Below are 56271 nucleotides of genomic sequence, written 5' to 3'. Positions count from 1 at the left end.
GCCGGCACCACGCGCCTCGAAGAGACCCCGCAGCAGTTCGAAGACCTGGCCGGGCCGGATGAGGATCGTGGGGTGGCGCGTGTGGCAGTGGAGACGCGGATTGCGTCGATAAGCGATGCCCCCGCAGATGCGTACGACGCGTACCTGCGCCTCCACCTGCTGTCCCACCGCCTAGTCAAGCCGCACGAGGCGAACCTCGACGGGCTGTTTGGTCTGCTGGCCAACGTCGTGTGGACCAACTACGGTCCTTGCGAGGTGTCTGACTTCCAGGTCGTACGCGGTCGCCTGGCAGCCAGGGGCCCGGTCGTTGTCTACTCGGTAGACAAGTTCCCCCGCATGGTCGATTACGTTGTGCCGTCCGGCGTGCGCATCGGCGACGCCGACCGCATCCGCCTCGGTGCCCACCTGGCCGAAGGCACGACCGTCATGCACGAAGGCTTCGTGAACTTCAACGCCGGCACCCTCGGCGCCTCCATGGTCGAGGGCCGCATTTCCGCTGGCGTGGTCGTCGGCGACGGCACCGACATCGGCGGCGGCGCCTCCATCATGGGCACCCTGTCCGGCGGCGGCAAGGAAACCATCAAGATCGGCGAAGGCTGCCTGCTCGGCGCCAACGCCGGCATCGGCATCTCGCTCGGCGACAACTGCACCGTTGAGGCCGGCCTGTACGTCACCGCCGGCACCAAGGTCGTCATCACCGATAACATCGCCGCCGACCTGGGCCGCTCCGCCGGCGACGAAGTCAAGGCCGTCGAGCTGTCCGGCCACAACAACATCCTGTTCCGCCGCAACTCCCTGACCGGCGCCGTCGAGGCTTCCCGCGCACACGCCGTCGAGCTCAACGAAGAGCTGCACAAGAACTAACCCCTGTTGCACACTGCAGTGTGCACGCTCTTGCCCCGCCTTGTGCGGGGCTTTTAGCGTGTGAGGCATGGAAACTTTCGATGACCTTGTCAGCGCGTTCAGCGCCCCAAGGTTGGGGGCGTTGAAAGATTTCAACAAACAGCAAGCACTCAGCGCCGGCGTGGAGCCGTCGGTGGTGAACAACTGGAAACTTGTCCATGATGCCTACTTCGGCGATGGCTTATCTGCAGCCAAGCGCGAGAAAGCCTCGAAGAAAGCGATGCGCTTGGGCCTCTCCGTGGGCATGCTCGCAAAAATCGAGCGCTCCATCGCGCACATCAAGCATGCGACACGCCGCCACACCATGCGCCTGAAGCTTCTCGACGCCGCCAGCCGCACCACCCGCACCTTCAAAGCCTTGGGAGCACTGATCAAGAAGATCGTCCCGCCGAAAAACCCACCCGCGCGCCAGGAGCGCGCCACCATCAGTGAAGGCGACGACGACATGGCCACCCTGACCCTGACGACCGGTAAACGCTTCCTCGCCGACCTCAAGCACGTTCTTACGGCCGGCATGGGTGCCGACGTTTCTCCAGGGGCGCACATGGCGCGCAAGCTCATTGCCTTATTGCGTGGCGACGGCAGCGTCCCCGAAGCCTCACCCCGCCCCATGCTCCTTGTTCCCCTGCCGGAATGGACGCGTATTGTCCGCGGCGACGGCGACGATGTGATCCTTGGCTTGACCGACGGCACCACCATGACCGGCAAGGAATTCATAGACCGGTTCATCGCCACCGGCGACAACGAGCTGGAAGCCGCAGTGTTCCACCCCACCGAAGGCGCCGTGAATCTGTACCGCACTGAGCGTCTGGCCAACGCCGAGCAACGCGACCTGGCCAAGACAGTCCAGCCGATGTGCGCTCACCCGGACTGCCACCATGCTGCCGACTTCTGCCAAGTCCATCACGCGGAAGCATGGGCGCGCGGCGGGGAGACTAGCATCGCCAACCTGGTTCCGCTGTGCCGCTACCACAACCGTATTAACCACGACACCCCGGACGTGCGCCGCTCCCGAGGCCACATTGCAATCCGCGCCGGCCGGCCAGTATGGGTCTCCCCGTACGGCACCGTGCGCACCAACCAGCGGCATAGGTTCGGCGCCATGGACGCTCTTTTCGGTCCTGCAGTTGCCGCCGCTTAGACTGCGGGAACTCGAAGGGCGGCGAGCTCGAGGGGCGGCGAAGCCGGTCTAGACGACAGCGAGGGGGCTTTTCGGTTTCCCGAACGTCCAGAGCTTGTTGATGACGAAGTTGACCGGCATCGCCACCAGGGTCGAAATCGCGGCGGACCAGTAGAATTTGGTGCGGAAGCCGGTGGAGTTGTCGAAGATGTCGTCGGAAAGCGCGATGGGCGATGTCGGATTCATCAGCAACGTCGCCACGGTCTGACTTACGAGGAATGCGACAATGCCCGTGGTCATGAACGGGAAATAGCCGCGCAACCACGACTTCTTCGGCACATTGCGGAACGTCCACGACCGGTTGAGCTGGTAGTTCCACGTGTTTGCCACCACAAACGCAATGGTCATGATGACGTGGTACCAGCGGACGTTCCACCGCGTGCCGAACAAGTTCATGAAGACTTCGTTCTCGTGGATATCCCACCCGAGCTCGAGCGCCTTCTTGACTACATAAACCACCGCAAGGTTGACGAAGACCCCTGACCCGCCGACAATCCCGAATTTGATGAATTCTCGTGCGCCGTTAGCGAAGCGGACAGCGGTACTCCCGCCGCCCTCAGCTGGCCGTGGTTCGGCCGGTGTCACAGTGTCCGTCAATGAGCGTCCTTAGTCCTCAGTGGCGCCCGAATCGACGCGCAACTTCCCGGCAACATTACTCTGGTAACGCGCGAACTCTGGGATTGTCGTGGCGTTATCTTGCTCACGAACCGGTCGAACCGCCCGTGGACGCGGCTGCGACGAACCAGAAGCGCTACTGCGCTAGGCGGGCGACTGCGGCATCGATGCGCTCGTCCGTCGCGGTCAGCGCAATGCGGACGTGCTGAGCGCCGGCAGGGCCGTAGAAATCGCCCGGTGCGGCGAGGATGCCGCGCTCGGCGAGCCAGTCGAGCGCCTCGCGGGAGTTCATGCCTTCGCGGCGCACCCAGAGGTAGAGGCCAGCGTCGGATGCATCGACCGTGAACCCAGCGCCGGGCAAAGCCTTCAGCAACTCGACGCGGCGGGTGGCGTACACCGACCGTTGCAGCTCCTCATGGAGGTCGCTACTCAGTGCTGCGGTCATTGCGTGCTGGATCGGGCCAGGCACGATCAGGCCGGCGTGTTTGCGCACCTCCAGCAGTTCTTGGACCAGGTTCTCGTCGCCGGAGATCATGCCGGTGCGGTAGGAGGCGAGGTTCGAGGTCTTCGACAGCGAGTGCAGCGCGAGCAGCCCGGTGTTGTCCCCGTCAGTCACGGACGGGTGCAGGATGGACACTGGGTCGGTGGTCCAGCCGAGGTAGAGGTAGCACTCGTCGGAGGCCACGATCGCGCCGGTGTCGCGGGCAAACTCAACCCACGCTCGCAGCTGCTCCACCGATGCCAGGGCGCCGGTCGGGTTCGAGGGCGAGTTGATGAACACCAGGGCGGCGTCGCGGGGGGCGTCGGCGGGATCGTCGCAACGCACGATGTTGCACCCTGCGATGAGTGCCCCGACTTCGTAGGTGGGGTACGCCACTTCTGGGATGACCACGGTCTCGCCGCGCAGCCCGAGCAGCGTCGGCAGCCACGCGACGGCCTCTTTCAGGCCGATCGTCGGCAGAACCGATTTCTCGTTCAGCCCCGCGATGCCGAAGCGGCGCTCCAGAGCCGACACGATCGCCTCGCGCAGCTCCGGGGTGCCCATGGTCTGCGGGTATCCGGGCGCGGCAGCATTCTCTGCGAGGGCGAGCTGGATCGTCGGGGGCACCGGATCCACGGGCCCGCCCACGGACAGGTCAATCAAACCGTCCGGGTGGGAGGCCGCCTTCTTCTTGACGTCGAGGATCGTGTCCCACGGGAAGTCAGGCAGGGTCGAGGAGAGCGGGCTGCGCGGCATTTAGGACTCCCGCATCGGCGGCAGCGCGGCCACGAATGGGTGGTCGAAGTCGTACTTGCCGGCGGCAGCCGCTCCGCCCGGGGAGCCGAGCTCGTCGAAAAATGCGACGTTGACGTCGTAGTAGTGGTTCCACTCCTCGGGCAGGTCGTCTTCGTAGAAGATGGCTTCGACCGGGCAGGCGGGCTCGCAGGCGCCGCAGTCCACACACTCGTCGGGGTGGATGTAGAGCATGCGTTTGCCCTCGTAGATGCAGTCGACGGGGCATTCTTCGACGCATGAGCGGTCGAGCAGATCAACGCACGGTTCGGCGATGATGTAGGTCATTGTTGCTCCTCTGGGTTTTCCTGTTGCCCGTCAAGTATGTCACTTGCGCCGTAGGAGGGGCCAAACCCCTCCGAGGCAACCGGCGATTAACAGCGCGAGTGCGCGAATGGAATTGTTGTTCAGGATATCGCTGGTGACGTCGACGCCGAAATAGAGCATTGCAAAGCAGGCGGCCCACACGAGGGTCGGCACGAGCACGCGCACGCTTTTCGACGTCCACAACCGCCCCGTCCGCGTGACCACCCCCTGAAAGAGGAACGCGGTAGCGATAGAAGGGATCCCCCACGCGGCGTTGATGGAGGTGACTTGCAGCAGCACGGCGAACATCGCGCCGATGCTGAGCCACGCGATGGCCCAGCGCGCTTCGGAGGGGCTGAAGTCAGTGCGGACCTGCGGCTCCCGGCGCATGGGTGGCTCGGGCGTCACGGCGCGATGCCACTGAGCAGGTCAGCGCCGTGGTCCAGCGGCTGCCCGGCCCCGAGCTGGTAGTGCTCGCGGCGAATGACGGGCTGAGCAATGAGATTGGACAGCGCGTAGGTGGTCACGTCGGCGGAGGGGGCGCGGCCGAAGGCGGCGTGGGGGTTGGTGGTGGAGGTGGAGCCGTCGGCAATCCAGATCTGGGTGGCGTGGGCGCGCATGGCGTCGATCTTGGCGGCGTAGACGGTGTCGTTCATCTCTACCCAGGTGTCGCTGGTGTCGACGGCATCGAGCTCGCCCGGCGCAGGACGGGTCCAGCCTGCGGGGACAACCTCGGCGGTTTCAGCTTCAAGCTCGCTGCGCAGGCGCGTGGCCCAGAGAATGCGCGGCACTCCCCCGATCTGGTCGGCGGCGGCGTGCGTGATCTCGTGGGCGCGGATGTGGTCGGGGTGGCCGTAACCGCCGTTGGGGTCGTATGTGAGCACGAGGTGGGGCCGTTCCCGTTCGAAGATGGCGGCAAGGTCGTCAACCGCGCGCTGCCCCGAGTTCACGAACGCCCTTGCGTTGCGTGACGCGGGCGCCCCCGCCATCCCCGAATCCCTGTACTGCCCCGCCCCACCGAGGAACTCGCTGCGCACGCCGAGGATGTCCAACGCGCGGGCCAGCTCGTGGATGCGGAAGCCGCCCAACTGGTTGGCGCCCCGGCCCTGGTCGTCGACGAGGCCCTGGTAGGTCTCGCCGATGACTTCGCCTTCCTCGCCGAGCGTGCAGGTCACAACGAGGACGTCGGCCCCGCGGCGAGACAGGTCAGCGAGGGCGCCGCCGGTGGAGATGGATTCATCGTCCGGGTGGGCGTGGACGGCGACGACGCGGTACCCAGTGAGGTCTCTACGATCAGCGTGCGCGTTGGGGCGGGGGTTACTCGGGTTCTGTGGTGCGTTGCTCATTGGCAGTTGTGTCCTCTTTCCATGTGTCGGCCCCGGCAAGGCCACGGTCCCATTCTTCCAAGTTCGGCGACGGGCCAATGATGCCTTGCCCCAGGACGATGATCCGGCGCTCGCGCAGTACCGGCACCCACACGGCTTCGATTGCGGTAGCGGCGGTGACCTGTTCGCGGGCTTGTTGGCTGGAGATGTCGCCGGCGAGAATTGCCTCGGCTAGTCGGTCCGTGTCCGGGGTGCATAATCCGCTCAGGTTGCCGGAGGCGTAGCGGTCAGCGCCCGCACCGCCTGCGTCGTTGCCGTTGGCCCCATCGCCGCCACTGTCCTGGGCGCCGCTGTCCCCGGCTTCCGTTGCGGCGGTGTAGGGGCATTGGACCTTGCTGGCCCACGCAGTCGAGCTGTTGGTGAACGACCAGCTCATCACCGCATCGATCTCACCGGCAGGCAGTCGCTCCGCAATATCGGTCATGTCGGCGGCGACGGTCTCCGCGGAGATCCCTTCGCCGTTGAGGATGTCCACGAGCGCTCTGGTGGCCGGCATCGACTCGTCATCGCGCGGGTCGGCGGCGATGCGCAACGGCCTGTGCTTATCGACGGCCGCGCGCAACTCTCCCGCTTCTCGACCCAACGCCGGAGTCGCTTCGGCGGCATCGACGTCGCGGGAGCGGGAGGAGGCGATGCGGGCGATGAGGGGGACGTCGATAAGCGAGCGCAGCTCCTCGCGTGCCGCAAGGTCATTGAGAATGGGCGAATCGACGCTCATGACCAGGCCTAATTCTCGTGGTCCGCGCTCCGTGCGGACTTGGGTTCCGGGGATGAGGGAGTACGCGTCGGCCGATGTCTCCCCCGGCACGTGATCGACGAAGGCGAGCTGGCCGGCGCGCAAACGGTCGGCGACCTGCTCGGTGGAGCGCACCGAATTCAGCGTCAGAATGTCAATGCTCGCCGGGCTTTGCCCCCAGAACCTGTCATTGCGGTTCAGCGTGATGATGCCGCTGCCGCGGTCGACTTGGTCGACCATGTAGCGGCCGGCCGAAGCTGGGATCGAGTCTGCGAGCGCCGCTGCGAAATCGGCTGCGGTCGAATCGAGCAGGTGTGACGGCAGCAGGTTGCGGAACATTCCCTGCCAATCGCCGACCGGCTCGTCAAAAACGACGTCGACGATCTTGCCGCCTCCGCCCGAGACCCGCACGTCGCTCACGGCACGGTACGGGGCCGGGTCGACCGTGCCCGGCGTGGAGGTCATGCCACGCCACAGGTAGGCGAAGTCGGCGCCGGTGATGGGACTGCCGTCGGACCATTGGGCGGCCGGGCTGATTTCGTAGCGCACGGTCATTGCCGCGTCCTCGTCACCCTCGCCGGCGGGCAGCTCGCTGGTGCTGACGAGCAGATCAGTGTTCATCTTCCCGTCCACGAACGCGCTGGGCAGGGTGAGCTCGGCAATATCCTGCACCGTCGAATTCTCATCGGCGATGAGGTGCGGGTTGAGACCGTTGCGCAGCGGCTGCACCCCGACCTGGACTTGCGACCGCGTCGGGCCGGGCTGGACGGTCGTCGTCGCTGTCTCCGTGGTCACCGTCTCTTCGACGATCGGGGGCGGGCCCGGGTTGGCTGCGCACGAGGAGAGCAGGCTTATCGACGCGAGCGTGACCGTCGTCAAGCGAACTGCTTTCATGCGCGCTAATGCTACTTGTTCATCTGCTTCGCACGAGAACGTGCACGGCCGCGCTCGGTGGAGTTGAGGATCACCTTGCGCACGCGCATGACCTCGGGCGTGACCTCGACGCACTCGTCGTCGTCGCAGAACTCGATGGCCTCATCCAGAGAGAGGGTCCTGGCCTTGGCCAGCGTGACCGTTGCGTCTGCGGTGGCAGAACGCATGTTGGTCAGTTTCTTCTCCTTGGTGATGTTGATGTCCATGTCCTCGTCTCGGCTGTTCGCGCCGACGACCATGCCCTCGTAGGTTTCCGCGCCGGGCTCGACGAAGAAGTCGCCGCGGTCTGCCAGCTGCGTCAGCGCGTAGGCAGTGACCTGGCCGGAACGGTCGGCAACGAGCGAGCCAGTCGGGCGGCCCTTGATCTCCCCTGCCCACGGGCGGTGCTCGATGGAGTAGCTGTTGGCAATGCCAGCGCCGCGGGTCTCGGTGAGGAACGTCGTGCGGAAGCCAATCAGGCCGCGGGACGGGACGTCGAACTCCATGCGGACCCAGTCACCGGCGCCAGAGTTGCCCATGGCGGTCATCTGGCCCTTGCGGTTGGCCATGAGCTGGGTGACAGCACCCTGGTGCTCGGACGGAGTGTCAATGACCATGTGGTCGTAGGGCTCGTAGGTCTTGCCGTCGATCTCCTTGGTGACCACCTGCGGCTTGCCCACGGTCAGCTCGAAGCCTTCGCGGCGCATCGTCTCGATCAGAACGGTCAGGGCCATTTCGCCGCGGCCCTGGACCTCCCACGCGTCGGGGCGGTCGGTCGGCAGCACCTTGATGGAGACGTTACCAATCAGCTCCTGGTCCAGGCGCGCCTTGACCATGCGGGCGGTGAGCTTGTCGCCACCGCCGCGGCCGGCCATTGGGGAGGTGTTCACGCCGATGGTCATGGAGATTGCGGGGTCGTCGATCTTGATGCGCTCGCGGGCCTCCACATGCTCCGGGTCGCACAGGGTGTCGCCGATCATGATCTCGTCGATGCCGGACACCGCGGCGATGTCGCCGGCGACGACCTCGCCCTGGGCCGGAACACGCTCAAGCCCTTCCGTGACCAGCAGCTCGGCGATCTTGACGTTCTTGACGTGCTCGTTGCCGTCAGAGTCGTAGTGGACCCAGGCGACGTTGTCGCCCTTCTTCACGCTGCCGCGGTACACGCGGATCAGCGCGATACGGCCCAGGAAGGACGAGGAGTCTAGGTTGGTCACCTGCGCCTGGAACGGGGCATCGATGTCGGCGGAAGGTTCGGGGAGGACGTCGTAGATGACGTCGAAAAGCGGCTGCAGGTCGTCGTTGTCCGGCAGGCCGCCGTTACCCGGGTTGTTGAAGGAGGCACGGCCAGCGCGACCGGAGGCGTAGAGCACCGGCAGCTCGAGCAGGTTCTCTGCGGCTTCAGCCGCATCCGGATCCTCCAATGACGCGCCGAGCTCGAGGAGCAGGTCCTGGGCCTCTTCGACGACTTCGTCGATACGCGCGTCGGGGCGGTCGGTCTTGTTCACACAGATGATCACGGGCTTTTTCGCCTCGAGCGCTTTGCCCAGGACGAAGCGGGTTTGCGGCAGCGGGCCTTCGGAGGCATCGATAAGCAGAACAACACCGTCGACCATGGACAGGCCGCGCTCCACCTCGCCGCCGAAGTCCGCGTGGCCCGGCGTGTCAATGACGTTGATGACTAGATCGCGGCCATCCTTGCCCGCGCCTTTGCGGCGGATGGAGGTGTTCTTCGCCAGAATAGTGATGCCGCGCTCGGACTCGAGATCGCCGGAGTCCATGACGCGGTCCGCGACCTCGCCGTGGTCACCGAACACGCCGGACTGCTCCAGCATGCCGTTGACGAGGGTGGTCTTGCCGTGGTCAACGTGCGCGACGATAGCGACGTTGCGGAATTCGGGGTGCGACACTGCGGGTCTGCTCCTTCTTGCTTTTGCGTGACGACGCCACCGTCACGGCAGCCCCGCTTGAACGGTTAAACCCTACCCGCATACGGTGGGTAACGCGATGTTGGGGCGCAGCCGAACTGAAGACAGAACCCAACAGAGAATTCAACACAACGCGGAGCAGGACACAGGAAACAACACGCAACGCCCGCCCCAATCCCGACATTGGGACGTAAGAAAACTATGGTGTTTATGTTGCAATTGTTTTCAAAGTAACTAAAGTGCCCTGTGATAATGCGTTACTTTCCCGACGCGAAGGACCCAACTCCCATGCAGCTGAAGAAGCTCCCCACCCTGCCGGCCCTGCCAGTTCTGTCGCGCCCTGTCAAGGGTGCGGTTGCGGCCACCGTGCTTGCCGCCGGGCTCGTGGCCGGTGCGGCCGTCCCCGCCTCCGCGCAGAGCGCTGCCCCGGGCCTGCCGGGGCTATCGAACCTCACGTCGTCGCAGATTATCGACGATCTCGGCCGCCCCACCCCGCAGGTCCAGCGCGCCGTGACCGATTTTGCTAACCAGCCGTGGGTGCCGCCGCAGGTGCGCGATGCGCTTCTGGCAGCGGTCGGGTTCACCGCCGGGAAGGGAGAATCCGGTGGACCGGCCCTGCCGACGAACGGCCCAGCGTTCCGCCAGGGCTACTGGCCAACGGTGTCGCTGAACTGCATGGGCCCGGGCCTGCACTCCACAGGGTCCGTTATCGCGGTGCCGGGGCCGGCGGACTCTCCGCAGCCGGCACCGAAGGCCGGGGAGAGCACGTTCGTCTTCACCGCCCTGGGCACGGGAGCTGCGGAGAAGCAGCAGGGCCAGATGAATGTGTACTGGGTGAATGTTGGCTCGCTGCGCAGCGGTGTAACGCCGTTGGCCAATAACGGGATTAATCCCACAGGACCGGCAACCTTGTCCGGGGTGGCCTCCACGGGCCCCGGACCCGTTCTGGCAGTGGTCGACGGTGCGGTGAAGACAGGCGGGAAGTCCTGCCGCTTCGCACCGGTGGCCCTGACGGCGACGGTGAAGTAGGACGCTGGATGTAGGAAAGGCAATCGAGATGACTGGCACAGGCCCCCAGGTAGCCCCGGGCGCGGCAGATTCTGCCGTGGATCTCCACCCCGTCAAGCAGGAGACCTTCGACACGATGTCGAAGACGAACACGGACCCGAAGGGGTACCTGCGCGACGTGGACACCTTCACGGTGACGGATTTCGGCCTGTACATGGCCCGTGGGGCCAACCACCCGAAGTTCGGTTACCTGGAGAGCTGGTTGCTGCCGGAGCTCAACTTGCGCGCCAACATCTTCCACTTCCGCGAGGGCGTGGATGTGGAGCAGGACTTCTACTTCGACATCGCCGCCATTGATCACGAGGGCGAAGTGTGGCGCACACGCGACTTGTACGTCGACCTCGTGGCCATCCAGGGCGAGGCGATCGACGTGCTCGACATCGACGAGCTTGCCGCGGCCACCTCAGCAGGCCTGATCAGCGCCTCGGAAGCGGAGAAGGCGATCGATGCCACGCTCAACGCTGTCGAGGGCATCACCCGCCACGACGACGACGCGATGGAATGGCTGCGCGCCCAGGGCATCGAACTGACATGGGCTGAGGAAGTGGAGTTGACGCCGGTGGGTTAGGCGCTGTCGCGCGAGAAACGTGCGACGGTCTCTCCCCCGCGTAGCCACTCGACGACGACATCGTCTTCGTTCGCGATGTGGATCAAGCGTGTGGCTACCTGACGTTCGGCCTCCTCAACGCCGTCACGGGGACCCTCGACGCTGAACATGAGCACGCCGTCGGTGCCGATGACATCGCACGTGGCGTCCGGGAATTTGAACAAGCCTTTGGAACCGTCGCTATCCCACGTCGCGTCAATGGTTTGAGCGAAGTGGGCGGCCAGCCGCTTGCCGCACCGCCCTGGGCTGGACAAACGCACCCGGGCTGTCGATGTGACCGTTTCAGACATGCTCACACCATACATAACGGGGTAGGCTCTGCTCGTTCCCTACAGAAAGGCTCAAACAATGGCCGGTGGTTTGCTCGCACTGCTTGACGACGTCGCCCTGATCGCCCGCACCGCCGCATCCAGCATGGATGACGTGGCTGCCATGACGGCGAAAACGTCCGCTAAAGCTGCAGGCGTTGTAATCGACGATGCTGCAGTGACGCCGCAATATGTCACGGGGGTGACGCCGGCGCGCGAGTTGCCGATGATTTGGCGGATCACAAAGGGTTCGCTGCGCAACAAGCTGCTCATCATTCTGCCGATCGCGCTACTGCTCAACGCCGTCGCTCCGTGGGCGCTGGTGCCCATCCTCATGATTGGTGGTTCCTATCTGTGCTTTGAGGGTGCGGAGAAGATCGTCGATAAGCTTCTGCACGACGAGGATGAAGCCGCAGAGCGCGCCGTCAACCGCGATGCTGAAAGCGAAGACTCGCTGGTCCAGCGCGCTGTGACGACAGACCTAATTCTGTCTGCGGAGATCATGATCATCGCGCTCGACGAAGTCGCTGACCAGCCGCTGTGGATGGAATTCCTCGTGCTGGTGGCCGTGGCCATCTTCATCACCATCGCGGTCTACGGTGCGGTGGCGCTGCTGGTGAAGGTCGACGACATCGGTCTGGGCATGGTTGAGCGCGGCAATACGCCAAAGCTGGGCACCGCGCTGGTCAAGGGCATGCCGTACGTGCTCAAGGCGATCGGCGTGGTGGGCACTGTGGCCATGCTGTGGGTCGGCGGACACCTGATCATTCGTGGTTTCGACGAAGTCTTTGGCTGGCACTGGCCGCACGACATTCTCGCCCGCGGAGTGGAAGCAGTCGGCGGCGGTTTCGTCGGCTGGCTTGTGGATACTGCCGGGGCGCTGGTGATGGGTCTCATCGTCGGCTTCGCCGTCCTCGCTGTCGTGGAGCTGGTCCGGAAGGTGCTGGGCAAGTTCCACTAAGCTGGGTGATCCCTGCCAATCGAACCCAGCCATTCGTTCAGCCCTTGCATAACGCGTAAAGTTTCGAGTCATGGAACCGACCCCGCGCTACCCCCTTGCGCCGACCGCCTTAGGCGACGGCATGCGCGTGCGCGTGGGCAACGTCATGCACGCCACGGTGCATGAGAGTCTCGGCACGGCGGGCGGTGCTGGACAGGCAGGCCTCACAACGGTTGAACTGGAACCGCACCCGATCTCCGGCGGGTGGCGCGTGCGCTGGCCGCAGGCGCATGGCAGCGTCATCGGCGAGATCGCCGCTGCAGACCGCGACACACTGTTTCCCATCGACATCGTGCACGACGCGGGCATGATCCCGACCGCGACCGCCACGCTAGACGTCGCGCCAGGCACCGGCGTCTGCGACGTCACGGTCAACCTCGCACCGGCCGAATTTGTCATTCCGGGCAACAACCCGCTCCCCGGTTCGGTGATGCTGCCCGGCAGCTACGACGAAACCGTTATCGTCGACATCTCCACGGGCGAGTTCAGCGCTTCCGACATCGCGGACATGTCCCCCGGCCAGTGGCTCGTGGGGCTGCTGGTGCGCGGGCAAGACATTGTGGTCACATGCGACGGCCGCGTACTCGGCACATTGCCCCACCCCGAGGCCGACCTGTTGCGCTCGCTTATCGACGCCTCCCCCGCCCCCGTCATAGCTCGCGCCTTCGCCAACAACGGACGCATTGGTGTCGATGTCTCCCCTGCTTCTGGGGCGGGCGCAATCCAGCAACTTCCCGAGCTGCCTCTCGAGCCGGAAACCTCCGACGACCCCTGGCAGGTCTACGAATACGCCGACGGCACCCTAGCCATCACCGTCGAGCTCGATGCCGCCATCGACCCGGAGGACCAAGTCATCCCGTTCCCGGGTGCGCGGGAGATCTTCCTGGATTGGGAACCGAAATACCAGCCGCCAGCGCAGGACGAGACCCCGGAAGCAGCCCCGCGGGTGCGGGTGGAGCCAGTCTTCGAGCCGGTACCAGCGCCCGAGCCGGAACCAGAGCCTTTGCTGCCCCCAGAACCGGAGCAGGAGCCGTTGCTGCCACCGGAGCCGGAGCCGTTGCTGCCGCCGGAGCCGGAGCAGGAGCCGTTGCTGCCACCGGAGCCGGAGCCCGTGTTCGAGCCGGAGCCGGAACCAGAGCCGGAGCCCGCGCCGAGGCCAAAGCCCATGCCGGAGCCGGTGTTCGAGCCGGTGTTCAAGACGAAGCCCGAGCCGAAGCCCGAGCCGGAGCCGGTGCTCCCGCCAGAGCCGAAGCCTGCGCCCGAGCCGGAGCCGGTGCTCCCGCCAGAGCCGAAGCCTGCGCCCGAGCCGGAGCCGGTGCTCCCGCCAGAGCAGCCGTCCCCCGCGGAGCCACCAGCGCCGGAACCGCTGTTCCCGGCCGAACCGGCCGAGCGCCCCAAGCCGGAGCCGCTGTTCCCGGCCGAACCGGCGGAGCGTCCGAAGCCGGAGCCACTGTTCCCGCCCGAGCCGGCTGCGAAACTGGAGCCGTTGTCCACCGCAGAGCCGAAGGCTCAGCCGGAGCCGCTGTTCCCGGCCGAACCGGAGGCTCGGCCAGCGTCCCGCGCGGGGCGAAAACCACTGTTCCCTGCAGAGCCTTCGTCGGAGCTGCACCGCCGAGCGCAGGCTCATGTGCCTACGCAGTCCTTCCCGGCTCCTATATCGTTCAACCCCGGCCGCAGCAGTACCTCGGCCGATCTCGCCGGCGAGAACACGTATTTGTCTGAGGTGGAAAAAGTGCGGTTGCGGCGTGCTACGCGTTCTCGGCGCGCGGCACAGGGCACGGGCCGGCACCGGCGCCCCGACGATACGTCCAGTGTCGGGCGCCACAGGAAGCCGGAATAAAGCACTCGCCCTTTGCTAGAGTCCAATCCGGTTGCATCACCGCCCCCGGATTTCAAAGCGAGCTAGCCCCATGCATACCCCGCGTTTCCTTCGTCCCGGTCGTTCCCGTCGTTCCCCGCGTCCCCTGCGTTCAACGTCTTCCGCCGTCCTTGCCGGACTTGCCGCTGTATCCCTGATCAGCCCTGCGGTGGCGGACGCACAGAGCTCGTCTTCTTCCTCGAGCTCGTCGAGTTCGTCGAGCGACTTCAGCTCCGGGCTCTTCGGCACGCCGTCGGAGAAGCCGGTGGCAAAGCCCGGAAACAACCCCTGGAGCCGGGTCAGCGAAGGCCTCGATGTCACGATGGTCGGTGACCTGCTGGGCACTCACCAAAACGACATTGGTGCCGGTGCGTTGGATCTGGGAATCATGGCGCCGCTGGGTATCGGGAAGGAATTCGCCATCGTCTTCGGCGACTCGTTCACCGGCCGCGGTTTTGGCCAGGGCGAGTGGCTCAGCCCCATCGGTGCAGTCGCCGAGATGGACGGGAACGGCCAGATCACCTTGAAACGCCCGCTGAACAGTGGTGATTCTGTAAGACAGCTCATTGACTACCGTCACGACAACAACTTGACGTTGATTCCGTCTGATGTGATCAACATCAACGGGGTCTTGTACATGCAGGGCATGTGGAACGCGGGCCTGGGCAACATCGTGGAGACCCAGATCTGGAAGTCCACTGACAACGGCCGCACGTGGACGTCGGTGGGCACGACAAGCCCGCGCTATATGAGGGGCCTGGGCAACATGATCAGTTGGGAGATGGGGCCGGATGGTTTCATCTACGTGGTGTCGTCCGATTTTCGTCGCCAAGACTCGGTGTATTTGTCCCGGTTCCGCGAACAGGACATTGCCAACCGCGAAAGCTGGGAGATTTTCGATCCCGCCACCGGCACGTGGGGTTCGAAGATGGGCAAACCGATGCTCTCCAAGAACATGAAGGCCGGCGAGATGTCGTTGCGCTACATCGACGGCCACTGGGTCCTGGCGATGTTCAACGCTCAGACTCGCTCCATCGAGGTGCGCGTATCCGAGACCATCGCGCGCAATTGGGACGAGATTACGCCGGCGCGCCCCGTCGTCGCTGGCGACGGCAATTGGCGCCACCACCAGGACGAGAACAACTTCACCCAGCTCTACGGCGGCTATATTGTCCCGGGTTCGACTCTGGACAATATGGACTTGGTTGTCTCGCAGTGGAACACGTCCAACAATTCCCGCTACATGTCCACCCAGTTCAACGTGAAGGGCCTGGACAAGTTCTTCGGCGTTACCCCGTCGGATGCCCCGGCCCAGGTCGACCGCGGTGCGGTGGGCGACCAGACCGTCCTCGACGTCAACGAGTCGGACATCACGCAGGACGCATTGGACCGCCTGGACAAGGAGCAGGCGATGGAGGAAGCTACCGACGTCACACTCGTGCCGCTGGACTAGCTCGCCCCGCCGCCAGACTCGCCGCCGTTTTCGTACTCGCGCACAATGCGCGCGGTGACCGCGGCGATCTCTTTCACTACCTGGTAGAAACGCCCCATCTCGTTCCACACGCCGTCTTCGGACAGGACGCCGAACTGCGCGTCGGGGTAGTTCTGCATGTCGCCGCTCCAGCCGGTTTCGTAGTACTCGATCAACGGCGCCAGCTCGCTCCAGGCCTCCTCAAGCTGCTGGGGCAGGTTCTCGAGGGTGGCGTTGGTGCGGGTGATGCGGGCCAGTCGAGCGTCGTTAAGCGGGATGCGTTCGGGCAGATCCATGCCCTCTGATTCTAGGTAGAATGGAAGTGCCTGATGTTCGCAACACAAAGGAGGAACAATGGCTGATCAAGGACCCAACCCGTACGTCGTTGACATTGAGAAGGCGACGGTGGATAACGAGGCTTTCCGTGACACCCTGTGGACCGGCAAGAACCTCCAGCTGACCGTGATGACTATTCCGCCGGGCGGCGAGATCGGCGCCGAGATCCACGACGACCACGACCAGTTCCTGCGACTAGAGGCCGGCGAGCTGCGCGCGATGATCGGCGCGTCCGAGACCGACCTCGAAGTCGACCAGGTTGTCGGTGCTGACTGGGCTGCGTTCGTCCCCGCTGGCAAGTGGCACAACTTCACCAACGAGGGCGCTGAGCCCGCGAAGCTTTACTCCATCTACGCGCCGCCGGAGCACAACCACGGCACGCGCCACGAGACGAAGGCTGACGCGGACAACGACCCGCAGGAGACCGACGGCGTCTAAGCCCTCGCTCGACAGCCCCGAACGTACTGGAGGTGCGTTGCGGGGCTGTTTGCTTGTCGACGCCCCCTACACCAACGGCCACGGGAACTGGTACTGGTGGCGCGGAGCAGGGAACATGGGAAGCCCCGCAAGACGCAGCGCGCGTTCCTGCAGTGCCTCGACCTCTGCGGGCTCGAGCAGCTCGGCGATGTCGGCCGGAACGTCATAAATGAGCGGCGAGACCGCTTCGATGAGCGCCGAGTCGATGAACTCGCCCGCGAAGTCCCAGATCACGGTGCGCAATTTGGGATCTTGGTGAAAGCACAGGCCTTGATCGATACCCCACACGTGTTCGGGCCCGGACGGGCCCGCACCGAGCAGCACATGGCCGGACTTCCGGTCGGTGTTATTGGTCAGCACGTCGAAGACGGCCATGCGGCGAAACTGGTCGTGCAGGTCCTCGCGCGTTTCGTAGAGTGGGAAGTAGTGGGAGCCGTCATTGTCGATGTACAGCTGCAGCGAACCGGCCCCTAGCCCCTCGATGTCGCGCACGACAGTCGGCGGGACGAGGTGCCATCCAAGGTGTTCGCTGAGCAGGAACGCCGCGCGCTCCCTCCGCCATAAAGCGGGCGAGAAGTCGTGCAGGTACTGCTCCCCTGCTTCTGGCTTGAATACAGCCCATGCGTACTCACTGTCATCCTGGTCGCCGCCAGCGGTGATGTCGAAGACGAAGGTCATGTTCGACGACCCAGCCACCTGCCCCACGAAACCTAGTTCACCGTGGGTAAGCAGCTCGAGCTCCCGCGTGAACGGCGGCTGAAGCGTGTGGTCAGACAACGCGGCCCACTCCTTCGGCGAACTCAATGACGGTCACGGACGCCGGATCTGCTTTCGCTTTCTGGAATTCGTCCAGGTTCACACCGCGGTAGTGGGTAATGGCCGCCTTGATGGGATCTGCATGGCTGAAGCACGCGACAACGCCGCCCGGGAATTGAGCAGCTGCGCGCTCGATTCCGGCGACGACTCGGTCCTGCATCTCCACAAAGCTTTCCCCGCCGGGGAACCGGAACTGGCTAGGAGTCTTCTGCACGGTTTGCCACTCTGGCAACTTGCTCAAGTCGGTCAACTTCTGTCCCGTCCAGTCGCCGAAATCGCATTCAATGAATGCGTCGTCAACGACCGGCTCCAGCCCGAGAACACGGGCGGTCGGCTCCGCGGTTTCGCGGGTGCGTTCTAAGGGGGAGGTGAAGATGGCGTCGATAAGCGAAAAGCGTTCCTTGAGCTGCACAGCGACACGTTCCGCTTGCTGGCGGCCCGTCTCCGAAAGGTGCAAGCCCGCCGCCCGACCAGGCAGAACGACACCGGTGGTAGGGGTTTGACCGTGGCGGATGAGGAGAACGCGCGTAGTTGTCATCCCGGCCAGTGTATGGCGAGCCGGAGTAGTCTGGGGCGCATGACTTCAGCTCCGAATATCTCGACCCTCGGTGAACTGCGCGAAAGCGGGAATTACCCGTACCGGACAATCCGTAAAGAGCTGCGAGACAATCTCCTCGCGGCGCTGGCGGCAGGCGACAACCCGTGGGAGGGGCTGCACGGCCTGGAGAATACGGTCATTCCGCAAGTCGAACGCGCGATCATTGCCGGCCACGACATCGTGCTGCTCGGCGAGCGCGGCCAGGGCAAGACACGTCTGCTGCGCACGTTGCCGTCGCTTCTCGACGAATGGACCCCTGTCCTCACCGACTCCGAACTGCGCGAACACCCGCTGCACCCGATCACCGACGCTTCCCGGGCGCTGGTGTCTGAGAACGGCGACGCGACCCCGATTTCATGGCTGCACCGCGACGAACGCTACTCCGAAAAGCTCGCCACCCCGGACACATCCGTGGCGGATCTGATCGGCGATGTGGACCCGATGCGTGTGGCCGAAGGCCGCAGACTCGGTGACCCGGAGACCATCCACTACGGGCTCATCCCCCGCTCCAACCGTGGCATTGTGGCCATCAACGAGCTTCCTGACCTGGCTGAACGCATTCAGGTAGCCATGCTCAACGTCATGGAGGAAGCAGATATTCAAATCCGCGGGTACATGCTGCGCCTGCCCCTCGATGTGCTGGTCGTGGCGAGCGCCAACCCGGAGGATTACACGAACCGCGGACGCATCATCACCCCGCTCAAGGACCGCTTCGGCGCGGAGATCCGCACCCACTACCCGCTCGAGCTGGCCGCAGAAATGGCAGTCATCGAGCAGGAAGCGGATCTCACAGCCGAGATCCCGCCTGTGCTGCTCGAGGTCCTCGCACGGTTTACCCGCGCGCTGCGCGAATCCCCCGCCGTGAACCAGCGTGCAGGTGTTTCCGCACGCTTTGCCATTGCTGGCGCGGAAACGGTCGCCGCATCAGCTCGCCACCGCGCCGCTGTGTCAGGCGAGGACCCCGTTGCCCGCCTGGTGGACCTTGAAGCCGCCGTCGACGTGATGGGCGGCAAGGTCGAGTTCGAACCCGGCGAGGAAGGACGCGAATGGGAGTTGCTGGAGTACATCCTGCGCACCGCCATCGCCGGGGCCGTGCGTCGGTCGGTGCGCGAAATCGACTTCGCTCCGCTCATTGCCGCGCTGGACGGCACCCGGACAATCTCCACGGGTGAGCACGTCACTGCTGCTCAGTTCCTCGCCGGCCTGCCGGACCTTGACGGCGCAACGCTGTACGACGATTTGACCGCCGCCTTCGCACCCGAGAACGGCGCTGGTTCGGACGGCCACCGTGCCGCAGCCATTGAGCTCGGCATCGAATCCCTCTACTTGTCCCGGAAGATCTCGAAAGACTCTGGAGAAGGCGAAACAATCTATGGCTAGATCCCGCTACACCCGCTATACCGGCGGACGGGACCCCCTGGCTCCCCCGGCGGACCTGACGAAGGCACTGCGAGAAATTGGCAATGAGGTCATGGCCGGCTACTCCCCGGAACGCGCGCTGCGCGAATACCTCCGCCGCGGTGCTGACGGTTTCGAAGGCTACGACGATCTGGTCGCGCGCATTTCCGAGCGCCGCCGCAACCTGCTGCAGCGCCACAACTTGGGCAAGACGCTGCAGGACGTGAAGAAGCTTCTCGACGACGCTGTGCTCGCCGAACGCGGCCAACTCGCCCGCGACGTGCACATGGACGACATGGACCGGCAACTGCGGGAAATGCAGCTGGATAACCTACCCGGTTCCCCTGCCGGCGCAGTGAGCGAACTGGGCACATACGAGTGGGCATCCTCGGAGGCGCGCGAAAAGTTCGAGCAGATCAAGGACTTGCTCGGCCGGGAGATGCTCGACCAGCGATTCTCCGGAATGAAGGATGCACTTGAGAACGCGACGGACGAAGACCGCGCCGCAATTGCAGAAATGCTGCGGGACCTCAATATTTTGTTGGGCAAGCACCGCCTCGGCGAAGATACCGAGGAGGACTTCCGCGCCTTCATGGACAAGCACGGCGCGCAGTTCCCGGAGAACCCCAGCACGATCGACGAGCTCGTGGAGCTGCTAGCCAAGCGCTCTGCGGCCGCCCAGCGCATGCTCAACTCGATGACGGACGAGCAGCGCCGCGAACTCATGGAGCTGTCCGCGCAGGCTTTCGGCTCGCCGGAATTGATGAACCTGATGGGCGAGTTGGACGCGAACCTGCGCGGCATCCGGCCAGACCTCGACTGGCACGGCGGCGATCAGTTCGAGGGAGACGAGGGGCTGGGGCTGGGCGACGCAGCCCGCGCAATGGAGGACCTCGGTCGTCTCGACCAACTGGCCGATGATCTCTCCGGGCTGAAACCCTCGGATGCCGATCTCGAAGACATCGAAGATCTGCTCGGCCAAGACGCGGCCGTGTCCGCGCGCACACTCTCAGACTTGGAGAAGGCGCTGCGCGATGGCGGGCTTCTTCAAAAGGGTGACGACGGCAGCCTCAAACTCTCCCCGCAAGCCATGCGCCGACTCGGCCAGTCACTGCTGCAGGACGCCGCGCAGCACCTCTCCCCGCGGGAGGGGTCCCGGGATTCGTCGTCCGCCGGCCAGACCGGTGAACCGACCGGCTCGAGCCGCGCCTGGGAATTTGGCGACACCCAGCCGTGGGATACGACCCGCACGATCACCAATGCGATTCAACGTCAAGCTGCAGAAGAATCCCTGAGTGCGGGCCCAGTGAACATCACGATCGGCGACGTAGAAGTCCAGGAAACGGAGGCCCGCACCCGTAATGCGGTGGCCCTGCTCGTGGACACGTCCTTCTCCATGGCGATGGAAGGGCGCTGGCTGCCGATGAAGCAGACCGCATTGGCCCTGCACCACCTCATCTCCACGCAGTTCCGCGGCGATGAGCTCGCACTGATCGGTTTCGGCCTTTACGCGCAGACGATGGACATCTCCGAGCTGACCGGCTTGCCGCCGTTGCAGGAAAAGGGCACGAACTTGCACCATGCGCTGCTGCTCGCGGACCAGTTCTTCTCCCGCCACCCGAACATGAACCGCACGCTGCTCATCGTCACCGACGGGGAGCCGACCTCCCACCTCACCCCGGACGGAGAGCCTGTCTTTTACTGGCCCACCACGCGCGAAACCCTCGCGCTGACAGTCACGCAGCTCGACACTGTCACCCGTCGGGGCGCGAATACCACGTTCTTCCGCCTTGGAGATGACCCGAACCTCGTCGCGCTTCTCGACGCACTAGCCTCCCGCGCCGGCGGCCGCGTCGTCGCCCCCGACCTCGATGAGCTCGGATCCGCCGTCGTCGGCGAGTTCCTCGGCGGCTTGTGGTGACACAGTGGACCTGAGTGGCTATTCGGGCATTCCTTAACGTTTCGGACATTCCAGCTTCACGTCGCCGCCACCTCGCTCACCTATTTTCGATTGCGGTTCTCTGTCTCGGCATGTGCCAGTAGCTGAGTACGGACCGACATTTTCCCCCACCGCTTTCGAACCGAAAGGTGCCCACGCATGCGTAAGAACTTGCGCGCCACCATCGCCGCCGCGACGGTCAGCGCCCTGTCCGCATCCGCCCTGACCGTGCCGGTCGCATCCGCCGACGAACAGACCGCCAAGATCTCCATCTCGAATATCACCGACTTCCACGGCCGTTTCGAGCACGACGAGAAGAACTCCATTCCCGGCGCCGAGCGCCTGAAGTGCGCCATCGACCAGGAGGCCGAACCGTTCGGCGACGCGCACATTTTCACCTCCTCCGGTGACAACATTGGCGCCTCTCCGTTCTCGGCCATGCTGCTTGACGACGCTCCCACCATCGAGGTCCTCAACCAGATGGGCCTGAAAGTCTCCGCTGTGGGCAACCACGAATTCGACAAGGGCGCGGCAGACTTGTCCGAGCGTGTCATCCCGGACGCTGCCTTCCCTTATCTTGCAGCGAACGCTGATTCCGTGAACGGCACGGAGCCGTACCACGTCGAGGAAGTCGACGGCGTGAAGGTCGCTTTCATCGGTACCGTCACCGCCGACATGCCGAACCTGGTCAGCCCGGACGGCATCGCGGGCATCACGTGGAACGACCCAGTTGCCACCACCAACACTCTGGCGGAGGATCTCAAAGACAAGGGCGAAGCCGACGTTGTGGTCGCCCTCGTCCACGCCGGCGGCATCGCCCCGGACAAGTTCGAGGCTGTCGACGTCGCATTCCTCGGCCACACCCACGTGGTTGTTAACCCAGATGCCTCCACCACCCCGGTTGTGGCGCAGGCTGGCCAGTACTCCCAGGGCTTCGCTAACGTTGACTTGAGCATCGACCGTGCAACCAAGCAGGTCACCGTCGATGAGGCGAAGGTCGTCGACAATGCCACCGTCCTCGCATGTGACAAGGCCTACCCGGAGATTGCCACGACCGTCTCGACAGCCGCAGCGGAAGCCGAAGAGCAGGGCAAGCAGGTCGTGGCCAACACTCCGGTCGCGTTCACTCGCGGCAGGAACGAGGGCGCAGAATCCGGCACGAACCGCGGTGTCGAATCCTCACTGAGCAACCTGCTCGCGGAGGCCGCTAAGTGGAGCGTCGCGGCGAACTCGAACGTCACGCCGGACATCGGCATCATGAACGCGGGCGGTGTCCGCGACGATCTCCCTGCAGGTGACGTGACCTACAAGCAGGCGTTTTCCGTTCAGCCGTTCGGCAACGAGAACTCCTACAAGTCCATCAAGGGCAAGGACTTCAAGGACGTCCTCGAGCAGCAGTGGAAGCCCGGTCAGGACCGCCCGCGTCTTGCGCTCGGCCTGTCCAACAACGTGTCCTACACCTACAACCCGGACGCGGAGCAGGGTCAGCGCATCACCTCCATCACCATTGACGGCAAGCCGATGGACATGGAGAAGGACTACGTCATCGCCGGTTCCACCTTCCTGCTCGGCGGTGGCGACAGCTTCGAGGCCCTGACCCGGGGGTCCGAGATGTCTAACATTGGCCTGCTCGATGTCGACGCATTCATTCAGTACCTCAAGAGCGACGAGGAACTCGCTCCGCGCGGCCAGTCCGCCGTGGGCGTGAAGCTGGACCAGCCGCTCAAGCCTGGAACGGACGCCACTATTGATCTGTCTTCCCTGATCTACACCATCGACGACCCGGCCAAGAAAGTCACTGTCTCACTTGAGAACGCTGGAGGCGACAAGCTCGCCGAGGCATCTACCGACATCGATCCGAACCTCGGCGAGCAGGGCTACGGCGAGGCCGGCAAGGCCAGCGTCAAACTGGCCATCCCAGCTGACGCTCAGGGTGATCTGGTCCTGCGCATCACCACTGACGCGAAGACTGACGTCACCATGCCGGTCAAGGTGGAGGGCAACAACGGCGACAGCGCCACCGACGACAACAATAGCTCCACCGCATCCTCTGCCGCCAAGGGCGTGCTGCGCTTCTTCCGTGCGCTGGCTGCAATCGCCGCGCTGATCGGCGCACTCAATTTCTTCAACCCGAAGCTTTTCGAGGACATTCGGAAGCCTTTCTCGGGAATGATGTCGTAACCGGGAGCTAACACGACCACTGAATAGGCGCCGCTGGGGTTTCCCGGCGGCGCCTGAGCGTTTCTAGATTCTCAGTATCGCCTTTTACAGCGGAGCGAAAGCGTTTCTGCAGGTCAGATTTCGGACATGAACCTGAAAGGCGATACTGAAAATGTAACTCCCGCCCGACCAACCCCGGAAGAGCCCGCCAGGAGTAGATTCGCCCAGGTGAGTACGTACGCCCAAGATCAGCGCTCGCCATGGCCGGCTTTGTGGTCGATGATGCTCGGATTCTTCATGATCCTCGTGGATTCCACCATCGTCGCCGTGGCCATCCCGGCGATTGCTGGGAGTTTGGACGCCTCGTACAACGAGGTCATCTGGGTCAACAGTGCATACCTGCTGGCCTACGCTGTCCCGCTGCTGATCACAGGACGGTTGGGCGACCGCTTCGGTCCGCGCAGGCTGTACCTAACAGGGCTCGCCCTGTTCACTGTGTCCTCGTTGGTCTGCGGGATGGCGGGCGCGGTGGGATCGGTCGGGGTGCTCATCGCCGCCCGCGCGTTCCAGGGTCTGGGCGGGGCGATGTTGTCCCCGCAGACGATGTCGGTGATGATCCGCACGTTTGCGCCGAACGAACGCGGCACCGCGATGGGCCTGTGGGGCGGCACGGCGGGTGTCGCCACAGTCGCAGGTCCGCTGCTGGGTGGCTTCCTCGTGGACCTCGGCGGCTGGGAGTGGATCTTCTACGTCAATGTGCCGGTGGGCATCATCGGCCTCATTCTCGCGTGGAAGCACGTCCCCCGACTGGAACTCACCGCGCGCAGTTTCGATTGGCTCGGTGTCGCGCTCAGTGCTGCGGGCATGTTCTGCTTGATCTTCGGGATTCAGGAAGGTGCGAACTTCAACTGGGACATTCGCGTGGTGGGCCTCATCGCAACAGGCGCAGTGCTGCTCGTGGCGTTTGTGTGGTGGCAGACGCGCACGTCGCGCGATGCGCTGGTTCCGCTTTCGCTTTTCGACGACAGGAATTTCGCTCTCGCCTCCCTCACCATCGCCACCGTTGGTTTCGCAGTATCGACCTTCACTATCCCGTGGATGATTTACGTCCAGAGCGTGAAGGTTCTCACGCCCACGCAGGCAGCCTTGCTGATTCTGCCCTCGGGTGTGGTGTCGGGGGCGTTGTCGGGGTTCATCGGCAAGCTGACCAATACGCGCGATCCGAAACCGATCGTGATCACCGGTTTGAGTGTCACTGCGTTGAGTATGGTGGCGGCGGCGGGGATCACGCAGCCGTCGATAAGCAGTGCGTGGATGCTGCTCATCTCCGTCTTTTATGGTTTGGGGAACTCGATGATGTGGGGGCCGCTGTCGATGATTGCCACGCGCAATCTCGATCCGCGGCTGGCGGGGGCTGGGTCGAGTGTGTACAACACGGTGCGGCAGGTCGGTGCGGTCATCGGGTCGGCGAGCGTGGCCGCGATGATGTCGGCGCAGCTGGCCGCGCGTGTTGGTGACGGCGACTCGACGTTCGCTGGGCCACTCCCGGAGCCGCTGCACGAACCATTCGCCACAGCGATGGCCGCCACAATCCTGCTACCTGCCGGAGTCCTCGCTGCGGGCGCCGCACTGGCGCTGTTCTTCAATAAGACTCGGACGTGGAACGACAACTAGCGGATGTGTGCGCCGGGTCACAAATTTCTAGCCATTTCGCCCCCACGAACAGTTTTGCAGTTCTAAGGTGTATCTCATGTGGAACCCTTTAGCTAAGCCATTTCGCCATGACGAGAACGAAACCCCCTACGCGAAGCCGGAGGATTTTGTCGCCGATGCTTCGAGGCGTCCTGCGGCCTTCATTTCCGGTGGTGCATCCGGCATCGGTAAGGCAACGGCCCAGCGTCTGCTGAACATGGGCTGGACCGTCGGCTCCTATGACGTCAACGAGACCATCTGGGGCACAGACGACATCCCCGAAGGCCAGCTGATCACCGGCCACCTGGACGTCACCGACCGCGAGAACTGGGATGCGGCTCTTCAGGACTTCACCTCCAAGACCGGCGGCCGCCTGGACTTCCTCTTCAACAACGCCGGCATCATCATCGATGGCGAGGTTGTGGACCAGGATCCGGAGAAGGTCCAGTTGCTCACCGACATCAACTGCGTCGGCGTTGTCTACGGTGCGCAGGCCGCATACCCCTACCTCAAGGCGACGAAGGACGCGGTGATGATCTCCATGTCGTCGGCATCGGCGATCTTCGGCCAGCCGGAGATCTCCACGTATTCCGCATCGAAGTTCTTCGTCAACGGCATGACGGAGGCGCTGTCGGTCGAGTGGCGCAATGACGACATCCGCGTCCACGACATGATGCCCCTGTGGGCCGCCACCCAGGTGGCCAACGTGAAGGCCCAGTCGGTGAAGAACATGGGCGTCAACCTCACTCCCGGCGACATTGCGGATGAGACGATCAAGGTGCTCACTTCCAAGCAGCCGTGGATCAAGTGGGTGCAGCACCACTCGGTCAGCCTCTCCGACCGTGGCTTGAAGTGGCTGCGCAAGCCGTTCCCGGACCCGATCGCTCACGTCTTGATGCGTTTTGCCGCCGTCTGGTAGTCGCCCCCGCAGACGTCAGGACAAGCCACGCGCCAGGAAGTTCCGTCCCGCGGGCACCTACCCCATCGACACCGGGTCAGCGCGGATCATCACCGACCCGGAGCGCGATGGGGCGTACGTGTTGGAGGTCAACGGTGTGCCGTCGTCACGCATTGTGTTGGGTGCGCCGCGGGTGCTGGGCTTCGACTACATGGAGTGGATTGCCGCGTGCCTGCGCGAGCCGCGCACCGTCGTCCACCTCGGCGGTGCCGGGTGCTCTCTGCCGCGCTATTGCGCCGACGTCTGGCCGGAATCGCGCAACATCCTGGCCGGAATCGCGCAACATCGTTGTGGAGATCGATGGCGCGTTGAGCGAACTCACCCGCTCGCTTTTCGACGTCCCCGCCCACTTCCACACCAGCGACGCCCGCACCTACGTGCACTCCCTATCCCCGGGCAGCGTCGACGCTGTCTTCCGCGATGTTTTCGACGGGCCCACCACCCCACGCCACGTGACGACGGTCGAGTTCTACCGCGCCGTCGCACGCGCCCTGTCCCCCGGCGGGGTCTATGTGGCCAACATTGGAGACCGCGCAGGTCTCGCCGAAACACGCGCAGAGCTTGCCGGGTTGGTGGAAGCGTTTCCGCACGTCGGCGCACTATCTACGCCTGGCATGCTCTCTGGGAACAGCTACGGCAACGTGGTCGTGTGGGGCAGCGACCGCGCTGTTGGACCGGGTGCGGTCAACGGCGTCAAGCAAGCGGACGCTGCGTGGGTTCGCACGATGACTGAGGGGATTGCACCCCGCCGCGACTAGGCTTGCAGGCGTTATGACAGTGCAAAGTAGAAGTGGCGAGCAAATCCGCGTCACCCACTGGATCGCCGACCGTGGCGAGCGCCCCCTCATCCGCGGCTGGGCCCACCTGTTCGCGGCCCAAGCGGCCACCATCGCCGCCACCGTGCTGATCACCTTTTCCTGGATGACGCTCACCTGGCTGGAGGCGCTGAGTGTGACCATCTACGGTGCCGGCCTGATCGCACTGTTCTCGGTCTCGGCGACCTACCACCGCTTCCCGTGGCGCACCCAGCGCGGCGTCGAGGCGTGGAGGCGAGCCGACCACGCCATGATCGCCGTCTTCATCGCCTCCATGTACACCCCAATGTGCGTCATCGCGCTGCCGCCGCGGATGGCGGCGTGGACCCTGGCCATCGCATGGGTCGGTGCGCTGGGCAACCTCGCGCTGAAGTTGTTCTGGTCGGGCCACCCGCGCTGGCTCTCCCCCATCATCTACGTCGGGCTGGGCTGGATCATCATCCCGCTCATCCCCTACCTATGGAACAACGCCAACCCGGCCGTGCTGTGGCTTCTTTTCGTCGGCGGTGTCGCCTACACCGTGGGTGCCGCGATCTATGGCTTCAAGTGGCCTGGGCGCGAGGCCCGCTACTACGGCTACCACGAGCACTTCCACACCCTGACCATTGTTGCTGCGATCGTGCACCTGATCGCTGTGTGGATCCTCGTCGTCAGCGCCGGATAAAGCCGGACGCGGCAGCAGCTAGCGGCTGAAGACCGACTGCAGCGGCTCCTCGCCTTCGCGGATCTCACGCTGGTAGATCTCGCGCTGACGCGGGTTCTCGTTCGGGTCGTCGATGTGGAGCGCCTGGCGGCGGGCGTTGTAAATCACGATGGATCCGGCGATCGCCAGCAGCGACACCACAACCAGGACGACCAGGCCGGTCCAGAACGCGCTGTCGTAGATGCCGTCGACAGTGCGGACGAACAGGTTGCGGGCGTGGCTCATCGGGTGGAACGGGTTCAGGGCCGCCAGCGGTGCCGGCAGTGTAGACAGCGGCCAGACGGAGCCGGAGGTGAACAGGCCCAGAGCGAAGAATCCGATATTGAACATCGCGCCCACCACGCGTCCGAACAGGATGCGGAAGAACTGGAAGACGGAGGTACCCATCACGTCGATCAGCAGCAGGGTCATGATCATGACGGGCCAGCTCACCGGGCGCCAGCCGAGGGTGATGGACACGAACGCCAGCAGTGCAGTCAGCGCGACGTTGACACCGAAGTTGCTCAACCACGCGGACAGGACCGGGCCGGTGGCGCCGGATGCCTTGTGGCGGCGGCCAATCGCATGCGGCAGCAGGATGGACATGACCGCCATGAGCATGAAGTTGATCACGATGAGGCCGATGATGGAGAAACCACTCGACGGCTCCTTCACGGTCGGGTCAGCCTCATCGACAACGAGCTGCGTCGGGTGCTCGTTCGCCTCCATGAAGGCGATCGGGACGGCGATCTGGTCGGAGGACTTGTCCATGTCTTTGACCTCGGGGGCGCGCTGTGCGCCGTCGCCAAGCTTGGTGGACAGCTCGGTGGAGCCGTCCTTGAGGCGGGTGGTGCCGTCTTGGAGCTGGGCGCCGCCGTCGACAAGCTGGGTGGTGCCGTCCTTGAGGCGGGTGGTGCCGTCGTGCAGGCGGTTCGCGCCGTCGGTCAGTCAGGTGACACCGCCGTTGAGCTGGTCGGTACCGTCAGCCAGCTGGTTGGAGCCGTCGATCAGGCGGTTGAGGCCGTCACGGTACGGCATGTTCGGGTCGGAGAGGTTCGCGTAGAGCTCGCCGGTACCGTCGCGCAGACGGTTGAGGTCGTTGACGACGTTCTGCGGATTCTCCGGGTCGAGCTGCTTCACAATGCCGTCAATCTTGTCGGCCTGCTCGTTCATGCCCACAGTGCGCAGCGTGTCCACGATCGGCTTGAGCTGGCCCACGCCACCCTGCACGTTCTGAAGCAGCGGGATGAGCATGTCGGTGAGCTTGTTGACGCCTTCGTCGATCTGGCGGGCACCGTCGGCGAGCTGGTCGGTACCGCCCTCGAGCTGCGTCAGGCCGTCGCGCAGCTGGTAGGCACCGTCCTTGAGGCGACCTGCACCGTCGCCGAGCTCACCGACACCTTCCTTGAGCTCTCCCGTACCGTCGTTGAGCTGCGTGGCACCGTCGTCAAGCTGGTTGATGCCGTCGACTGCCCGGCCGGTACCCTCCTTCAGCTGGCCGGCACCTTCGTCGAGCTGCTTGGAGCCGTCGGCTGCGGCGCGGATGCCGTCGCCAAGCTCGTTGATGCCGCCGAGAACCTCCTCGCCGTAGGTCTTAGCCACCTCGGCTTTGACCTCGGACTGGATCTGCGGGAGCAGGCCAGAGGTCAGCACCGCACCGTTGGTGCCGTTGTAGTCGTTGAGGTTGATCAGGATCTCCGCTTGCTGCGGCTCCGGGTCGATCACGCTGACGACCTTCTCAGAGAAGTCCTCCGGGATGGTCACGGTGAACAGGTACTTGCCCGTGAGCAGGCCCTGCTTCGCCTCTTCATCCGACACTTTGGAGAAGTCGAGGTAGTCGCGGCTGGTCAGACCTTCGACGACCTGGTCGCCGATATTCTCCATCCCGGCACCTTCACCGCGGTCAACGCCCTTGTCGTTGTTGACCACAGCCAGGCGCGTCTGCGGCACGGAGCCCGTCGGGTCCCACATGGACCACATGTACAGTCCGGCGAACAGCAGCGGCACGACCATCGCCAGGATGATCAGCGTGCGTGCGACCGCGGAAAACGGACGCCAGGTCAGAAGTCGCTCGAGCGGCCCCATGTTTTCCCGGGCCTGAGCCTGGGCGGAATCGCCCTGGCCTGTAATTTTGGTGCTCAACGGTAACCTCTCTCCGGTTCGACGCCCGCATCACATTGACTGGAAGCACAATATTTAGCGGACGTGATCAAAATTACTTTGTAGAGGAATATAGCTCTAATCGCCCAGGAATTCATAAGTTTTCAGCGTGAGTTTGTGCGCATTCCACAGAAATAACCGATATCCGCCCCCGGGCAGTACTGTGTTATCCCAGCTCAGGAGTCCAATCGACATCGCTGGGTTGCTTATCGTCGCGCCACCCTCGCCACACGGCGTGTCGCACTTTCCCGTCGCGCGTACGCCCCGCCAGCGCGACTTCCGCGACGTACGTCGGCTCCACCCACCATGCGTCCTCAGGCATTCCGCTTATCGACGGTTCCTTGCGCCTCACCCCTTCCAACCGCCGTTCAATCTCCTCGAGATCCTTGGCACTGAACCCTGTGCCGACGCGGCCGGCATACGTGAGCTCTCCATCCTCATCGGGCACAGCGACAAGGAGCGAGGCGATCCCGCGCTTGCCTTCACGCACACCGACGACCACGACTTCCTGATGGATCTGGAATTTGATCTTGATCCACGCTGTGCCCCGCTGGCCGGGGAGATACGTCGAGTCCGTCCGCTTCGCCACCACCCCTTCGAGCTTCAGCTCGCGGCTCACTGCGATCGCCTCCTCCAGGCTGCCTGTATGTGCGGGAGGAATGGCCACGTAGTCACCGCTGTCAAGAAGACTGCGCAGCAGCTCGCGACGCTTCTCGTACGGCTCGCGAATCAGAGAGCGCCCTTGTCCGCCCGGGGTGCCCATGTGGAGAATGTCGAAGACCATGTAGCGAATCGTCGCCTCATCACCACCCAGCTCGCCTTTTCTGTGCGCCTGCAGAAGGCCGAAGTCCGGCCGCCCTTGGGCATTGAGCGCGACTACTTCCCCATCGAGAACAGCGCCGCCAGAGTCGTCTCCGATGAGTTCCTGAAGTTCCGAGAGCTCCGGGAAGATGTCCGTGTAGTCCTTCCCGTGACGGCTGGAGAGCACTACTCCTCCCCCGTCGCGTGGATCACCGACACCGGCGATAATGCGGTAGCCGTCCCACTTCATCTCGAAGGCCCACGTCTCGCCGTCTTTCTTTCCCAGTCGGATGTCGGCCTCGCTGCCAGCGGTCGCGAGCATCGGCTCCGGTACGTCAGCGACGCTAAACGGCACGGATGCAGGTTCGGCGGGTGGCTCGAAGGCTGGCTCGGCAACTGGCTCAAGGGCGGGCTGTTTCTTCATGAACTTCATCAGCCACTGCTGTTGCTCAGAGCCCTCGCGGGATCCGGTGCGGATCATCGCATACCGGCGCGGCACTCCGCCCAAACCGCCGTCGGGACGGCCGCGAAGGACGACGATGACCTCCTTGCCGTCACGCCACTTCTCTACCTCGATCGTGCCGGTGTCCCAGATGCTCACCTCCCCGGCGCCGTACTGCCCCTTTGCGATGGTCCCTTCAAACGCGGCGTACTCGATCGGGTGGTCTTCTGTCTGGACCGCGAGCCGGTTCTCCGCCGGATCGAGCGGCGGGCCCTTCGGCACCGCCCAGGACACGAGCACCCCCTCGCGCTCGAAGCGGACATCCCAGTGCAACGACGAGGCGTGATGCTCCTGGATGACGAAGATGGGCTCCTCCCCGGCGCGGTCGGCCGGCGGTTCGGCGGGGACGGGTTCGGCGGTTTTGGAGGGGTTGCGCATGGAGCGGTACGTCGATAAGCGATCGGGGTGAAAGCCCAGGTGCGCGAGCGGGTCGAGTCCTTCCGCAAGCCGCTTCATGACCTCGGTGTACTCGAGCTGGCTCGGGTCTTCGAGCTCGTCCCACGTGCGTGGGGCGGCAACGGTCGGGCGTTCGCGGCCGCGCAACGAGTAGGGCGCCACGGTCGTCTTCGACCCGTTGTTCTGGCTCCAGTCGATGAAGACCTTCCCGGCGCGCTGATCCTTCTTCATCACATGCGTGACCTCATCCGGATTGTCCGCGGCGAGTGCGCGGGCCAGTTCCTTCGCCACCGCTGAAACCTGGTCCGCAGTGCTCGTGCCGTCGAGCGCGGCGTAGATGTGGATACCCTTCGACCCCGATGTCACAGGAACGGACTCCATGCCCATGCCGTCGAGGATCTCCTTGCACCAGCGGGCCACTTCGGCGCACTCGGCAAGGCCCACGCCAGGACCAGGGTCGAGGTCGAGGACCATGCGGTCAGGGTTGGCGGGGTAACCGGTGTCGTCGAAACGCCACTGCGGGGTGTGCAGCTCCAACGCCGCGACCTGCGCGAACCAGGCCAACACAGCGGGCTCGTCGGCGAGCGGGTACCGGTTTGTCGACGTCTTGTGCGCGATGATGCCGAACGGGATCCACTCCGGCGCCGAATCTTCCAAGTCCTTGCGGAAGAAGGCTTCTCCCCCGACACCGTCCGGGAAACGCTTTCGCGTCACGGGGCGGCGGGCGATCTGCGGGATGAGCGCATCGGCGACCGTGAGGTAGTAGTGCATCACGTCCGCCTTCGTCACGGCCGGAGCATCATCCGTGGCCGGGTAAAGCACCTTGTCCAGGTTGCTCACGGCGAGAGTGCGCTCGCCGACCTGAAATTTCTTGCTGCGCGCCATGAACTGCCTTTCGCTTACTCTCCCACAGAACTTACATAACCCCCGTACACTGCGGGTATGCGCGCAATTTGGAGCGGTTCCATCACCTTCGGCCTCGTTAACGTCCCGGTCAAGGCCTACGGGGCGACCGAAGACCACGACATTTCTTTCCACCAGGTCCACGACGAGGACGGCGGCCGCATCCGTTATGAGCGCCGATGCGAGGTGTGCGGCGAGAAGGTCGAATACAAGAACATCGATAAGGCCTTCGAAGAAGACGGCGAGACAGTCGTGCTCACCGCCGACGATTTCGAGTCCCTGCCGGAGGCGAACAACAACGAGATCGAAGTCGTCCAGTTCGTTCCCGCCGATCAGATCGACCCGATCATGGCGGAGAAGGCCTATTACCTCGAGCCCGTCGGCAAGACGCCGAAGTCCTACCTTTTGCTGCGGGAAACACTCAAGAACACCGACCGTATGGCCGTGGTCAAGTACGCCCTGCGCAACAAGACCCGCCTGGGCGCGCTGCTCGTGCGTGACAAAACCCTCGTGTTGCAGGGCATGCTCTGGGCCGACGAGATCCGCGATGTGAACTTCAAGGGCGTCAATTCGCGTGCGAAGATCGGCGACAAGGAGCTTGAGCTCTCCGCCGCGCTCGTCGAGCAATATTCCTCAGACTTCACCCCGGATGAGTTCTCTGACGACTACCAGATCGAGCTGCGCAAGCTTATCGACGCGAAATTCGAGTCCGGCGACACCCTGGACACCTCGAAAACATTCGGCGAGGATGCCGACTCCGACTCCGACAGCAGCGACGACGGTGACGACGCTGACGTGATCGACCTCATGGAGGCTCTGAAAGCCTCGCTAGACAGGAAGAAATCCGGCAAGTCCAGCAAGTCCGGGAAATCCGCTTAGGAACACCGGCTAGAGAGTGTGTGATGTTCAGCGCAGCCTTGTTCGCCGCAGCGGCGTTTCTCGTCTTCCTGGGTTACAGGGATTACAAGTCCCGCGAGCGCTTCGCGCAGAAGGGTGTGCGTGTCACAGGTCGCGTTGTTGACACCTACCTGCGGGAGACTCCCACTACAGATTTCAAAGGTCGCAGTAAAACCGACCGCAACATGATCGAGACCATCGAGTTTCACACTGTTGACGGAACCCCGATTCTCGGCCGGCCGTCTGATGGAGTCGGCGAACGCAACCGGATGGGTATGACTGTCCGGGTGATCTACGACCCAGACTCTCCGAACAATTTCTTGGCCCCGGCGTCCGAGGATGCAGAGATTAGTGTCATTGAGCCGTTTGTGACGATGGCCGCCGGCGGATTCTTCGCGTTGGTTGCCCTGATCTTCCTGTTTACCTAGCTCTTTTCAGACCAGTCCCGAACTTACCCCCTCCCCGGCGCGTTACACATGATGAATAGGCACCCAACACTGAAGCGTGGAACCAATGGATTACATTCTTCTCATCATGGCCGCAGTGGTCATTTTCAAAGGCATCTCTGACTACATGTCCCTCGAGAGACTCGCCTCGCATGGTGTGCGTGTGGAAGGCCGGGTCGTGGATTCGTTCATGCACGAAAAGCGCACCCAGGATAGAGGCAACCGTACGCGGGTGGAGCGCACCATGGTCGAAACGATTGAATTCACCACTGTCGACGGCCAGCCGCTTCTGGGGCAGCCGGCCCATTCTGATGTGGGGATGAACAACCGCATCGGCCAGATCGTGACGGTGATCTACGACCCGAACTACCCGCAGCACTTCACCGCCCCCGTCCACGGGAACGATGTCAACGTCGTGCTACCCGTCACGACAATGCTCATCGGTGGGCTCATGTTGCTGGTTGGCCTGATTGCGGCGTTCTAATCGCCCCGCGCGTCGACGACATTGAGAGCAAAGACCGCGTCAGCGTGTTCGCCGCCGGCCTGAAGGATCGGTTGCCGGGTGAGTATCCGGAGGTGGTGGCGGGAATCGTCGATAAGCTTGGGCCTGAACTCGCGGAGGGCGAGGGCTATTTCAACCACTCGTTCCACCTGTGGCCCGTCAGCCGCTACATCGAGGACTACGGTGCATTAGCCCCGGTACGTTTCGGCGATTTCGTTGCATATGCGCCGACCCGAAGCTGCAGTATGGAGAAGGCGGAATGAACCCTCGGTTTGCCAGGCAGCGAGCAAAATACACGCACATGCACAATTCCGGTTCTTCATTTGACCATCGCCTACGCTCTGAGCACTGTAGCTTTGCGGGCTAACGGCCGCGTTAGACTGACGAGCAACGTAACCCCCGAAGACCGTTGCGGGCCCCTATTCTCGCGACACGAGAGATAGCACCTACGCTCTGAGCCGGTTGGTTGCGACTGACGCGTTTCTCTACCCTCATCGACCACCCAAGAATCAGCACGCCGACGGAAGACGGCCTGCGCATGAAAGACTGCATCGACCAGATCGTTTTAATGTTCTGTTCGAAGAGATTGCCCTGTTCCCACAGCTTCCGCACAGACCATGGGCACAATCCCTTGAGCAAAATGGTGCCCAACTTCATTAACCATCCGTTTCACTAGGTTCACTCATACTTCCGTTGAGTGCCGTGGACCACGCACGCTTCACTACATCAGGCCGACGGAAATGGCCGAATGACCAACAGCAGACAGCCCTCCGGCTCACAGGTTCGCATTTTCATTCTCAGTGACCCGTTATTTCTCTTTCCGGGGATCCCATGAATCGGCTCACTAACCTTTTTCGAGTGCCATCTCTAGAAAGGAAAGTTAAATGAAGGGGTACCGTAATGCTGAGCGTGCCTTGGCCATTTACCTGTCTTCGATCACGGGATTCGTGGACACCATCGGATTCATGTACCTCGGGGGGTACTTCCTCTCGTTCATGTCGGGCAACACCACCCGCTTGACCGCCGCAATGAGCGAGCGGCGCTGGGAAGTCGCCGGCCTCACCGGAAGCATCATGATCACGTTTCTCGTAGGTGTCGGCGTAGGCGCAGCCATTAGCCAGTTGGGACGTCGTATGCTCCCGCACACGCGCACGCGCGAAGCGGTTCTCCTGTTCATTTGCCTAACTTCAACGTTCGCATCAATTCTCATTACTGTCGATGCTCAGCTCGCGGCGATGTACATGCTCTCTTTCACCGTAGGTGCTATGAACTCGACGTTCGAGCGTGACGGTGAAGTCTCGATCGCTCTGACCTATATGACGGGGACCTTGGTGAAGATGTCCCAGCGCTTTGTGGGTGCGCTCTTCGGTGACCCCCACAAGCATTGGCTCGGACACTTCGCCTTGTGGGCGTCTCTGGCGTGCGGCGCCCTGCTTGGTGGTCGCGCATATGTGTTGTTCGGCACCGATGCCGTGTACATCGTTAACGCTCTGATTGTGTTCGGCGCTCTCGTTGCGATTATCAACCGGCAGCGCCTGCGCAACCGCGGTTTGCCGGTTTAGTCCTTCACCGCACGAAAACTGCATTGAGACAGCGTGATCAAACCCATCCTGACGTTTGCCTCAGACGCGTTCTTCGTGGTGGATGTGATGCTCTAGCCAGCTAGTTGCCGGGCCTCCTCGCTGGTAGGGGGCGAGCTGCGAACCGCCCGGTTAATCGAACGACTGTACAGTGGCTGCCATGAAGATGAAGTACTACTTCGGCGCAGACACCGCCCACAAGCTCGGCAAGCAGCTCGGGATCGACGCCGAGGAGTACGCCGCCTGGGTCGCCCCACGCGTCGACGACCTTGAGATCAAAGACCGCGTCAGCGTGTTCGCCGCCGGCCTGAAGGATCGGTTACCGGGTGAGTATCCGGAGGTGGTGGCGGGAATCGTCGATAAGCTTGGGCCTGAACTCGCGGAGGGCGAGGGCTATTTCAACCACTCGTTCCACCTGTGGCCCGTCAGCCGCTACATCGAGGACTACGGGCTGGAGCATCCGGAGGTCTCGCTTGACGCGATTGAGGCACTGACCCGCGTGTTCACCGGCGAGTGGGCAGTGCGGCCGTTCCTGGCACGCTACCCGGAGGCCACGCTGGAGTGTGTCCACGTATGGTCGCGGTCGGATTCGCACAATGTCCGCCGCTTATCGACGGAAGGCATCCGCCCCCGCCTCCCCTGGGCCGCCGTCCACAGGCCGTTCACTGAAGATCCGTCGCCCATCCTGCCGGTGCTCGACCGTCTCTACAACGACGAGTCGCTGTACGTGCGCACGTCGGTAGCGAACAACCTCAATGACATCGCGAAGACACACCCGGACCTCGCAGTGGCGACAGCGCGGCGGTGGCGCGAAGAAAACGACTCCCCCGAGGTCACCTGGGTGGTCGAACGCAGCCTGCGCGGCCTGGTGAAGCAGTCCCACCATGAAGCGCTCGACGTGGTCGGTTTCGCGCCGGACGCGGGCATTGAACTGCACTCGGTGGCATTCCCGGTTGCTGCAGCGATTGGGTCTAGCGTCGAACTCACCGCCACACTGGTCAACCACGGCGACACCGCGCGCGATGTCCTCGTGGATTACAAACTGCACTTCCTCAAAGCCAACGGTGGCCGCCTCCCCACTGTCTTCCGCTTCGGCCGTTTCACTCTCGCGCCGGGCGAGGAGCTTGAAATTTCCAAGACACACCCATTCCGCGTGACTGGGACCCGCACCTACTACCCCGGCACGCAGGCCGTGTCCGTCGTAGTCAACGGCATCGAGAGCGAGCCGATCGAGTTTGAGCTGGCGCCTTAGAGCTTGTCCTCGTGGTCCCGCAAGAGCAGCGCGAGCCGGGTCCGGTCGTGCACCAAGAGTTTCCGCATGACAGCAGACACGTGATTCTTGACAGTTCCTTCGGCCAGCACGAGGTCGCCGGCAATTTCGCGGTTATTCCACCCGCGGGAGATGAGCGAGGCGACGCGTCTCTCAGTGGGAGTCAGCTGTTCCAGGAGCGCGTCCACGCTGATGCCGAAGCCGTTAGAATCTCCCGCCTCCCGAGCCGACGAGGATGCCGAGCTCTCCTTCATGACCGTGCGCGCTACACGGGGATCGATGACCAAACCGCCGGAGACGGCCGCGCGCACCGCGCTGACGAGGTCATCTGTGGAACTGTCTTTCAACAAGAAGCCAGCCGCTCCCGCCGCTAAAGCGCCTTCAACGACAGGGGTGTCGTCAAACGTGGTGAGAATAATGACAGGCACACCGGGATGACGCCGTGCGCATTGGGCAGTCAGCTCAAGCCCGTCCATTCCGGGCATGCGTGCATCGGCGAGAACCGCGTCGGGGTCTGTGCACTCGATGACGGTCAGTGCCTCCGCCCCGTCAGCCGCCTCACCCACCACCTCAACCTCGCCCACGGTGCCTAACAGCATGCTCAGACCGCGTCGCATGAGCTGGTGATCGTCGACAAGCACAACCCGCACAGTAGCACTCACGACACCGCCGCCTCCTGGTATGGCAACGTGAGGACGAGCCGCACTTGACCGTCCTCCGCATGCGCCATGACCGTCCCGCCAAGATCTTCCGCTCGCTCACGCAAGCTGCGCAATCCGAAGCCTTCGGGCAAGGGTCCGTCGTCAAGCTGCGTTGCCTCTGGCGCAATGCGATTCGCCACTGCAACCTGGATAGTGTCCCCGCACGCAGTGGCTTCGACCTCGATGACGCGGGCGTTCGAATGCCGCAACGCATTCGTCAATCCCTCCTGGACAAATCTGAGCACCAATAAGTCACCTGCATGGCCAAGGTTAGGGAAAGGCTCGTCGACGTCCAGACCCACCACGACACCGGTACCGCGAAACGATTCCGCGATCGCGTCGAGCGCTTCACGGCCGCGCAGCTGGTCAGATCGCACAGGATTGAGCGCCCTGACCCATAGCCTCATTTCATCGAGTGCCTCCACCGTCAACGCGCGAGCGGAGCGAACCTGCTCCATCGCCCCCTCAGGGTCGCGGCCATGCATCCGGTCCGCGTACTCGAGCGACATCCCAACCAAGGTCAAGCTATGCCCCAAGCCGTCGTGAAGCTCTCGGGCCGCCCGCTGGCGCTCCTGTGCCAACACGAGCTCCTTCTCCACGACAGCGCCACGCTGCACCTCCGCAGCCAAGCTCGTCGCTTCAACACGGCGGCGTTCCAAATCCGCCAGAGCTGCCCCAAGCGCAATCCCGAAGCCCGTCAACAGCTGCGTTGAAACGAGATTGCCTAAAAGGCCTCCATCCTCAATCCCGAACCACCACCCCAAGACCAGCAAAAAGACTCCGAAAAGCACCCACGCAACGATCCCAGCGAGCAAAGAGACATCGACGATGAGCACGGTCAGCGCCATCATCATCAATGGCACAGCCATGACGTTCGCCACGATCATGGTCAAGCTGGCCAGGATGCACAACACCAACGCACCCCGAACGCGCGCGGTGCCGGCATCGGCCCGTTGCCGAAGTACCACCAGCGCCGCAACACACAGCACGCCGGCGACCAAGACCGCCGACGCTCCACTACGGCCAGCACCGAAGAGTTCCACCGCCTGAAACACTGCGGCACCCAAGCTGGGCACGAACATCCAGCCGATCAGTTCATCTGCGCCAAAACTATCGACGCTCCGGTCACGGCGCACCGCACCCGCCAACGCATCCTGCTCAGGCGATGAGGTGCGCTCAGGCGCAGGTAATCGTGTCATAGCATCATCCTAAAGCGGTCGCGGGTGCAAACCCCATGACCACGGTCATGACTTCTGGCTTGTTAAAACCATGACCGCAGCCCGATGTGCGGACGGCTCTTGCGGTCTTAATCTCACCGCATGCACTCTCCACAGAACTCGCCCATGCCCGACAACCACTCTCTCGAACGCTCAACCACTGCCACTCAAGGGCAGGAGCCGGATGCCCGGCCCCGTCCAAGGGTTCCGCTGATCGCCCGGTGCGCGCTGACCGTCGTTGCCCTGTTCGTGGCCGCGCTCTCTAGTGTCCCCTTCGCTTTGCTACCCGGAGTCAACAATGCGTTGAACGGTGACAACCCGTGGGCCGCATTGGCTGTGACTGCAGCGGCGACGACCATCATGTTGGCCACCTACCTACTTCTCACATGGGCGCTCACCCGCTTCATCGACGGTCGCCCCGCACGCGCCGCCGGGCTGGTATTTGACCGCCGCGCGCTTCCGGCCATTCTTGCCGGTACCCTTCTCGCCGCGCTCATCACCCTGTTCTCCGCATGGCTCACCAATGCCTTTGGATTGACACATGCCACCACGGAATCCACCGGTGCCAATCCGAACCCGTGGGTTGTCGTGGTGCTCGATGTATTCCTCACCGCCTACGTGGCCCAAGGCATCGGTGAAGAATTCCTTTTCCGCGGTTACCTGTTACAGAGCGCTCGGATGCGGCCGGTTCCTGCCCTCCTGCTCTCTGCGGCAGTGTTCGCGATCCTCCACCTGGTCTCTAGCGGCGGCCAGGACGGAATAGCACAACGATTCCTCTACCTTTTCCCCACTTTTGCTTTCGCACTGCTCGCCGGGGCTCTCGCGGTTCATTTTCGCTCAGTGTGGGCGGCCTGCGGTATTCACGGAGGTATGCATGTTGGCTCGACCCTCGCAATTGGCATGGGACTGGAAACGAGTACTCCCTGGAACTGGACAGTCGAGGGCGCGGTGTACCTGGTCGCGGCCGCCATTGCGATCGTGCTGATCCCGAAGAGCACCCGTTCGCAGATTCTCGACCCGTATGTCTAACCGCCGCTAGAGCTCGCAGATGTAGCACAGCATCCCATGACCGCCGCCGTGAACGCCGGAAAATGGGACGTGGCCCTTATCGCTGGCAGCATCATGCTGACATTCTTGATCGGTGTCGCAGTCGGAGCACTGATCAGCCAGCTGGGCCAGCGGTACCTGCCGCCGACACGCACCCGCGAAGCTATCCTCCTGTTCATTTGTCTCACGTCGACGGTGGCTTCGGGGTTGGTGGCGGGAGGCGTCGATAAGCTCGCGGTGTATGTGCTGTCCTTCACTGTGGGTGCCATGAACTCCACGTTCGAGCGCGGCGGCGAAGTGAGCATCTCCCTGACCTACATGACAGGCACGCTGGTGAAAATGTCGCAACGGTTCGTCGGCGCGTTCTTCGGCGGCCTGCGCGCGGTGTGGGTGGTCAACGTCGTGCTCGTCGCCGCGACAGCCGCGGCGTTAGTAAACAGGCAGCGGCGACGCGACCGCGGACTGCCGGTCTAAGGCCTACTTCCCCAACTCTTTGCGCCGCTGGTGCGCCAAGCGGAGACGCTCAGCGCGCTCCTTGTTGGCGTCTTCCATGATTTCTTCGAGCACCTCATCGTCTTCATCGCTGATCCCGTAGAAGGTGTACAAACCCGCTGTCAACACACCCGCGACGGGTAAGACGACCCAAAAGTAGTCCCAGCTGAACACGAACATGCCCAAGAAGAACATGGTCATCGTCGCTGCCCACAACACCGCCAAAGCGCTGTCGAGCTTGCGTTTACGGGCAATCATGTTCTCCAACTCGGCGTCAGAGTCACGATGCGCTGGAGCTGGAACCGGACCCTCACTGACCTCGGGCAAATCTGTGAACAGCGCACTGATTTCACCGCGGGTGCGCGCTGCCGCAGCCTGGCCGGAACGCTCCTCAAACTCCGCCGGCGTGAGATATCCATTGGCGAAGTGCTCCCCGAGCCGGTCCAACGCCGTCGAGCGCTCCGTATCCCCTACTCGAACATTGGGCGCTTCGTGCGACTCCGCCATTTCGTCCTCCTTGCTCAGTTTCCTCACAGCCTACCTCGCTGAGCAGTTTAGAATGAGGCCATGAACATCGATGCGACCATCGCCGTCGGGTTTCTTATCGTGTTCGTACTCGTGATTATTGCCGGAGCGCTGTTCTTTCACCTCGCAGAAGACGTCACAGAACCGGGCTATGGCTCCCCAACGCTCAACGGTGTCCCCTACGTCCCTCCTCACTTCACCACCGGCACTCCTGGCGTTATCGCCCTGGCGACAGAACTGTCTCGCCGCCTCGCAGAAACCCCTTGCCGCGTGTTCACCACCCCGGACAGCGTGGTTATCGAATCCGTCCCAGACTCATTGCCCCACGGCCAATGGTTCACCATCACGCTCACTGAAACACCTACGGGATTCAAGCGCCGGGACCGTCAGTGGACTGGACGCAGAGGGCACTATAGCGAAGCCGTCCCCTTGACTAGCGTCCAATGGAGTACCCGCCGTTCGTGGAGTATTGGCGCGTCTTGGAAACTGGAACGAGAAACGGCAAATGGGTCAAACGCCGCACAGAGAAGCCCCTCGACCTAGACCACGAGATCCAGCAGTCCCTTCGTGCCATCGGGGCCACATAGCATTCTTGGCTTTTCGGCTTCACCGCCGGTTAGTGGTTAGGAAGGCTCCGCTCCGCCGCATACGCCCCCCGGGTCTCGGCGGATCTAGATTTTTAGTATCGCCTTTCAGTCAGTTGGCGAAGGTCCGACCTGGGAAAACGTTACCGTGCCGCCGCGGAGGGCGATATTAAACATGTAGAACCGCCTTGATCCTCCCCTCCATCCACGATCCAGCCCGACGGGCTTAATCCTGCTGCGGGCTAAACTCGCCGACATGGAACGCAGTTATGAGTGGGAGCACGTCAGCGATCGCCGCATCCGAAACGAGGCAACAGTTCGGTTCGAAGTGGGCGGGCTGGCGGCCACTGGTACTCAGACCGGCTCCGACTACAAGGCGGAATGGCAGCTCGACGCGCGGGACAACTGGACGACTCAGCGGGTTGCCGTATCCGTTGTGGGCGAGGATTGGAAGCGGAGCTTGATCCTCTCCCGGTCCGCTACAGGAAAGTGGTCCTCCGAAACTGCGCTGGACGGTCAACAGCCGGCCGACATGGCCCCGCCAGGCATCGCCACGGGTGAGGATCTCACCCAAGCACTCGATTGCGACCTCGGTCTATGCCCGCTCACGAACACGATGCCGATACGCCGGTTAGGCTTGCTGGGCTCGGCAGTACCGGAAACGAAACTCATCATGGCGTGGATCGACATGCCGTCGCTCCAGGTAATCGCATCCGACCAGTACTACGCGTCGGTTGATTCTCAGACGGTGAGCTACGCCAGCGGCACGCGCGGAGTCGATGTCGAACTGCAGGTTGACGATGACGGAGTGGTGCTCCTCTACCCGGATATGGCGCGCAGGGTGTGATCGCCTTCGTACTCAACTCCGCGAGACGTTCCTAGTCATTGGCCTCCGCACCAGAACCCGCTCCTGGGGCCGAAAGAATTTCACGTTCTTTGGTGTCGCTAAGGCCCGTTTGTCGAGGTTCAACGCGCTGCCGTTCATAGTTCAAGGCTGAGACTAGAGTCTCTCCGAGCGATCGAATCTTCAACCCCATTCCTACCGCGAGACTGCGATCAAGAAGCGCAATCTTGCGTAGGTCAGTTCCAGGTATCCACAACGGTAAAGATTCAGGACCCATCCACGGAGACACACCATGTTCTGAGAGCATCTGGTCGTTTACTACTCTCGGCTGGGCACCATTACCCGCAATCTTTTGCGAGATTGCGAGCACCTCTGCAAGGGTGGTCGGCTCGCCGGCCACGTTTACTACACCGTCCGCACGGTTTTCTGCGCACCTAACAATCCAGTCTGCTAGATCCTGAGCATCGATCATGGCAACGGGGAAGCTTAGATCCGGCACAACGACTTCATCCGCAACAGGATTAGCGAACCGCCATGGGTAGTAACCGCTGCGCCCTGTTACATCTCCTGCGCCGCCAATCAACCCTGGTCGAATGACGAGTACTTTTGGAAATGCTGTTAAGTACGCCTTCTCGCATGCTGCCTTCGCCGCGGCGTATTGCTGCATGTCCACCATGAAATCATCCTGGAGGGGAGGAACGATCTCATCTGATTCTGCATTGATCACAGACGGGTCTGCATAGACGCTGCTCGAAGATACGAATATAGCCTGACCAGCCCTAAGTTGCTCGACCACCCGGCTCGCGTGTTTCGGCTGGCTCGTCAGATCAATGACCGAATCCGATGAATCATCTGCTACTGGATTCAGAGCCGTTTCAGTATCTCGGTCGCCTTTCACGAACCGTACGCCGTCTATGGGAGGGTTGGTTCCCCGCGCCAAACACGTCACCTTGTGCCCTCGCGTCAGGGCAGCTCGCGCAATGTGCGCTCCTAAAAACCCAGTTCCACCAAGAAGAAGAATGTTCATGAGTGGATGGTAAAACCGGCTCTTCTCTGGCAGCAACGCATTCTGCTGTTAGCAGAATCAAGCCGCGAGAAACACCTCTAGACGCGCGGTTGCACACTCTATTAGCTCGGATGACCGGCGCGTTACTTCACGTGTTGTCAGATCGAGCGCACCCGAGACAGCATGAAGCACCTCAGATGACGGATCTTTTAAGCCGCGCTCAATCTCCGATAGATACTGCGTGGAAACCCCCGCACGCTCCGCGACGTCTGTTAGCCGGTCCCCACGTTCAGTCCTCGCTTCGCGAATGGTTTCCCCTACCGCCTCGCGCCACAGTTTCTGTGGCCAGGTGCCCGTTTTCCAATCGCTTGAACGATCTTCAAACTCGCTAGTGTCTGACATTTCCGTATTCCTTGTTCTGCTGGTGCTCTGCCGACTCGACGATTACCTCGATATATGCAGGGATAATATCTTGGACCGCTTCTCGGCCAAACTACGTCTACATAATCAGACATAAATGAGGATAACCAGGAGAGCCTGCAAGGTTGGATACTCGAGGACCAGAACCAAAAAATCGCATTCCCAACCTCTGCGCTAAAAACATCCATGCGTTACGACCTAGATGACCGTTAAGGTGGTGAGCCATGCAGAACGCGGGCTCCGCTACCCGTTGGGGTAGGAGCATTGTTGCCGCGGGGCAAACCACACCATTGGTATTGCCTCGAATGGAACGACGCTTTCCACCGGAGCAAACTTCGATGGAGAGTGCAATGTCTCCGAATGGAATGGCCTGCATTCGGTCAGTGCATCTCCGGTCCACCTGGCCCGTAATACTGGGAAGTCCCACACCCTTGGCCTGCAAACGGACGGAACGGTTCAAGCGGTCGGTTGGAACCACGCCGGACAATGCAATGTCGATGAATGGATGAGCATGGTATCCGTTGCCGCAGGATGGCGCTTCAGCATTGGGACCGACAACGAAGGGAATGTGCGTGTTGCCGGCCGATTCGAATCCGATTCTCTTCACGACTGGCGAGAAGTAATCGAGGTTGCAGCGGGAGACTGGCACGTCGTTAGCAGGCGCGCTGATGGCCGGGCGTTAGCAGCGGGGAACAACTCTCGAGGCCAGTGCAACGTTTCGCACTGGAGAGATCTTCAGAGCGTTTCCGCCGGTTATCTACACTCAATCGGTTTGATGTCCGATGGTCACGTAATCTGCGCTGGGATGAAGGCACACTGGGATGGGTGCGAGCAGTGGGAGAACGTTGTCTCCGTGTCAGCCGGTGCCTACCACAGCGTCGGGTTAACCTCCGAGGGCACAGTAGTGGCTGCAGGCAGCAATGACTACGGCCAGTGCGATGTTCGAAGTTGGCAGCGGATTGTAGCGGTGGTTGCTGGAAGCGCTTTCACTGTGGGAGTGAAGGATGACGGAAGAGTGATCGGGACCGGAGATAATCGTCATGGCCAACTAAACCTAGATTCTTGGCAGATCGATATCGCGCGGAATCGATTCGGCCCGATGAGACCTTGACCACCGACAGCCTAACGCGACTGAAACGAAAGAGGGCACCCATCTCAAGTTTCCCTTCACTCAATCAGACACTTAACCGAGCGGTTATGTCACCAAACGAAGAAATATTGCAGGTGCCATGGCTCGAGCCCACAATGGGGGCCATGAGTGACATCACCTTCGGTATCCGCCAAATCACCTTCGACTGCCACGATCCTTCTAAGCTCGCCGAGTTCTGGTCAGCTGCAACTGGCTGCGGGATCTCTGCCGACTACGGTGACTTCGTCATGGTCGATTCCACTCCGGCGCTGGGGTTTCAGCGCGTTGAGGATCCCACGCCTGGGAAAAACCGCATGCATATCGATGGCGGCGGCGTTGAACGCGAGACTCTAGTGGAGCGTCTCAAGGGTTTGGGCGCCACCGAACTGGGCACCCACGAGGCGCCGGGGCTCGTATGGACAGTCATGCAGGATCCGGAAGGCAACGAGTTCTGCGTAGGCAACCCCGAAGCCTAGCTTGCTTCACTCGGACACTGATGCGGGTGCGACGGCCTCACGCGTAACGTTGTATGCATGCGCATTTTCACCGTCGGCCACTCCAACCTCGAGTTCGAGGACTTCGCCGAGATGATTAGGGCTGCCGGTGTGGAATCCATAGTGGATGTGCGCAAGCTGCCCGGGTCCAGGAAGTACCCGTGGTTCAACGACGACCACCTCGCCGAACACCTTCCCACGCACGGCATCACTTACAGCAGAAACGAGGGCCTGACCGGACGGCGCAACGTGTCCCACTCCGTACCGTTTGAGGTCAACGGCAACTGGCGCAACCGCAGCTTCCACAATTATGCCGACCATGCGCTTGGCGAGGAGTTCTCAGACGCGCTCACGCAGTTACGGGCGAGCGCCACCGAAACCCCCACAGCGATCATGTGCTCCGAGGCGGTGTGGTGGCGCTGCCACCGACGCATCATCGCCGACCATCTCCTCGCCCACGGCGACGAAGTTGAGCACATCATGGGGATGGGTGCTGATGGGGCGAAGGTGAGCGAGGCCACGCTCAACGACGGCGCCGTCATCGGCGACGACCTCCTCGTGCGCTACCCCGAGCGCGGCTAGCTCCCACACCAGCACCGAGCCTATACCAAAGCTGTGAGTATCCGCTTGTAGGGTGGGCAGCAGCTGTGAGTATCCGCTTGTAGGGTGGGCAGCATGAAAGATCTGACCATTGCGCCCGGCCCGGGGGTCCCCGGCGGTGTGGTCATCGCCGCCGCCGACCTGACGGAACGGTTCTCGAAGTCGTCGGGTCCGGGTGGTCAGGGCGTCAACACCACGGACAGCAAGGTGCAGCTCTCCCTCGATGTCGCTGCGTGCACATCGCTTTCCGACGCCCAACGTCGCCGCATCCTACGCAACCTCGAGCACCGCTTGGACGGCACCGTCCTCACCGTGGCCGCGTCGACCCAGCGGTCGCAGGCCCGCAACCGCGCCGAGGCTCGCGAGCGTATGGCCGCGCTGTTGCGCGAGGCGCTCGTCCCACCCCCTCCCCGCGCCGCAAAACCAAACCGACGCGGGGCTCGGTGCGGCGACACCGCGAAGCGAAGAAGCGGCGTTCAGAGCTCAAGTCGACGCGGCGACGGCCGCAGATCCCCTAGTTCGGGGCAGATCACCGGGATCGGGATCCAGTCGGAGGATACCGTCGCAGGGGACTTCGAAGGGAGTTGGTCCTATCCTCTGCACCGACCCTCGTATCACGCAGTGCCCAGCAGCTCCCGGATACTGACGACCGACCTCGTCGCCTTGCTCACGCCACCGCCCTGGACGGTGGACGGCGGAGGGTAGAGAAAGATGCCCTGGTTCAGCGCCAAGGACGCCACCTCGTCCTGCCAGCCCGGCCAGCGCTGCCAGGAGGAATGCCGAGTAGCCGCCACCGAGCCCGTCCCATTCGAGGGTGTCCGACCCGAAATAGCAGACCTCGCCGGGTGCGACGCCCAGCGCACCGCCGTCGATGGCGAATAGGCCACCTAGAACATCGTGCCCGACGACGAGCTCGCCGGGCGGCGCTGAAACGGAACCTCCCAGCCCGTTGGCTTCGGCGATGCTCGGCAAGTGCTCGCTGCCGCCGCCGTACAGACGCACCCAGCCGTGGTCTACGACGATGCCACCGGTGTGCAGCGCGACGGCTCCCATCGCCGACGCGGCGGTGACCTGCAGCTCCCACAGCGAGCGCCGCCCTTGCTCTGGGTCGACGGGCAGCACGGCGGCGTCGGATTCGGCCAGCGCCTGCTGAAGATGGGGCCAGGCCGGATTGTCGACGGCGACGAGGCTTTCGATATCACGCATTGGGGTTCCTTCGCCTGCCATGTTCATCCGCAAGGGTGGGTGGTGAGCACCGGGCTATACGTGGAACTTGAACTCCACGGTATGTCGTTGCAAAGTTACTTTCTCGTTAGCCTGCAACAATCAAAAAACAGTAATTTGCGTCAGTACACAGAGAACATATGGGGCGCACGGAAACACGCATTGGTTTTGCGGGATGGGCGTGGACGCCAACGTGAAGATTCTGGAGAACTTCGCCACCCGCGTCACCCCCGTCTTGGGGTGCCAGCCAAACCGCAAAGGACTAGTCATCGGCTACCCCATCGACTAATTCTTGCAGGTCACATGACCTTCGCGTAACTGTCAGTACAGTCTACGTTGAATAGTTCAGCGTACCGTGTATTGTTCAGCACATGCTGACTATTGCTTCACGCCTCGACGTCATGAACCGGCTCGGCCGGGCCATGGCGGATCCGACGCGTTCCAGAATCCTGATGACCCTACTTGACGGCCCGAGCTACCCGGCCGTGCTTTCGCGCGACCTGGACCTAACCCGCTCGAACGTCTCGAACCACCTGACCTGCCTGCGCGACTGCGGCATCGTCGTCGCCGAGCCAGAGGGCCGCAAGACCCGCTACGAAATCGCCGATCCGCACCTCGCGGCAGCGCTCGACGCGCTGGTGAACGCGACGTTGGCTGTCGATGAAAACGCCCCCTGCATCGACCCTGAGTGCTCCGTGCCCGGCTGCGGCGAGAAGGGAGCGGACGCATGAGCTCGGCGTGTGGGTGCGAACACGAACCCGCCAAGGAGATCGAAGAGCTCGATCGGCCATGGTGGAAGGACCCCGAATTGCTACTGCCAATCTTCTCCGGCGTAGCCCTCTGCATAGGCCTGGCGCTGGACTGGTCCGGGCTGGAGACACCCGCAACAGTACTGTTCTGGGTCGGCCTGCTGCTAGGGGCGTATACCTTCGCGCCCGGCGCAATACGGAACCTGGTCATGAAGCGCAAGCTCGGCATTGGCTTGCTGATGACGATCAGCGCGGTCGGCGCGGTGATCCTCGGCTTCGTCGGAGAGGCCGCGGCGCTAGCGTTCCTATACTCGATCGCCGAGGCACTGGAAGACAAGGCGATGGACCGGGCCCAGGGCGGACTGCGGGCACTGTTGAAGTTGGTACCGCAGACCGCGACAGTGCTACGCGACGGCACGGCGGTCGAGGTCGCAGCGAAGGACCTCGTGGCTCGCGAGCTGATGCTCGTGCGCCCCGGGGAGCGGATCGCCACGGACGGCATCATTCGGTCTGGGCGCTCCAGCCTTGACACCTCAGCGATCACCGGAGAATCCATTCCGGAGGAGGTCGCGCCCGGTGACGAGGTCCCCGCGGGAGCGATCAACTCCGCCGGTGTGCTGGAGGTCGAGACGACCGCAGCTGGAACGGACAACTCGCTGACCACACTCGTGGACCTGGTCGAGCAGGCGCAGGCGGAAAAGGGCGACCGCGCCCGGATCGCCGACCGGATTGCCCAACCTCTAGTTCCCGGGGTGATGATCCTGGCGGTGCTGGTCGGCGTGATCGGCTCGCTGCTGGGCGACCCCGAGACGTGGATCACCCGTGCGTTGGTAGTCCTGGTCGCAGCGTCGCCGTGCGCGCTGGCAATCTCCGTGCCGCTGACGGTCGTGGCCGCGATCGGCGCGGCCAGCCAGTTTGGCGTGGTCATCAAGTCCGGCGCGGCGTTCGAGCGGCTCGGCGGCATCCGTCACTTGGCGGTGGACAAGACCGGAACCCTGACCCGCAACCAGCCCGAAGTTACCGGCGTATTCCCGGCAGGGGGATTCGATCAGGCGCAGGTGCTTGCCTTCGCGGCGGCAATTGAGCAGCAATCGACGCACCCCCTCGCCGCGGCGATCGCGACAGCGGGGCCCGAAGCGCCCGCCGCCCTGGACATCAGCGAGGAAGCCGGGCACGGCATCAGCGGCACCGTCGAAGGTCGACGGGTGCTGGTGGGCAGCCCCCGGTGGATCGACGCCGGGCCGTTGAAGGCAGACGTTGAGCGCATGGAGTCCGAGGGCCAGACCTGCGTCCTGGTCACCGTCGATGACGCTCTCGCTGGGGCGATCGGGGTCCGCGACGAGTTGCGGCCCGAGGTGCCCGAAGCCGTGCAGGCCCTGCACGCCAACGACGTGGAAGTAAGCATGCTCACCGGTGACAACACTCGCACCGCCCGGGCGCTGGCTGAAATCGCCGGAATCGACGACGTGCGCGCCGAGCTGCGACCCGAGGACAAGGCGAGCATTGTCGCCGAACTCTCCTCCAAGACGCCGACGGCGATGATCGGCGACGGCATCAACGACGCACCGGCACTGGCGGGCGCGACGGTGGGCATCGCGATGGGAGCGACCGGCTCTGACGCCGCGATCGAGTCCGCTGACGTCGCCTTCACCGGCCACGACCTCCGGCTGATCCCGCAAGCGCTGCAGCACGCCCGCCGAGGCAGCAGGATCATCAACCAAAACATCGTGCTGTCTCTGGCCATCATCATCGTGTTGATGCCGCTGGCGATCAGCGGCGTGCTGGGCCTGGCCGCCGTCGTGTTGGTTCACGAGGTCGCCGAAGTCATCGTGATTTTGAACGGCCTGCGGGCTGCGCAAGCGAAGCGCTGAGACACGCCTTCGCCCAGCGCGCTGGCTCTCCAACGCGGATCATGGAAGGATCGAGCTGCTTAGGGACCAAGCGTCATCTCAAAACTTTTGGTGCCGAGCTTCATCGACACGGCCCGCGACTACCCGGGCAGTGTGTTTGGCAAAGGGCCCGACACCCATCAGGGTTGCCGAACCGTCGCCGGTCCAGTTGCCGTAACCAACTAGATGCAGATTCTTCACCGCGGTTTCGCGGCCGCGCATGAGGTGGCGGAATGGGCCGAGAGCCGGACGGAAACCCGTGCACCAAATCAGGTGGTCGTGGTCGAGCTCGCTCAGGCTATCGAAGATGGGGGTAGCGGTGAGCTGACCGGAGTTGCGGAGCTCACGTAGATGAGGAAGCGCGACAATATCCCCGAGGGTCGGGCCGGAATCACCGCCGAGAATCCGACGGCGGCTGCGTAAGAAAAGATCACGGCCATCGACATCATCAGGCATCCAGCGAGGCTCCTCAAGCGTGAACCATGTGACCTCCGACGGCCCGATGAGGTCGGCAGCGATCTGGGCACCCGAGTTCGCCCCACCGACCACCGCGACCTTCGCGCCGCGGAATGGTTCAGGCCCGGGGTAGGTCGACGAGTGCCACTGGCGTCCGCGGAAGGTGCCAGGATAGTGGGGCACGAAGGGCGCGGACCACGTGCCTGTGGCCGCGACCACGTGCTCTGCTGTGAACTGACCGGCAGACGTGTCCAGATGGAACACCCCACCATCAAGAGAAACGCTGCGAACGCGCACTGGGCGCCGAACCGGGAGGTCGTAGCGCCGTTCGTAGTGTTCGAGGTAGTCGATGACATGGCGTGCCGGCGGATACCCCGGGTACTGCGGCATAGGCCAGCCGGGCAGGTTGGAGAACCCCGCGGCGGAGAAAAGCGTCAGTGAAGGCCACGCGTGCAACCACGCTCCGCCGGGTTCCTCTTGATTGTCTAAGACCAAGAAGTCCACTTTGAAGCGCCGCAGGTAGTATGCCGTGGCTAGGCCGGACTGGCCACCACCGACGACGATGGCCGTGTGATGCTCAGCCAATCGATCATCCCTCCATAAACTCCCCATCGAGAATGGTCAGCTTCACGCGCATGCCGCCCGCGAGCTTATCCTCATCCAGCAGGCCAGCTAGCTGGATCGACTCGAACCTGTTGTCGGCCACGGGGCTCAATGACTGCGATCGAAAGGTCAGCAGTTTCAGAAGTAACGTGCAGGGGGAGCTTCTCCACCCCGCGTTACACGTTGAACTTGGACTCGACCACATTCCATATTCTTATAACGTCTCGAGCGATGTGCATACACACTCCAGCTCACAGTGTCCTGCAAACTCGCTGTGTGACGCGATTTATGCCGCTCAGTGCAGCCCGCGCCGGAAACGTTCTGCGTCCTCCTCGTTCCGTCGTGCGTCGTTTTCGTACGAGGCAGCGATTCTCCTAAACAAACCAGCCACTCGAGGCGCGATGTCGGCGAATGCTTGGGCCTTGACTCGATAGTCCGCAGCAAGCCTGAGCTCCTGCTCGCCGCCGTCTTCCAAGCCGCGACTAGTAACTCCACGACTATTAAGGAAATAGAGGCACAAACCGGTCTCAATGTGATCAAGCTGCACTTCTTCAATGAGATCCCGCACGACGTTGCCCGGCCAGGTGCCGTCAGCGTCTGGTGGGGTGTGGCCGAGAACCTGGCCAATCTGCTGCAGGCCGACCTCGGTCCGGCCTCGTTCAGCCAGGAGCTCCATAGCTCGATCAAGCCAGGCTCGAAGCACCTCGGCATTCATGACGCCATCGACGAGGCCGGGCGGTGTGTCCCATGCATTGAGTAAGCGGTACGCATTGGTTGCCAGGGAAGCGTCGTGTTGTTCTTCGCCAGCCGGGTCCTCGGCGCCTTCTTCGTCCTCGCCGCTCGGCCGGGCACGGTAAACAGTGCACACGATCTCGACGAATTTTGCAGGGTCGGCAGCTAAGCTTTCGGATAGCGCTGGGACTCTCGCGTCATAGCCGAGCGCCGGAAAGTACGACCACTGTAGTCGAACAAGGCAGCCAGGCTCAAGGTGCTCGCGCATAGCTTCGAGGTAGGCGAAGAGCCGCTGAAAATCATAGGACGATAGATCACGAGCAGCGGCAGATGGAGTTTGATCTGCCAGGAGCCCGTCCAGTGCTCGCACAATGAGTTTCGCTACCTGGGGACGCGGACCGTCCTTGTCGATGTGGGTGTACATGCTCATGAGATGTACAACGTCGGCGTGGCGGCCAACTTGGATCAAGTGCTCAGCAATCTCGTCGATCTTGTCAATGTCTTGCCCCAAGCCGATTGTCTGGAATGCCCTCCAGTACCGGGCCTCAAGATCCGGGTCCGTATCAACCAGAGCCCATACCTCCGCGAGGTTGTCGCGCGCGACAAGCAGGAGTCGAACACGTTGATCGACCGTAAGATCGCTCTGTTCAAGGAAGTCTGTGATCAGAGCGAAACCTTCTAGGGAATAGCGAGTCGAGAAATACGACATCGCGGTGCTGGCGAGATCCTGGTCGGCAGACGTCAACCAACCGAGCAACTCATCATCGTGCGACGAGCCGATTTTCGCCAAGGCGATACCAACGGCCCCCGGCACCGACGCGTCTCGTGCCAGTCTCGTGATGGCGTCAAAACCGCCCTCGGCCTCGATCTTCTCTACGGCTTGGACGCGTCGGCGCCCGAGCTCACGTTCAAAGGCTTCATAATCATCTTGTTTGTGAGCGCCGATATACGGAGTCCATGATTGAAAGAGTCCGATCAGTCGGACATACGCAGACCTCGGCTGGTAGCGCGCTGCCAGTGCGTCGAGCTTGCCGAGTTCCTCGTCGGGAAGTGTCCAGGCAGCATCCGGAAACTTGCGATGACGGCCGATGAGGTCCACCAGGGTTCGCCACACCGCTTCTCGAAAGTCAGCCGTAAACCGCGGCTGGTCGGCCATCGATTCGAGAGCATCCACCACTCGCGCTCGGTCTGCTGGTGGTAACTCTGCCGTGTGAGAAAGGATCGTTGACCAGCGCTGCGCATCCTGACCAGCATCTTCGATGCAACGCTCTACCGCGGCGGTCGTCATCTTCCAGAATTCGCCGTATGTCACAGATAGTTTGTCCGGCCTCCAAGTTCGGAACGCAGGTGTACTAATCGGGAAATGTGTCCCGTGCCCCTCAGGAAGCATGCTGCACTCCAACTTCCAGGCGACGCCAGGGCGTCTTCGGCGCAACGTGTCGAGGACAATAAGTCGCCGGTCAGGATCGACAGAGCTATCTGGATGCCACGGGCGGAACATTGCAGCCAAAGAGGCCGCGGGACGGTTAGCCAGCCGACCACCCGGATCGATCTCGTCAAGGCGTGCCAGGAGATCGACAGCACGTCCGAAATGATCAGAGGACCAGGACACGCACTCGAGCGCCCACAGCAGATTGCTGTGGGGAGTTCCGCCCGAGAAGATTCCCGATTCGTCGGCGTTGTCCTGGAACATGGTGGCCAATAGAGGGGCATCGCCCGCTGTTGCTGCACTGACCGCATCGAGGAAGGCGTCCGGCCCGGCCTCAGCGAGGAGGGGCAAGATGTCAGCTAATGATTGCCACGCTCGCCCGGTATCATCTGTCGACGCCCATTCGAGTAGCTTCCCAGCCAGATAGTTTGCGAAGTCTGACCCTGATACTCCACCCGACAAGACGACAGTTTCGCCGTACATTCCCAATAGAGCGAGCGACTGAGCGAGGCCGCGGCGGAGGTCACCGGAGTAGCGACGGGTTTTGCCATCAATCGATGCTCTCCACCGTTGATCCCGCGGTAGGTCGAGGGCCGGATCATCCTCTGCGAAGACCCTCTCGACGATGGTCTCGAACCGCTTCATGTCATCGTGAGTCAGCTTCGGCACCAACAGCATCCAAGCATCCACCGGTGAGACAAGATGCCAAGCTTCGCCAGTGCGGATTACCAGAGGATCGGTAGGATTGTCGGCTGTTCCTGTGATCGCCTCTCTAAACGACTCGTAGTCGGTTCCCGTGAGCGCCTCGAGGATCGAACGATCCCCTTCTGCATTGTCTCCCCAGGAGCCAACCAACAGGATTGATCGGAAGTTTCGGGACGGACTCGCATCAGCCCAGGTCGGTCGATGCAGGACGGCCTTTACAGCCAAGTTTCGCCGCAGACCGGTCAAGCTTCGCCGTGCGAGCCTACCGAGCTCATCGGCCCTATCTCTATCTGTGACTCCGGCGCTCGTCAGCGCGACTGCTGCCTCAGCAGCATCCAACGCTGGAAGTGTGACGTCGGCACCTTCGTTGGAGACAACCGGCACACAAAAGTTGTGCACAGTACCTGCGGGGATCTCGCTTGCCAACTCGGGCCTGCGAGGGACCAAGACGAGCGGTTGGGACGAGGTTGTCAACTGCCTCCATGTGGATATGTCGTCGACGAATGCGAGCCGTGCGAGCATCTGGCCGCTGCCCTGGTCATCAAGGTTGACGGCGATCGCAGCGATGAAGGCGCATACTTCCTCCATCGAGGCGCCAGCAATCGTAGTGACGGAGCCGGATGAACCAAGCCCGTCTTCAAGATCCTTGGCAGTGTCAGTTCGACCGGCGAGCACAACTTTCGGTATCAATGTTGGATTCGTTTGTGCTGCCCAATCTCGCCACCAGGTCAGACCGGTGCGAAGTCCGTATGGAGAAAGCCCCAGTTCTTCCGACAGCCACGCCCATGTAATTGGGGCGGCCTCAAGCCAGGTCTCGATATCATCAAGCCCGAAAGCCTTGACGTCTCTCCAGACCTGGTCGTTTCGCTTATTTGTAGCCCACTTGTCCCGTGCCGTCCAAGTGCGCAGGATCACTTCGATATAGGTGCATTCAGCGGTCCGTGTGCCGTCTGGAGTGTCTGTTCGCTTAGAATAGTCCTCATCGGCCTTCTTGTTAGGGCTGGAATTAACCGACAACTCCCATACCGACAAACCATCTGGAACCCAAGCCGTCGCTTCGGTTGCCCGAACAGAACCGTCCCAATCCCCTGCTGCCACGCCGTCGCCTGCGGGCATCCCTAGCTGGACCAACCCCGGTGTCGTTTCAAGGATGAGACGACGAACCAGACGCGGGAGTTCAGACTCCGAATTACGAGTATCGGCCCAGTTCTTCAGCTTACTTCGGTCAATGTAGCCTGCTCTAGTCCTCACGGGACACGCCTCCAGTCGCGCAAGTTACTCCCCATAAACAAGGTCGCTCCAGATCCAGCTTTAGAGAGTTTAATGGATAACCGATTCCTTATACCTGAACGCGCAGCCCCAAATTGATCAATATCAGAAGAGTAATTACGGCAGAGCACTATATGTTGAACTGGACCACCACGTTTCACATAACTACAACTTCACAGCGCTCAGTCACGCTCTGGGCCGCTCATCCGTGTTATTCTGGTGTCACGTTGTGCTGGTGTGACTATCCTTCATCTGCAGCATGACGGGAGTAATTGCCTGGGGCGTCATTGGATTGGACGTCTGGCGACAATGGTCGCCACTGGCCCGCGCGACGGAACGGGCTCGCCGAATACGCCTGAGGGGATGGACCCCGGGCCGGAGCGCCGATTGGCTCCGGTAGCGCCTTCTTGACGGAAGGAGAAACGCTACCGGGAGTTTCCATGGGCGCATTCGCCTTACCGTCACTAGAAGACGAGATAACACTTCTTACCCTGCAGGATGCGGTGGCCGAAGGTTTCGGCGGCTACTCCACCCTCCGCAAGTACATCTCCGAGGGGCATCTGCGCGCCAGGAAAATCGGTGGGCGCATCAAGATCGAGAGGGCTGACCTCGAGGCCCTCAAACGCCCCACCGGCCGCCAGCCGACATTTGAGGATATCGAGTCGGCCGTGAGCCGCATCGCCGCTGCTCCCCCGCTGAGTGATCAGCAGATCCACCGTCTCGCTCGGCTCCTGGGCGGTGGCCAGCAATGAGCACAAGTAAAAACCCCGCCAGCCTGGGGTGAACTGCACCCCATTAGTTGGACTGAGAAATCAGTTACCGACTAGTGGGGAGCAGTTTTCATTGAGAGCACGAAGTTCGCTGAAAGGGCCTGACCCCGATGCAGTATCAGAATCAGACCCTTGAACCCCTTACAGCCTAGAATTAAACCAGTCCAACTTTCGGGGGCTAGTTCATGTATAGGGGGAGCTTGGCAGTGGTAGTCAAAATCTCCACCTCGCTCTCGATTCCACAATCGTTCAGCGTCCTTGTCGGTGAACTACTGAGCTACGCTTCAAACTACCCCAATAACGCGAAGCGTCATTAACACCCCGCGTTACACGTTGAACTTGAACTCGACCGAGTTTCAGTCGAAAGCTACCTGCCTTTTCGCACCATCCCCCCGGTATCGTCCAGTCAGCCGACCTGAAAGCCGCACTCGAGGGTTAAGTAGCAAAATGTGTGTCTGGTCGGCGTGTCGCGGGTTGGGCACACTTTCTGTTATTTGAGGGGCCCTTT

54 protein-coding genes and 2 pseudogenes (1 of these 56 only partly in view) are annotated in these 56271 nt (G+C 62.6%); 33 read left to right on the top strand and 23 right to left on the bottom strand.

The genetic code is table 11. The features are described 5' to 3' along the window. Both dapD and KBX18_RS06265 read left to right on the top strand, forming a co-directional pair. On the top strand, nt 1-864 hold the 3' portion of the coding sequence (gene dapD, locus KBX18_RS06270) for a 2,3,4,5-tetrahydropyridine-2,6-dicarboxylate N-succinyltransferase (RefSeq protein ID WP_005290811.1). 102 nt of this gene lie to the left of the window's left edge; only the last 864 of its 966 coding nucleotides appear in the window; the start codon falls outside the window, past its left edge; it ends in the stop codon at nt 862-864. 67 nt (nt 865-931) lie between these two features. Then, nucleotides 932-2044, top strand: coding sequence for an HNH endonuclease signature motif containing protein (locus KBX18_RS06265; RefSeq protein ID WP_255995261.1), 1113 nt, complete (start codon nt 932-934; stop codon nt 2042-2044). Between the two features lie 48 nt (nt 2045-2092). Here the strand turns inward: KBX18_RS06265 and KBX18_RS06260 are convergent, their stop codons facing one another. From KBX18_RS06260 to typA, 7 genes are all read right to left on the bottom strand, one after another. Beyond that, nucleotides 2093-2668: a GtrA family protein gene (locus tag KBX18_RS06260; RefSeq protein ID WP_156774926.1), complete on the bottom strand. Its 576-nt coding sequence runs from the start codon at nt 2666-2668 to the stop codon at nt 2093-2095. Nucleotides 2669-2834: 166 nt separating this feature from the next. Further along, a complete protein-coding gene (dapC, locus tag KBX18_RS06255) occupies nt 2835-3935 on the bottom strand; it encodes a succinyldiaminopimelate transaminase (RefSeq protein ID WP_005290818.1) in 1101 nt (366 codons plus the stop codon). Further along, nucleotides 3936-4259, bottom strand: a complete 324-nt coding sequence (fdxA, locus tag KBX18_RS06250) for a ferredoxin (protein WP_255995260.1) — start codon at nt 4257-4259, stop codon at nt 3936-3938. Nucleotides 4260-4298: 39 nt separating this feature from the next. Continuing rightward, nucleotides 4299-4685 (bottom strand): hypothetical protein, encoded by a 387-nt coding sequence (locus KBX18_RS06245; protein WP_255995259.1) that lies wholly within the window; start codon nt 4683-4685, stop codon nt 4299-4301. Continuing rightward, nucleotides 4682-5623, bottom strand: a complete 942-nt coding sequence (mshB, locus tag KBX18_RS06240; RefSeq protein WP_255995258.1) for an N-acetyl-1-D-myo-inositol-2-amino-2-deoxy-alpha-D-glucopyranoside deacetylase — start codon at nt 5621-5623, stop codon at nt 4682-4684. Before mshB ends, KBX18_RS06245 begins: the two co-directional genes overlap by 4 nt. Then, nucleotides 5595-7292 (bottom strand): ABC transporter family substrate-binding protein, encoded by a 1698-nt coding sequence (locus KBX18_RS06235; protein WP_005290831.1) that lies wholly within the window; start codon nt 7290-7292, stop codon nt 5595-5597. Before KBX18_RS06235 ends, mshB begins: the two co-directional genes overlap by 29 nt. A gap of 11 nt (nt 7293-7303) precedes the next feature. Then, nucleotides 7304-9220 carry a translational GTPase TypA gene (gene typA / locus KBX18_RS06230; protein ID WP_255995256.1) on the bottom strand — a complete coding sequence of 639 codons (1917 nt, stop codon included), beginning with the start codon at nt 9218-9220 and terminating at the stop codon, nt 7304-7306. Nucleotides 9221-9526: 306 nt separating this feature from the next. Here typA and KBX18_RS06225 point away from each other — a divergent pair, with 306 nt between their 5' ends. After that, complete coding sequence (locus KBX18_RS06225) at nt 9527-10267, top strand: hypothetical protein (protein ID WP_255995255.1); 741 nt, start codon at nt 9527-9529, stop codon at nt 10265-10267. A gap of 28 nt (nt 10268-10295) precedes the next feature. Next, complete coding sequence (locus tag KBX18_RS06220) at nt 10296-10874, top strand: DUF402 domain-containing protein (RefSeq protein ID WP_255995254.1); 579 nt, start codon at nt 10296-10298, stop codon at nt 10872-10874. On the opposite strand, the gene KBX18_RS06215 is transcribed toward KBX18_RS06220, so the two are convergent. Next, nucleotides 10871-11203 (bottom strand): DUF2218 domain-containing protein, encoded by a 333-nt coding sequence (locus tag KBX18_RS06215; RefSeq protein ID WP_040423787.1) that lies wholly within the window; start codon nt 11201-11203, stop codon nt 10871-10873. The two genes, KBX18_RS06220 and KBX18_RS06215, sit on opposite strands and share 4 nt — an antisense overlap. 58 nt (nt 11204-11261) lie before the next feature. Between KBX18_RS06215 and KBX18_RS06210 the strand changes: the two genes are divergently transcribed. The 3 genes from KBX18_RS06210 to KBX18_RS06200 all read left to right on the top strand — a co-directional run bounded on the left by KBX18_RS06210 (nt 11262) and on the right by KBX18_RS06200 (nt 15532). Then, a complete protein-coding gene (locus KBX18_RS06210; protein ID WP_255995253.1) occupies nt 11262-12182 on the top strand; it encodes a DUF808 domain-containing protein in 921 nt (306 codons plus the stop codon). 70 nt (nt 12183-12252) lie between these two features. After that, nucleotides 12253-14061 (top strand): hypothetical protein, encoded by a 1809-nt coding sequence (locus KBX18_RS06205; protein WP_255995252.1) that lies wholly within the window; start codon nt 12253-12255, stop codon nt 14059-14061. A 70-nt stretch (nt 14062-14131) separates the two neighbouring features. Then, on the top strand, nt 14132-15532 hold the full coding sequence (locus KBX18_RS06200; RefSeq protein WP_255995251.1) for a DUF4185 domain-containing protein: 1401 nt from the start codon (nt 14132-14134) through the stop codon (nt 15530-15532). Here the strand turns inward: KBX18_RS06200 and KBX18_RS06195 are convergent. Then, nucleotides 15529-15846 (bottom strand): DUF4298 domain-containing protein, encoded by a 318-nt coding sequence (locus KBX18_RS06195; protein WP_255995250.1) that lies wholly within the window; start codon nt 15844-15846, stop codon nt 15529-15531. The genes KBX18_RS06200 and KBX18_RS06195 overlap by 4 nt on opposite strands. 58 nt (nt 15847-15904) lie before the next feature. Here KBX18_RS06195 and KBX18_RS06190 point away from each other — a divergent pair, with 58 nt between their 5' ends. After that, complete coding sequence (locus KBX18_RS06190; protein WP_255995249.1) at nt 15905-16324, top strand: cupin domain-containing protein; 420 nt, start codon at nt 15905-15907, stop codon at nt 16322-16324. Nucleotides 16325-16390: 66 nt separating this feature from the next. Here KBX18_RS06190 and KBX18_RS06185 read toward each other — a convergent pair whose 3' ends face one another. After that, nucleotides 16391-17140: an SCO1664 family protein gene (locus KBX18_RS06185; RefSeq protein ID WP_255995248.1), complete on the bottom strand. Its 750-nt coding sequence runs from the start codon at nt 17138-17140 to the stop codon at nt 16391-16393. After that, a complete protein-coding gene (locus KBX18_RS06180) occupies nt 17133-17717 on the bottom strand; it encodes a histidine phosphatase family protein (RefSeq protein ID WP_255995247.1) in 585 nt (194 codons plus the stop codon). The genes KBX18_RS06185 and KBX18_RS06180 overlap by 8 nt, the downstream gene beginning before the upstream one ends. Nucleotides 17718-17756: 39 nt before the next feature. On the opposite strand from KBX18_RS06180, the gene KBX18_RS06175 reads away from it, so the two are divergent. From KBX18_RS06175 to KBX18_RS06145, 7 genes are all read left to right on the top strand, one after another. Further along, complete coding sequence (locus KBX18_RS06175; protein WP_255995246.1) at nt 17757-19157, top strand: magnesium chelatase; 1401 nt, start codon at nt 17757-17759, stop codon at nt 19155-19157. Then, nucleotides 19150-21096, top strand: a complete 1947-nt coding sequence (locus tag KBX18_RS06170) for a VWA domain-containing protein (RefSeq protein WP_255995245.1) — start codon at nt 19150-19152, stop codon at nt 21094-21096. The genes KBX18_RS06175 and KBX18_RS06170 overlap by 8 nt, the downstream gene beginning before the upstream one ends. Nucleotides 21097-21273: 177 nt before the next feature. Beyond that, nucleotides 21274-23295, top strand: coding sequence for a bifunctional UDP-sugar hydrolase/5'-nucleotidase (locus KBX18_RS06165; RefSeq protein WP_255995244.1), 2022 nt, complete (start codon nt 21274-21276; stop codon nt 23293-23295). Nucleotides 23296-23502: 207 nt separating this feature from the next. Further along, entirely contained in the window at nt 23503-24948 is a 1446-nt protein-coding gene (locus KBX18_RS06160) for a DHA2 family efflux MFS transporter permease subunit (protein WP_255995243.1), read from the top strand. A gap of 76 nt (nt 24949-25024) precedes the next feature. Beyond that, nucleotides 25025-25885 (top strand): SDR family oxidoreductase, encoded by an 861-nt coding sequence (locus tag KBX18_RS06155; protein ID WP_005290877.1) that lies wholly within the window; start codon nt 25025-25027, stop codon nt 25883-25885. Nucleotides 25886-26085: 200 nt separating this feature from the next. Further along, complete coding sequence (locus KBX18_RS06150) at nt 26086-26682, top strand: spermidine synthase (protein WP_255995242.1); 597 nt, start codon at nt 26086-26088, stop codon at nt 26680-26682. Nucleotides 26683-26695: 13 nt separating this feature from the next. Further along, on the top strand, nt 26696-27403 hold the full coding sequence (locus KBX18_RS06145; RefSeq protein ID WP_255995241.1) for a hemolysin III family protein: 708 nt from the start codon (nt 26696-26698) through the stop codon (nt 27401-27403). An 18-nt stretch (nt 27404-27421) separates the two neighbouring features. Here the strand turns inward: KBX18_RS06145 and KBX18_RS06140 are convergent, their stop codons facing one another. The 4 genes and pseudogenes from KBX18_RS06140 to KBX18_RS06125 all read right to left on the bottom strand — a co-directional run bounded on the left by KBX18_RS06140 (nt 27422) and on the right by KBX18_RS06125 (nt 32165). Beyond that, a complete protein-coding gene (locus KBX18_RS06140) occupies nt 27422-28192 on the bottom strand; it encodes a hypothetical protein (protein ID WP_255995240.1) in 771 nt (256 codons plus the stop codon). 51 nt (nt 28193-28243) lie between these two features. After that, nucleotides 28244-28369 (bottom strand): annotated as a pseudogene (locus KBX18_RS06135) (hypothetical protein); the annotation flags it as partial. Next, nucleotides 28370-29563: a YhgE/Pip domain-containing protein gene (locus KBX18_RS06130; RefSeq protein WP_255995239.1), complete on the bottom strand. Its 1194-nt coding sequence runs from the start codon at nt 29561-29563 to the stop codon at nt 28370-28372. A gap of 184 nt (nt 29564-29747) precedes the next feature. Beyond that, nucleotides 29748-32165: an ATP-dependent DNA ligase gene (locus tag KBX18_RS06125; protein WP_255995238.1), complete on the bottom strand. Its 2418-nt coding sequence runs from the start codon at nt 32163-32165 to the stop codon at nt 29748-29750. A gap of 57 nt (nt 32166-32222) precedes the next feature. Between KBX18_RS06125 and KBX18_RS06120 the strand changes: the two genes are divergently transcribed. From KBX18_RS06120 to KBX18_RS06095, 6 genes are all read left to right on the top strand, one after another. After that, nucleotides 32223-33062 (top strand): Ku protein, encoded by an 840-nt coding sequence (locus KBX18_RS06120; protein WP_255995237.1) that lies wholly within the window; start codon nt 32223-32225, stop codon nt 33060-33062. Nucleotides 33063-33085: 23 nt separating this feature from the next. Then, the gene (locus tag KBX18_RS06115; RefSeq protein ID WP_255995236.1) at nt 33086-33508 is read left to right on the top strand and encodes a DUF3592 domain-containing protein; all 423 of its coding nucleotides are present in this window, start codon (nt 33086-33088) and stop codon (nt 33506-33508) included. Nucleotides 33509-33593: 85 nt separating this feature from the next. Then, a complete protein-coding gene (locus KBX18_RS06110) occupies nt 33594-34010 on the top strand; it encodes a DUF3592 domain-containing protein (RefSeq protein ID WP_255995235.1) in 417 nt (138 codons plus the stop codon). A gap of 44 nt (nt 34011-34054) precedes the next feature. Next, on the top strand, nt 34055-34291 hold the full coding sequence (locus KBX18_RS06105; RefSeq protein ID WP_255995234.1) for a hypothetical protein: 237 nt from the start codon (nt 34055-34057) through the stop codon (nt 34289-34291). 621 nt (nt 34292-34912) lie between these two features. Continuing rightward, nucleotides 34913-35590 (top strand): YoaK family protein, encoded by a 678-nt coding sequence (locus KBX18_RS06100; RefSeq protein ID WP_005290893.1) that lies wholly within the window; start codon nt 34913-34915, stop codon nt 35588-35590. A 178-nt stretch (nt 35591-35768) separates the two neighbouring features. Continuing rightward, the gene (locus KBX18_RS06095; protein ID WP_255995233.1) at nt 35769-36860 is read left to right on the top strand and encodes a DNA alkylation repair protein; all 1092 of its coding nucleotides are present in this window, start codon (nt 35769-35771) and stop codon (nt 36858-36860) included. Here the strand turns inward: KBX18_RS06095 and KBX18_RS11870 are convergent. Together KBX18_RS11870 and KBX18_RS06085 are read right to left on the bottom strand one after the other, a co-directional pair. Beyond that, nucleotides 36857-37540 carry a response regulator transcription factor gene (locus KBX18_RS11870; protein WP_255995232.1) on the bottom strand — a complete coding sequence of 228 codons (684 nt, stop codon included), beginning with the start codon at nt 37538-37540 and terminating at the stop codon, nt 36857-36859. The genes KBX18_RS06095 and KBX18_RS11870 overlap by 4 nt on opposite strands. Next, entirely contained in the window at nt 37537-38778 is a 1242-nt protein-coding gene (locus KBX18_RS06085) for a sensor histidine kinase (RefSeq protein ID WP_255995231.1), read from the bottom strand. The genes KBX18_RS11870 and KBX18_RS06085 overlap by 4 nt, the downstream gene beginning before the upstream one ends. Before the next feature lie 120 nt (nt 38779-38898). Between KBX18_RS06085 and KBX18_RS06080 the strand changes: the two genes are divergently transcribed. Next, nucleotides 38899-39825, top strand: a complete 927-nt coding sequence (locus KBX18_RS06080; protein WP_255995230.1) for a CPBP family intramembrane glutamic endopeptidase — start codon at nt 38899-38901, stop codon at nt 39823-39825. Nucleotides 39826-39861: 36 nt separating this feature from the next. After that, a complete protein-coding gene (locus tag KBX18_RS06075) occupies nt 39862-40317 on the top strand; it encodes a DUF1275 family protein (RefSeq protein WP_255995229.1) in 456 nt (151 codons plus the stop codon). Nucleotides 40318-40320: 3 nt separating this feature from the next. On the opposite strand, the gene KBX18_RS06070 is transcribed toward KBX18_RS06075, so the two are convergent. Next, entirely contained in the window at nt 40321-40842 is a 522-nt protein-coding gene (locus KBX18_RS06070; RefSeq protein WP_255995228.1) for a DUF1707 domain-containing protein, read from the bottom strand. A gap of 60 nt (nt 40843-40902) precedes the next feature. On the opposite strand from KBX18_RS06070, the gene KBX18_RS06065 reads away from it, so the two are divergent. Both KBX18_RS06065 and KBX18_RS06060 read left to right on the top strand, forming a co-directional pair. Beyond that, on the top strand, nt 40903-41403 hold the full coding sequence (locus KBX18_RS06065) for a hypothetical protein (protein WP_255995227.1): 501 nt from the start codon (nt 40903-40905) through the stop codon (nt 41401-41403). Between the two features lie 297 nt (nt 41404-41700). Continuing rightward, nucleotides 41701-42291, top strand: coding sequence for a putative glycolipid-binding domain-containing protein (locus tag KBX18_RS06060; RefSeq protein WP_255995226.1), 591 nt, complete (start codon nt 41701-41703; stop codon nt 42289-42291). Nucleotides 42292-42322: 31 nt separating this feature from the next. Here KBX18_RS06060 and KBX18_RS06055 read toward each other — a convergent pair whose 3' ends face one another. Beyond that, nucleotides 42323-43315 carry an NAD-dependent epimerase/dehydratase family protein gene (locus KBX18_RS06055; RefSeq protein WP_255995225.1) on the bottom strand — a complete coding sequence of 331 codons (993 nt, stop codon included), beginning with the start codon at nt 43313-43315 and terminating at the stop codon, nt 42323-42325. Between the two features lie 57 nt (nt 43316-43372). Further along, nucleotides 43373-43696, bottom strand: coding sequence for a helix-turn-helix domain-containing protein (locus tag KBX18_RS06050; protein ID WP_005290928.1), 324 nt, complete (start codon nt 43694-43696; stop codon nt 43373-43375). A gap of 523 nt (nt 43697-44219) precedes the next feature. On the opposite strand from KBX18_RS06050, the gene KBX18_RS11865 reads away from it, so the two are divergent. From KBX18_RS11865 to KBX18_RS06035, 4 genes and pseudogenes are all read left to right on the top strand, one after another. After that, on the top strand, nt 44220-44825 hold the full coding sequence (locus KBX18_RS11865; RefSeq protein WP_370687228.1) for an RCC1 domain-containing protein: 606 nt from the start codon (nt 44220-44222) through the stop codon (nt 44823-44825). A 143-nt stretch (nt 44826-44968) separates the two neighbouring features. Next, nucleotides 44969-45319 (top strand): VOC family protein, encoded by a 351-nt coding sequence (locus KBX18_RS06045; protein WP_255995224.1) that lies wholly within the window; start codon nt 44969-44971, stop codon nt 45317-45319. Nucleotides 45320-45376: 57 nt separating this feature from the next. Further along, complete coding sequence (locus tag KBX18_RS06040) at nt 45377-45919, top strand: DUF488 family protein (protein WP_255995223.1); 543 nt, start codon at nt 45377-45379, stop codon at nt 45917-45919. Nucleotides 45920-46012: 93 nt separating this feature from the next. Beyond that, a pseudogene (locus tag KBX18_RS06035) lies at nt 46013-46354 on the top strand (aminoacyl-tRNA hydrolase); the annotation flags it as partial. 66 nt (nt 46355-46420) lie between these two features. Here the strand turns inward: KBX18_RS06035 and KBX18_RS06030 are convergent. Next, nucleotides 46421-47143, bottom strand: a complete 723-nt coding sequence (locus KBX18_RS06030) for a DUF2625 family protein (RefSeq protein ID WP_005290940.1) — start codon at nt 47141-47143, stop codon at nt 46421-46423. A 199-nt stretch (nt 47144-47342) separates the two neighbouring features. Between KBX18_RS06030 and KBX18_RS06025 the strand changes: the two genes are divergently transcribed. From KBX18_RS06025 to KBX18_RS06015, 3 genes are all read left to right on the top strand, one after another. Then, on the top strand, nt 47343-47450 hold the full coding sequence (locus KBX18_RS06025; RefSeq protein ID WP_233126900.1) for an alkane 1-monooxygenase: 108 nt from the start codon (nt 47343-47345) through the stop codon (nt 47448-47450). 82 nt (nt 47451-47532) lie between these two features. Next, complete coding sequence (locus KBX18_RS06020) at nt 47533-47892, top strand: helix-turn-helix transcriptional regulator (protein ID WP_070828718.1); 360 nt, start codon at nt 47533-47535, stop codon at nt 47890-47892. Continuing rightward, nucleotides 47889-49781, top strand: a complete 1893-nt coding sequence (locus KBX18_RS06015) for a cation-translocating P-type ATPase (protein ID WP_255995222.1) — start codon at nt 47889-47891, stop codon at nt 49779-49781. The genes KBX18_RS06020 and KBX18_RS06015 overlap by 4 nt, the downstream gene beginning before the upstream one ends. A 78-nt stretch (nt 49782-49859) precedes the next feature. On the opposite strand, the gene KBX18_RS06010 is transcribed toward KBX18_RS06015, so the two are convergent. Together KBX18_RS06010 and KBX18_RS06005 are read right to left on the bottom strand one after the other, a co-directional pair. Next, on the bottom strand, nt 49860-50867 hold the full coding sequence (locus KBX18_RS06010) for an NAD(P)-binding domain-containing protein (protein WP_255995221.1): 1008 nt from the start codon (nt 50865-50867) through the stop codon (nt 49860-49862). Nucleotides 50868-51153: 286 nt separating this feature from the next. Next, nucleotides 51154-54822 carry a hypothetical protein gene (locus tag KBX18_RS06005; protein ID WP_255995220.1) on the bottom strand — a complete coding sequence of 1223 codons (3669 nt, stop codon included), beginning with the start codon at nt 54820-54822 and terminating at the stop codon, nt 51154-51156. A 674-nt stretch (nt 54823-55496) separates the two neighbouring features. Between KBX18_RS06005 and KBX18_RS06000 the strand changes: the two genes are divergently transcribed. Continuing rightward, the gene (locus KBX18_RS06000) at nt 55497-55745 is read left to right on the top strand and encodes a helix-turn-helix domain-containing protein (RefSeq protein WP_255995219.1); all 249 of its coding nucleotides are present in this window, start codon (nt 55497-55499) and stop codon (nt 55743-55745) included. Nucleotides 55746-56271: the final 526 nt, after the last annotated feature.

Origin of the sequence: Corynebacterium sp. CCUG 69979, from assembly GCF_024454095.1 — a bacterium.
Classification (GTDB): domain Bacteria; phylum Actinomycetota; class Actinomycetes; order Mycobacteriales; family Mycobacteriaceae; genus Corynebacterium; species Corynebacterium genitalium.
Note: the sequence above shows the minus strand (reverse complement) of the source record. Positions and strands in the feature narration are given on the sequence as shown.

What these genes read in the sequence shown, in the direction of transcription:
- KBX18_RS06220 (WP_255995254.1), top strand. Translation starts at nt 10,296, where the DNA reads ATGACTGGCACAGGCCCCCAGGTAGCCCCGGGCGCGGCAGATTCTGCC.
- KBX18_RS06070 (WP_255995228.1), bottom strand. Translation starts at nt 40,842, where the DNA reads ATGGCGGAGTCGCACGAAGCGCCCAATGTTCGAGTAGGGGATACGGAG.
- KBX18_RS06080 (WP_255995230.1), top strand. Translation starts at nt 38,899, where the DNA reads ATGCACTCTCCACAGAACTCGCCCATGCCCGACAACCACTCTCTCGAA.
- KBX18_RS06050 (WP_005290928.1), bottom strand. Translation starts at nt 43,696, where the DNA reads ATGTCAGACACTAGCGAGTTTGAAGATCGTTCAAGCGATTGGAAAACG.
- KBX18_RS06215 (WP_040423787.1), bottom strand. Translation starts at nt 11,203, where the DNA reads ATGTCTGAAACGGTCACATCGACAGCCCGGGTGCGTTTGTCCAGCCCA.
- KBX18_RS06110 (WP_255995235.1), top strand. Translation starts at nt 33,594, where the DNA reads ATGGATTACATTCTTCTCATCATGGCCGCAGTGGTCATTTTCAAAGGC.
- KBX18_RS06225 (WP_255995255.1), top strand. Translation starts at nt 9,527, where the DNA reads ATGCAGCTGAAGAAGCTCCCCACCCTGCCGGCCCTGCCAGTTCTGTCG.
- KBX18_RS06190 (WP_255995249.1), top strand. Translation starts at nt 15,905, where the DNA reads ATGGCTGATCAAGGACCCAACCCGTACGTCGTTGACATTGAGAAGGCG.
- KBX18_RS06060 (WP_255995226.1), top strand. Translation starts at nt 41,701, where the DNA reads ATGGAACGCAGTTATGAGTGGGAGCACGTCAGCGATCGCCGCATCCGA.
- KBX18_RS06065 (WP_255995227.1), top strand. Translation starts at nt 40,903, where the DNA reads ATGAACATCGATGCGACCATCGCCGTCGGGTTTCTTATCGTGTTCGTA.
- KBX18_RS06115 (WP_255995236.1), top strand. Translation starts at nt 33,086, where the DNA reads ATGTTCAGCGCAGCCTTGTTCGCCGCAGCGGCGTTTCTCGTCTTCCTG.
- KBX18_RS06075 (WP_255995229.1), top strand. Translation starts at nt 39,862, where the DNA reads ATGACCGCCGCCGTGAACGCCGGAAAATGGGACGTGGCCCTTATCGCT.
- KBX18_RS06120 (WP_255995237.1), top strand. Translation starts at nt 32,223, where the DNA reads ATGCGCGCAATTTGGAGCGGTTCCATCACCTTCGGCCTCGTTAACGTC.
- KBX18_RS06055 (WP_255995225.1), bottom strand. Translation starts at nt 43,315, where the DNA reads ATGAACATTCTTCTTCTTGGTGGAACTGGGTTTTTAGGAGCGCACATT.
- KBX18_RS06010 (WP_255995221.1), bottom strand. Translation starts at nt 50,867, where the DNA reads ATGGGGAGTTTATGGAGGGATGATCGATTGGCTGAGCATCACACGGCC.
- KBX18_RS06155 (WP_005290877.1), top strand. Translation starts at nt 25,025, where the DNA reads ATGTGGAACCCTTTAGCTAAGCCATTTCGCCATGACGAGAACGAAACC.
- KBX18_RS06195 (WP_255995250.1), bottom strand. Translation starts at nt 15,846, where the DNA reads ATGGATCTGCCCGAACGCATCCCGCTTAACGACGCTCGACTGGCCCGC.
- KBX18_RS06045 (WP_255995224.1), top strand. Translation starts at nt 44,969, where the DNA reads ATGAGTGACATCACCTTCGGTATCCGCCAAATCACCTTCGACTGCCAC.
- KBX18_RS06040 (WP_255995223.1), top strand. Translation starts at nt 45,377, where the DNA reads ATGCGCATTTTCACCGTCGGCCACTCCAACCTCGAGTTCGAGGACTTC.
- dapC (WP_005290818.1), bottom strand. Translation starts at nt 3,935, where the DNA reads ATGCCGCGCAGCCCGCTCTCCTCGACCCTGCCTGACTTCCCGTGGGAC.
- KBX18_RS06140 (WP_255995240.1), bottom strand. Translation starts at nt 28,192, where the DNA reads ATGGACAAGTCCTCCGACCAGATCGCCGTCCCGATCGCCTTCATGGAG.
- KBX18_RS06210 (WP_255995253.1), top strand. Translation starts at nt 11,262, where the DNA reads ATGGCCGGTGGTTTGCTCGCACTGCTTGACGACGTCGCCCTGATCGCC.
- fdxA (WP_255995260.1), bottom strand. Translation starts at nt 4,259, where the DNA reads ATGACCTACATCATCGCCGAACCGTGCGTTGATCTGCTCGACCGCTCA.
- KBX18_RS06265 (WP_255995261.1), top strand. Translation starts at nt 932, where the DNA reads ATGGAAACTTTCGATGACCTTGTCAGCGCGTTCAGCGCCCCAAGGTTG.
- KBX18_RS06100 (WP_005290893.1), top strand. Translation starts at nt 34,913, where the DNA reads ATGAAGGGGTACCGTAATGCTGAGCGTGCCTTGGCCATTTACCTGTCT.
- KBX18_RS06020 (WP_070828718.1), top strand. Translation starts at nt 47,533, where the DNA reads ATGCTGACTATTGCTTCACGCCTCGACGTCATGAACCGGCTCGGCCGG.
- KBX18_RS06205 (WP_255995252.1), top strand. Translation starts at nt 12,253, where the DNA reads ATGGAACCGACCCCGCGCTACCCCCTTGCGCCGACCGCCTTAGGCGAC.
- KBX18_RS11865 (WP_370687228.1), top strand. Translation starts at nt 44,220, where the DNA reads ATGAGCATGGTATCCGTTGCCGCAGGATGGCGCTTCAGCATTGGGACC.
- KBX18_RS06235 (WP_005290831.1), bottom strand. Translation starts at nt 7,292, where the DNA reads ATGAAAGCAGTTCGCTTGACGACGGTCACGCTCGCGTCGATAAGCCTG.
- KBX18_RS06165 (WP_255995244.1), top strand. Translation starts at nt 21,274, where the DNA reads ATGCGTAAGAACTTGCGCGCCACCATCGCCGCCGCGACGGTCAGCGCC.
- KBX18_RS06145 (WP_255995241.1), top strand. Translation starts at nt 26,696, where the DNA reads ATGACAGTGCAAAGTAGAAGTGGCGAGCAAATCCGCGTCACCCACTGG.
- KBX18_RS06095 (WP_255995233.1), top strand. Translation starts at nt 35,769, where the DNA reads ATGAAGATGAAGTACTACTTCGGCGCAGACACCGCCCACAAGCTCGGC.
- KBX18_RS06170 (WP_255995245.1), top strand. Translation starts at nt 19,150, where the DNA reads ATGGCTAGATCCCGCTACACCCGCTATACCGGCGGACGGGACCCCCTG.
- KBX18_RS06085 (WP_255995231.1), bottom strand. Translation starts at nt 38,778, where the DNA reads ATGACACGATTACCTGCGCCTGAGCGCACCTCATCGCCTGAGCAGGAT.
- KBX18_RS06200 (WP_255995251.1), top strand. Translation starts at nt 14,132, where the DNA reads ATGCATACCCCGCGTTTCCTTCGTCCCGGTCGTTCCCGTCGTTCCCCG.
- KBX18_RS06180 (WP_255995247.1), bottom strand. Translation starts at nt 17,717, where the DNA reads ATGACAACTACGCGCGTTCTCCTCATCCGCCACGGTCAAACCCCTACC.
- KBX18_RS06175 (WP_255995246.1), top strand. Translation starts at nt 17,757, where the DNA reads ATGACTTCAGCTCCGAATATCTCGACCCTCGGTGAACTGCGCGAAAGC.
- mshB (WP_255995258.1), bottom strand. Translation starts at nt 5,623, where the DNA reads ATGAGCAACGCACCACAGAACCCGAGTAACCCCCGCCCCAACGCGCAC.
- KBX18_RS06030 (WP_005290940.1), bottom strand. Translation starts at nt 47,143, where the DNA reads ATGCGTGATATCGAAAGCCTCGTCGCCGTCGACAATCCGGCCTGGCCC.
- KBX18_RS06015 (WP_255995222.1), top strand. Translation starts at nt 47,889, where the DNA reads ATGAGCTCGGCGTGTGGGTGCGAACACGAACCCGCCAAGGAGATCGAA.
- KBX18_RS06125 (WP_255995238.1), bottom strand. Translation starts at nt 32,165, where the DNA reads ATGGCGCGCAGCAAGAAATTTCAGGTCGGCGAGCGCACTCTCGCCGTG.